Here is a 56559-nt window from a genome sequence, read left to right as displayed (position 1 = left end):
CGTGCCGGCGCCGCTCACCGCGGAGGAGACCGAGCGGGTCCAGGAGCTGGCGGTGCGCGCGTTCGACGTGGTGTCCTGCGAGGGCCTGGTGCGCGCGGACTTCTTCCTGCTGGACAGCGGCGAGTTCGTGATCAACGAGATCAACACGATGCCCGGCTTCACCCCGATCTCCATGTACCCGCGCATGTGGCAGGAGAGCGGCGTGAGCTACCCGGAGCTGGTGGACCGGCTCATCCAGGCCGCGCTGCGCCGCTCCACGGGGCTGCGCTAGACAGGGCCTGGACGCGGCCCGGCCCGCGTGCGTCACACCACACCCACCGGAATGGTCTTCTTGACGGGGCCCGCGAGGTCGATCAGCGCATCGACCTCGGGGGCGTACTTCCCCGGCACCGTGACCTCCACGAACGCCCTGCGCAGCACGGTGGTGAAGCGATAGCCGCCGTCCTGCTTCTGCGGCAGCCACTCGACGCCGTTCACCTCGGCCGCCTCCGACCGGGGGTTGTAGTGTGCGTCGCCGGGGTCGAGCACCTTCGGCCGGGCGACACCGCAGCGCAGCCGCACCGCGGGATCGCCCCATACGGCGGTGAAGTCCGAAGCGGGCCCGGCGGTGCGCCGCCGCAGCCCGTCCACGGCCCTCGGCAGGTCCCTGTGCAACGCCCGGCACTCCGCGGCCGCCCGCGCCGGAGGGCTGGGAACCGCGGAAGCGCCGGTGGCGTCGGAAACGTCGGCGCAGCCGCCCGCCGACAGCACGATCAGCGCCGCCGCGGCGGACAGCGGCGCCGACCGACGGGTGACAGTACGGTGTGCGGAACTCACCGGCCGAGCATACGGGGGAGCTGGATCTAGATATGTACCACCGGGCAGGTGAGCGTGCGCGTGATCCCCTCCACTTTCTGGACTTTCGCGACCACCATGCGGCCGAGTTCGTCGACCGTCTCGGCCTGGGCGCGCACGATCACGTCGTACGGACCCGTGACGTCCTCGGCTTGTATCACCCCCGGGAGCTTGGCGATGACGTCGGCGACGGTCGAGGCCTTGCCGACCTCGGTCTGGATCAGGATGTACGCCTGTACCACGGAACCTCCAGGGCGGCTACGAGGATCATGTGGGGAGAAGGGACGCCACGGTACCGCGTCGCCACGCGGCGAGGGGAGACCCGCGCGGCGTGCGCGGCGCGGCAGGCACAGGGCCACGAGCACGAAGGGGCAATGCGATGAAGGGCACCGTGGGCGAGTTGGGGGAGTTCGGGCTCATCAGGGAGCTCACTTCCCGGCTCACCACCACCTCGGCGGTGAGGCTGGGGCCCGGGGACGACGCTGCGGTCGTGGCCGCGCCGGACCGCAGGGTGGTGGCCAGTACGGACGTCCTGCTGGAGGGCAGGCACTTCCGCCGGGACTGGTCCACCGCCTATGACGTCGGCCGCAAGGCAGCCGCGCAGAACCTCGCGGACATCGCGGCCATGGGCGCGGTGCCGACCGCGCTGCTGCTGGGCCTGGTGGTGCCCGCGGATCTGCCGGTGACCTGGCCGGCCGAGATGATGGACGGGATCCGCGACGAATGCCAGGTGGCGGGCGCCGCGGTGGTCGGCGGCGACGTGGTGCGCGGAGACGCCATCACCATCGCCATCACCGCCCTGGGCGATCTGCGCAACCACGAGCCGGTCACCCGATCCGGTGCCCGGCCGGGCGACGTTGTCGCCGTCACCGGCTGGCTGGGCTGGTCGGCCGCCGGGCACGCGGTGCTCTCGCGCGGCTTCCGGTCGCCGCGCGCGTTCGTCGAGGCGCACCGCCGCCCGGAGCCGCCGTACCACGCGGGACCGGCCGCCGCCGGTCTCGGCGCGACGGCGATGACCGACGTCAGCGACGGGCTGGTGGCCGACCTCGGGCACATCGCCGAGGCCAGCCAGGTCCGTATCGATCTGCGCTCGGGGGACATCGACATCCCCTCGCAGATGTCGGACATCGGGCAGGCGGTGGGCGTCGACCCGATCCAGTGGGTGCTCAGCGGGGGAGAGGACCACGCGATCGTGGCCACCTTCCCGTCGGACGTGAAGCTGCCCGCCCGCTGGAAGGTGATCGGCGAGGTGCTCAACCCGTCGGCGCTGCCGCAGGTGACGGTCGACGGGGCGCCCTGGCTGCACGCGGGCTGGGACCATTTCGGGGACGAGCCGGGCGCCGAGTAGATTCGGCCGTATGGCCATGTCCAGCGATGCCCCCCGCGCTCCCCGTGTTCTCCGCGTTCCCCGTGACCGCCAGGCGCCCGTGCGCGTCCTCACCGTCGCCGGATCGGACTCCGGCGGCGGTGCGGGCATTCAGGCCGACCTGAAGACGATGCTGGCCCTGGGCGCGCACGGGATGAGCGTGCTCACCGCGGTGACGGCGCAGAACTCCCGGGGCGTCCAGGGCGCCTGGGAGCTGCCCGCGGAAGCCGTCCGCGCCCAGTTCCGCAGCGTGGTGGACGACATCGGCGTCCAGGCGGTCAAGACGGGCATGCTGGCGACCCCCGAGCTGGTCGAGACCGTCGCCGGGCTGCTCGCGGGGCTGCCCGCCCCGGTGGTCGTCGACCCGGTCGGGGTCTCCAAGCACGGCGATCCGCTGCTGGCCGCCGAGGCGCTGGACGCGGTCCGCACCAAGCTGCTGCCCACCGCCACCGTCGCCACCCCCAACCTGGACGAGGTCGCCCAGCTGACCGGCATCCGGGCCGGTTCGGAGGGCGACCTGCGGCGGGCGGCGCGCGCGGTGCTGGACTTCGGCCCGCGCTGGGCGCTGATCAAGGGTGGTCATCTGCAGGGCGACGCGGTGGATCTGCTCACCGACGGCACCGAGGAGCACTGGCTGCGGGCGCCCCGCTACGACAACCGCCACACCCACGGCACCGGCTGCACCCTCGCCTCGGCGATCGCCACCTACCTCGCGGGCGGCCTGGCCGTCCCGGAGGCCGTGGGGGCGGCCAAGGAGTACGTCACGGGCGCGATCGCCGCAGGCTTCCCCCTGGGCACGGGCATCGGCCCGGTCGACCACGGCTGGCTGTCCGGGCGGGCCCGGGCGTAGCAGAGCATGCGTAAAGGCCGGTCCACGTCATCGGTGGACCGGCCTCGGCAACCGGAATCCCGCTTGCGCGGGGGAAGGCGTGCGCCTAGCGCGAGACCTTGCCGGCCTTGATGCACGAGGTGCAGACGTTGAGCCGCTTCGGGGTCCGACCGACCACAGCGCGCACCGTCTGGATGTTGGGGTTCCAACGACGGCGGGTGCGGCGGTGCGAGTGCGAGATGTTGTTGCCGAAGCCCGGCCCCTTGCCGCAGACGTCGCAGTTGGCAGCCACGGGTTACTCCAAAGACGGGTCAGCCTCGCTTCCCGCGAGGAGACAGAAACTTAACGGGAACCCCGGACGTAGCCAGGATCGTGGAAGACCGGCGGCGCCAGGGGGAATAGCCCGACTCTCATCGGGCAACCGGAGCAGCATACAACGACCACTCCCGTACAACGAAACTATCATGGCTGCCCCAGCACCCGCGGAGGGCGGCGACTAGCCTGCGATGACGCGAAGCCCGACCCCGAGGAGAACGTACGTGCCGCACACGCTCGACGCCGATGCGGTACGGATCTGGTGCGGGCTCGCACTGGACGCGCTGGGCCGGGCCCGCGAGGACATCGACGCGATCAACGTCTATCCGGTCGCGGACGGTGACACCGGCACCAATCTGTATCTGACCGTCGAGTCCGCCGCCCAGGCCGTCGACGCCGCCTTCGACAGCCACTCCGCCGACAGCCACTCCGCCTCGCCCGGTGCCACCCGCCCCAGCCTCGCCGACGTGGTGCGCGCCATGGCCCATGGCGCCCTGATCGGCGCGCGCGGCAACTCCGGCACCATCCTGGCCCAGCTGCTGCGCGGCATGGCGGACGTGCTCGCAGAAGAGGACGACAAGAACGGCGACGGCGACGGCGCCGGCGACGAGGCGGGCGAGCTGCGGCGGGCCCTGCGGCGCGCCGTCGACCTGGCGTACCTCGCCGTCGCGCACCCCGTCGAGGGGACCGTGCTGACCGTCGCCGTGGCCGCGGCCGAGGGCGCGGAGCGGGCCACCGGGGACGTCGGCGCGGTGGCGCGCGCGGCGTACGAAGGGGCGCGCGCCGCGCTCCAGGCGACCCCCGAGCAGCTCGACGTCCTGGCCCGCGCCGGCGTCGTCGACGCGGGAGGCTACGGCCTGGTCACGGTGTTGGGCGGGCTCGCCGAGGCCCTGTCCGGCGAACCCCCTGCGGTGCCGCCCGCCGCCCCCGCCATCCCCGCGCCCGCTCCCGCGCCCACCCTCGCCGGGGAGACCGGGGCCGGGCCGGTGGGCTGTTCCGCCGACGGGCCCGCGTTCGAGGTGATCTACCTCCTGGAAGCCGGTGACGGCGCCGTCACCGCGCTGCGCGAGCGGCTGGACGCGCTCGGCGACTCACTCGTGATCGTCGGCGGCGACGGACTGTGGAACGTGCACGTTCATGTGGACGACGCGGGCGCCGCCGTGGAGGCGGGCATCCAGGCCGGACGCCCGTACCGCATCCGCATCACCCACTTCGGCGCCCCCGCCGAGCGCCGGACCGCCGCCCCGGAGCCGGGTCGCCCCGAGCGGCGGACGGAGGAGCCGTCCGGCGAGCGCGCGACCCGCGCCGTGGTCGCCGTCGTCCCCGGAGACGGGCTCGCCGCGCTGTGCACCGAGGCGGGCGCCACCGTGGTCGCCACCGAGCCGGGGAAGCCGCCCGGCGGCGGCGAGCTGGCCGAGGCGATCCGGCGGGCCCACGCCCGCGAGGTGGTGCTGCTGCCCAACGACGCCGAGCTGCGCCACCCCGCGGCGGCCGCCGCCGCACAGGCCCGCGCCGAGGGCGTACGGGTCGCCGTCATCCCCACCCGTTCCCCGGTCCAGGGCATCGCCGCGCTCGCCGTGCACGAGCCCGCCCGCAGCTTCGACGAGGACGTCGTCGCGATGACCTCCGCAGCGGGCGCCACCCGCTGCGCCGAACTGGCCGTCGCCGAGCACCGCTCCTGGACCATGGCCGGGGTCTGCCAGGCCGGGGACGTCCTGGGACTGATCGACGGCGACGTGGCGGTGATCGGCACCGAGCTGGCGCCGACCGCCGAGACGGTCCTGGACCGGATGCTGGCCGCGGGCGGGGAGATGGTCACGCTGGTGCTCGGCGCGGACGTCCCGGACGAGATGGCCGAGCGGCTGGAGCGGCACGTACGGGAGGGCCACTTCGCCGTCGACACGGTCGTCTACCGGGGCGGCCAGCCCTCCGCGCCGCTGATCATAGGCGTCGAATGACCCCGCTTGTCGGTGGCGTGGTGTGCAATGGACACCGTGCCCGTGCTGGATGAACCCCTGAAGAAGGTCCTCGGCGGCAACACCGCGAAGGTGATGGCCGAGCACCTCGGCCTGCGGACGGTCGGCGACCTGCTGCACCACTACCCGCGGCGGTATGCGGAGCGCGGCGAGCTGACGCGCCTGGCCGATCTGCCCCTGGACGAGCATGTGACCGTCGTCGCGCAGGTCGCGGACGCCCGGGTGCACAAGTTCAACAGTGGCCGCGGCCAGCGTCTCGAGGTCACCATCACCGACGGCAGCGGCCGCCTCCAGCTCGTCTTCTTCGGCAAGGGCGTCCACAAGCCGCGCTCGGAGCTGCTGCCCGGCACCCGCGCCATGTTCGCCGGGAAGGTCTCGGTCTTCAACCACAAGCAGCAGCTGGCCCACCCCGAGTTCAAGCTGCTGCGCCCGGACAGCGGCTCGGAGGCCGTGGAAGCGTTCGCCAACCAGCTGCTGCCGCTGTACCCGGCCTGCAAGCAGATGGAGTCCTGGCAGATCCAGCAGGCGATCGACACCGTCCTGGGCCCGGCGGGCCAGGAGGACAGCGTGCTGGCCGGCCTGATCGACCCGCTGCCCGAGAGCCTCCGCGAGGGCCGCGGTCTGGAGACCCTGCCCGGGGCGCTGCGCCGGATCCACCGCCCGCGCACCAAGGCCGACATCGCCGCCGCGCGCGACCGGCTCAAGTGGGACGAGGCGTTCGTCCTCCAGGTCGCCCTCGCCCGTCGCCGCCAGGCCGACGCGACGGCGCCCGCCGCGCCCCGCAGGCCGGTGGAGGGCGGTTTGCTGGACGCCTTCGACGCCCGGCTGCCGTTCACCCTCACCGACGGCCAGCAGCGGGTCAGCGCCGAGATCTTCGCCGATCTGGCCACCGACCACCCGATGCACCGGCTGCTCCAGGGCGAGGTCGGGTCCGGCAAGACGATGGTCGCGCTGCGCGCGATGCTCGGCGTCGTCGACGCCGGGGGGCAGGCGGCGATGCTCGCGCCGACCGAGGTGCTCGCCCAGCAGCACCACCGTTCGATCACGGAGATGATGGGCGAGCTGGCCAGTTGGGGACTGTGGCGCGAAGCGCAGGGCACGAAGGTGGTGCTGCTCACTGGCTCCATGGGCGCCGCGGCGCGCCGCCAGGCGCTGCTGGACCTGGTCACCGGCGAGGCCGGGATCGTGATCGGCACCCACGCCCTGATCGAGGACAAGGTCCAGTTCCACGACCTGGGCCTCGTCGTGGTCGACGAGCAGCACCGCTTCGGTGTCGAGCAGCGCGACGCCCTGCGCTCCAAGGGCAAGCAGCCCCCGCATCTGCTGGTGATGACGGCCACCCCTATTCCCCGGACCGTCGCCATGACCGTCTTCGGCGACCTGGAGACCTCCGTCCTGGACCAGCTGCCGTCCGGCCGCTCCCCGATCGCCTCCCATGTGGTGCCCGCCAAGGACAAGCCGCACTTCCTGGCCCGGGCCTGGGAGCGGGTGCGGGAGGAGGTGGCGGGCGGCCACCAGGCGTATGTGGTCTGCCCGCGCATCGGGGACGACGAGGACGAGGCCAAGGCGGCGAAGGAGAAGTCCGCCGAGGACGAGGCGGAGAAGCGCCCCCCGCTCGCGGTCCTCGACGTCGCCGACCAGCTCGCCACGGGCCCGCTGCGCGACCTGCGGGTGGAGGTGCTGCACGGCCGGATGGCGCCGGAGGCCAAGGACGAGGTGATGCGCCGCTTCGCCGCGGGCGAGGTGGACGTGCTGGTCGCCACGACCGTCATCGAGGTGGGCGTCAACGTCCCCAACGCCACCGCCATGGTGATCATGGACGCCGACCGGTTCGGCGTCTCGCAGCTGCACCAGCTGCGCGGCCGGGTCGGGCGGGGCTCGGCCCCGGGGCTGTGTCTGCTGGTGACCGAGATGCCCGAGGCGAGCCCCGCCCGGGGGCGGCTCGGCGCGGTCGCGGCCACGCTCGACGGCTTCGAGCTGTCCCGGATCGACCTGGAGCAGCGCCGGGAGGGCGATGTCCTCGGCCAGGCCCAGTCCGGCGTCCGCTCCTCGCTGCGGGTGCTCGCCGTCATCGACGACGAGGAAGTCATCGCCGCCGCCCGGGAGGAGGCCACCGCGATCGTCACGGCCGACCCCGAGCTGACGGGCTACCCGGAGCTGCGCACCGCGCTGGACGCCCTGCTGGACAAGGAGCGGGAGGAATTCCTCGACAAGGGATGAGCCCCCGGCGCCCGGCGGGGGTCCGGTGCGGCGCCGGACGCCATATCGTGGAGATGCAGCGGCCCGGCGCGACACGGCGTACGGCCCGCCGCTGCCCCGACCACCGCGAAGGACTGCCACACCCATGACCCGCGTGATCGCCGGAGCGGCCGGCGGACGCCGCCTGGCCGTGCCGCCGGGAAACGGCACCCGACCCACCTCGGACCGGGCGCGTGAGGGCCTGTTCTCCACCTGGGAGTCGCTGCTCGGCTCGCTGAGCGGGGCACGAGTCCTCGATCTGTACGGCGGCTCGGGCGCGGTCGGCCTGGAGGCGCTGTCCCGGGGCGCGGCCCATGTGCTGCTGGTCGAGTCGGATCAGCGGGCCGCCCGCACCATCCGGGAGAACGTGCGGGCCCTGGGGCTGCCCGGCGCCGAGCTGCGCACCGGGAAGGCCGAGGCGACCATCGGCGGACAGTCTCCGGCCACCGGCCCGTACGACGTCGTTTTCCTGGACCCGCCCTATGCGGTCAGCGACGACGATCTCCGCGAGATCCTGCTCACACTCCGTGGCAAAGGCTGGCTAGCGCCCGAAGCGCTGGCCACCGTGGAGCGCAGCACCAGAGGCGGGGAGTTCAGGTGGCCGGCCGGTTTCGATGGGCTGCGGTCCCGTCGCTACGGCGAGGGCACGCTTTGGTACGGTCGCGCCGCCTCGACGTGCGACAACGCGTCATGACCGGACCCGAGAGCGAGGAACTTCCGTTGCGCCGCGCAGTCTGTCCGGGGTCCTTCGACCCCGTCACCAATGGGCACCTGGACATCATCGCCCGAGCGTCCAAGCTGTACGACGTCGTCCACGTCGCCGTGATGATCAACAAGTCCAAGCAGGGCCTGTTCACGGTGGAGGAGCGGATGGACTTCCTCCGCCGGACCACCGCCGAGTACGGCAATGTGCAGGTGGAGTCCTTCCACGGCCTGCTCGTGGACTTCTGCAAGCAGCGCGACATCCCCGCCATCGTCAAGGGGCTGCGGGCCGTCAGTGACTTCGACTACGAGCTGCAGATGGCCCAGATGAACAACGGCCTGTCGGGAGTGGAAACCCTCTTCGTGCCCACCAACCCCACCTACAGTTTCCTCTCCTCCAGCCTGGTCAAGGAGGTCGCGGCCTGGGGCGGCGACATCTCCCACCTGGTGCCGCCGCTCGTCCTGGAGGCGCTGGGAGAACGGCTCCGGCGGACATGACCGCGGACTGAGGGCTGACGGCGCGTCAGCGGGTGTCGGGCAGGCGCCCGCTGGCCGTACAGTCGGTCCCGTCTCAACCCCTCCGACTCAGACTGCGAGCACCCAAGGTGGACGTGCAGAAGAAGCTCGACGAGATCGTGAGTGCCGTCGGCAGCGCCCGGGCCATGCCCATGTCGGCCTCGTGCGTGGTCAACCGCGCCGAGCTGCTCGCCATGCTCGAAGAGGTGCGCGCCGCGCTCCCCGGCTCCCTCGCCCACGCCGAGGAGCTGATCGGCGGGCGGGACCGGATGGTGGACGACGCCCGTCAGGAGGCGACGCAGATCATCGAGTCCGCGCACGCCGAGCGCGCCCGGCTGATCTCGGGGACCGAGGTGGCCCGCACGTCCCAGGAGGAGGCCGACCGGATCCTCGCGGAGGCTCGCCGGGAGGCCGAGGAGATCCGCGCCGAGGCCGATGACTACGTCGACAGCAAGCTCGCCAACTTCGAGGTCGTGCTGACCAAGACCATCGGTTCGGTGGACCGCGGCCGCGACAAGCTGCTCGGCCGTGCGCCCGGCGGCGACGGCATGGACGACGAGCCGGAGCGCAGCGCCGACCCGCACACCCTGCGGCAGCGCGCCGACGAGTACGTGGACACCAAGCTGGGGGCCGTCTCCGCGGTCCTCGGCAAGACCCTGGAGGCGGTCGGCCGGGGCCGGCAGAAGCTGCTCGGCTCCCGCCCGGCCGATGAGCTGGGCGCCCATATGGACGCCCAGGACGCGACCGCCCAGGCCCTGCGGACCAGCGACGACGACTACTACGCGGAGCTGGCCCAGGCCCAGGGCGGCTTCGCCCAGCCCGCGGCAGTGCAGCCCGCGGCCGTGCAGCCGCCTGTCGTCGAGCCGACCGTCGTGCAGCCTGCCGCCGTGCAGCCCGCCGCGATGGACCCCGCGGCGGCCGACGCCGGGTACTACGCCGCCGCGGGCTACCCGCAGCAGGACGCGTACGGCTATCAGCAGCAGGGTTACGTCCAGCAGCCGGACCCGTACGCCCAGCAGGCCGGGTATCCGCAACAGGACGGCTATCAGCCGCAGGACGCCTACGGCTGGCAGCAGCAGCCCCAGGGCTACGACCCCAACGGCTACGCCCAGCATCAGCACCCGCAGGCGCCGCAGCAGCCGCAGCAACCCCCGTACCCCCCGCAGCAGCCGGGCGCGGCGCTCGACGAGACCAGCCTGTTCGACACGAGCATGATCGACCTCGACCAGCTGCGTCAGTACGAGCAGGGGCGCTAGAGCCCTCCTGGACCGGATTGGGCCTGGAGCGGCCCGTCCAGTATCCTGGCTCTTCGGTCGCGCGTACGTCCGCGATCTCGGCTGCCCGCTTCAAGTCCGTATCGGGCGGCCCGCCGCAGCGTAGAAAGCAGGAAGCCCTGAACGCCCGCCTCGACCACCGTGCCCCCCTCGTGTTCGACACACGCGAGCTGGGGCGGCGTCCTGGTGCGCTGAAGAGGGTCTCCCGCTCCGTGGCGGCCCCCAAGGACCTCGGCATCGAGGTCATCGGGGTGCGGGAGGGCGCGACCGTCGAGCTGGAGCTCCGCCTGGAGTCGGTCATGGAAGGGGTGCTTGTCACAGGCACCGCCCGTGCACCGCTCACGGGGGAGTGCGTAAGGTGTCTGGAGCCGCTGGAGCGAGAGCTCGAAGCGGACTTCCAGGAGATGTACTCCTACCCCGACGCCGACGACCGGATCCGCGACGCGGACGCCGGCGACGACGCCGAGGAGGAGGACACGCTCTTCCTCGAGGCCGACCTGTTCGACCTCGAGCCCGTGCTGCGCGACGCGGTGGTGCTCTCACTGCCGCTGCAGCCGGTGTGCCGGGAGGACTGCCCCGGGCTGTGTGCCGATTGCGGCGCACGGCTCGCGGACGACCCGGACCACCACCACGAAGCCGTCGACATCCGTTGGGCGGCATTGCAGGGACTCGCCGAGTCCATTCAGGACGGCGAGAAGGACAACGCCCCCCGCCAGCGCGGGGATGACCCACAGGAGAAGTAGCCGTGGCTGTTCCGAAGCGGAAGATGTCGCGCAGCAACACGCGCCACCGCCGGTCGCAGTGGAAGGCTGCGGTCCCCACCCTGGTGGCGTGCGAGCGCTGCCACGAGCCGAAGCAGCAGCACATCGCGTGCCCGAGCTGCGGCACCTACAACCGTCGCCAGGTCCTCGAGGTCTGATCGGCGGGTGACAGGCTCTATGTCGGACGCCAGCACGCCGTCCCGCAAGCGCGCGGGTGAACCTCGCGGAGGTCATCAGCGCGGCGGCGATACGGCCCAGGCGGACAAGGCCTCGTCCCACACGATCCTGGAAGGGCGGCTCGGGTATCAGCTCGAGTCCGCCCTTCTGGTGCGTGCACTGACCCATCGCTCCTTCGCGTACGAGAACGGCGGGCTGCCCACCAACGAGCGGCTGGAATTCCTCGGGGATTCCGTACTCGGCCTGGTGGTCACCGACACGCTGTACCGCATCCACCCGGACCTGCCCGAAGGCCAGCTGGCCAAGCTGCGGGCCGCGGTGGTCAACTCGCGCGCGCTCGCCGAGGTGGGCCGGGGTCTGGATCTCGGCGCCTTCATCCGGCTCGGCCGGGGCGAAGAGGGCACCGGGGGCAGGGACAAGGCATCCATCCTCGCCGACACCCTGGAAGCGGTGATCGGTGCGGTCTATCTCGACCGTGGGCTCGACGCCGCCGCCGAACTGGTGCACCGGCTCTTCGACCCGCTGATCGAGAAGTCCTCGAACCTCGGCGCCGGCCTGGACTGGAAGACCAGCCTCCAGGAGCTGACCGCCACCGAGGGTCTTGGGGTTCCGGAGTACCTGGTCTCCGAGACCGGGCCCGACCACGAGAAGACCTTCACGGCTGCCGCCCGCGTCGGTGGTGTCGCGTACGGCACCGGCACCGGCCGCAGCAAGAAGGAAGCCGAGCAGCAGGCGGCCGAGGCCGCCTGGCGCGCGATCCGCGCGGCCGCCGACGAGGCCCAGACGAAGGCCAAGGCGGAGGCCGAGGCAGCGGCGGAGGCCGAGGCAGCGGCGGAAGCCGAGGCGGAGGCCGAGGCCGCCGCCGAAGGCACCGAGGCCGCGAGCGCCCCGGCCGCCCCGGCCGCGGACTCGGCCACCACCACCCGTTAGGCGCCGCTCCGGCCCCGGTCACCGACCGGGGCCGGAGCGCCGGTGATCCCTCTTCAGGAGACACGTTGCCCGAACTGCCCGAGGTCGAGGTGGTCCGGCGCGGTCTGGAGCGCTGGATCAGCGGCCGTACGGTCGCCGACGTCCAGGTGCTGCACCCCCGCGCGGTCCGCCGCCACCTGGGCGGCGGGGAGGACTTCGCGGCCCGCCTGAAGGGCCGCCGCACCGGGGCGGTCCGCCGCCGCGGCAAGTACCTGTGGCTGCCGTTCGAGGACACCGCCGAAGCGGTGCTGGCCCACCTCGGCATGAGCGGCCAGCTGCTCGTCCAGCCCGGCGACGCCCCGGACGAGAAGCATCTGCGCATCCGGGTCCGGTTCGCCGACGATGTGGGCACCGAGCTGCGCTTCGTCGACCAGCGCACCTTCGGCGGGCTCTCGCTGCACGGCTCCGTCCCCGGCGACCTGGAGGGGCTGCCGGACGCCATCGCGCACATCGCCCGCGACCCCCTGGACCCCGCCTTCGACGAGGCGGCCTTCCACCTCGCGCTGCGCCGCCGGCGTACCACCGTCAAGCGCGCCCTGCTCGACCAGTCGCTGATCAGCGGCGTCGGGAACATCTACGCCGACGAGGCGCTGTGGCGCGCCCGGCTGCACTACGACCGGCCGACCGCCACCCTCACCCGGCCGCGCTCCACCGAACTCCTCGGCCATGTGCGGGATGTCATGAGCGCGGCGCTCGCGGTGGGCGGCACCAGCTTCGACAGCCTCTACGTCAATGTGAACGGCGAGTCCGGGTACTTCGAGCGCTCCCTCGACGCGTACGGGCGGGAGGACGAGCCGTGCCGCCGCTGCGGGACCGCCATGCGCCGCCGCCCCTGGATGAACCGCTCCAGCTACTTCTGCCCGCGCTGTCAGCGCCCGCCGCGCCCGGCCGGTGTCCCGGCGCTCTCGCCGCGCCGCCCGTCGTAGGCCTCCCGGGCCGTCAGCACCTCCGGCATCCGCTCCTCGACCAGGCCGATCAGCGCCAGCAGCCGCTCGGCGACCGCACGACCCAGCGGGGTGAGCCGGTAGTCCACGCGCGGCGGATTGACCGGCTGGGCCTCGCGGTGCACCAGCCCGTCCCGCTCCAGCGCGTGCAGCGTCTGGGACAGCATCTTCTCGCTGACCCCGTCGACCCGCCGCCGCAGCTCGTTGAAGCGGCAGCCGCTCTCGTGCAGCGCGGTCAGCGTGAGGCTGCCCCACTTGCCGGTGACGTGCTCCAGCGTCGCGCGGGACGGACAGGCGCGCGCGAACACGTCGAAGGCCAGGTCCGCGGCGGCATCCTCCGCCGGGCGGGCCTCGGGGGTGCGTTCACATTCCATGCACACACCATACGCTCAGCGCCCTCTCTTGGGGTGCGCTGTCATCCGGTGAGTGCTCTAGTAGCCGAAGTCCTGGGTCCACCAGGGGCCGTCGTCGCCGAAGTGCGCACCGACGCCGAGTGTCTTGTACTGGCAGTTGAGGATGTTCGCGCGGTGGTCGGGGCTGTCCATCCACGAGTCCATCACGTCTTGCGCGGAGGTCTGGCCGCGGCCGATGTTCTCCCCGCCCAGGTCCAGGATGCCCGCGAGCTTGGCGCGCTCCCAGGGGTCCTTGCCGTCCGGGTCGAGGTGGTCGAAGAAGTCGCGTATCGCCATGTCGTCGGCGAAGTCCTGCGCCAGCTGGGCGAGTTTCGGGTCCTCGGTCACCGGCTGGCAGCCGACCTGGGCCCGCTCCTGGTTCACCAGCGCGATGACCGCCTTCTCGGCCGCCGCCGCCCGGTCGGGCTTCTCCGGCGGAAGGCTGGGCACCGGGTCGGTGGTGGGCGTACGGTACGGAGGAGTGGCCGAGCCCGAGTCGCCGCCGTCCGAGGAGCCGCCGGGCTTGCCGCTGCCGGACCCCGGGGAGCTGGGGCGCTCGTCCGGCGGTGTCGTGGACGGCGTTCCGGCGGGCTTCGAGGGCGTCTTGGAGGGGGGCGTGGACGGGGCCTGCGGGCTGTCGCCGCCGGGGCTCGTCGAGGTCCCCGTGCCGCCCGAGGGGAAGGCCGTCCCCGGGTCCTGGGCGTCCGGGCCGGTGTCGGGCGAGCCACCGGCCTGCACCTGTCCGGCGGGCTCGGTGCCGCCGAGACCCGCGGGGCCCGGAACCAGTCCGGAAGCCATGGCCACCGCGCTCACCGCGACCGCGGCGGACACGCCTAACAGCCCGGTCCTCACCGGTGCGAGAGGGCTACGGCGCGGTCCCCGGTGGCGGCCGGCGCCCACCTCGGGCGGCGTCGCGGAGCCGGGGACAGATCGTCGATGGCGGCCCATCTCCTGCCTTCCTTGTGTACGAGTGCGTCAAATGTGTGGCTTCTGTGGGCAACTCATGTGTCACTCGTGTGAGTGAGTCTCGTTGAGCCGGGACTGTACGCCATGCGTCAGGAGGTGGATGTGCCGAGGCGCCAATTAGCCGGTTAGCGTGCACACATGAACGACAACGTGCGCCTCACCGCGTGGGTCCGCGGCCGTGTCCAGGGCGTCGGCTTCCGGTGGTTCACCCGGGCCAACGCGCTGCGCATCGGAGGGATCGCCGGTTTCGCCTCCAACTTGTCCGACGGTCGCGTACAGGTCGTCGCGGAGGGCTCGCGTGCGCAGTGCGAAGAGCTGCTCGACTGGTTGCGGGAGGGCGACACGCCCGGGCGGGTCGACGGTGTCACCGAGATCTGGGACACACCGCGCGGCGGCTACGACAGCTTCGAGATCCGCTGAGCGAGCCCCTGCGGGACCCCCGTTCGGCCCTCTCGCGGCACCCCGCTGACCTCGCCCTCCGTGCGCGCTGTGAGCAGAAATCGGCTGATGGTTGCGAATGACGCCGCTCCGTGGAAGGCTGCGGAGCGTAGGAAGATCCCCAACCGCTACGGGTCCTCTGGAGAGCGGGCGGCGCAGCCGCTGCCCCTGTGTGCTCTCGGCCTTCGCGGTGCCGGTGGCATGTGATCGTGTTGACCCTCAAACCAATTGGTGAGACTCTGGAAGTCCCCGCGCACCTTAACTTGTCCGCCACCTCAGCACGGCAATATCGGCGAACATCGCGGGTGCGAATACCTCACGACCCACACCGCTTCGGTCGGTCACTCATTGTGGAGGACCATCCATCATGGCAAAGGCGCTTCTCGGCTACGTCGGCGGCTCCGACCCCCGAGTCCTCTCCGAGATGCGACGGCTTCAGCAGCGTGTTCAGGATCTTGAATCCGAGCTTGTGCGGATTCAGGCCGAAAACGACGCGCTGTCCGCCGCCGCTCGTCACGGCGACTCGCTGCTCGAAAGCATCGACGTATCCCAGGCGGAGCCTGCGCTCGCCTGACCCAGCCCTTCGGGCCGGTCGGGCTGCACCGTCAGCCGCTTGAGAATCTTCAAGGGACGCCTCGGCGTCCCTTCGTCGTTCCCCCGCGTATCTCCAGTTTTTCCTTACCGACTGATGTGCCCCACCCCCTCCCCGGTGAAACCGATCATTGAGGAAAGCGGGAAAAAGCCGGGACGGGTCCGTGGCGCCACGCGCTCGGGGCGCTGCCGGGGGAGGCCCGGAAGGTAGAGTCCAACGGCGTGCACCTGAAGAGCCTGACCCTGCGAGGCTTCAAGTCCTTCGCCTCGGCCACGACGCTCCGGTTCGAGCCGGGTATCACCTGCGTCGTCGGCCCCAACGGTTCGGGCAAGTCCAATGTCGTGGACGCGCTCTCCTGGGTCATGGGCGAACAGGGTGCCAAGTCGCTGCGCGGCGGCAAGATGGAGGACGTCATCTTCGCCGGGACCACCGGCCGTCCCCCGCTCGGCCGCGCCGAGGTCTCCCTCACCATCGACAACGCCGATGGCGCGCTGCCCATCGACTACGCCGAAGTCACCATCACGCGGATCATGTTCCGCAACGGCGGCAGCGAGTACCAGCTCAACGGCGACACCTGCCGGCTGCTGGACATCCAGGAACTGCTGTCCGACTCCGGCATCGGCCGCGAGATGCACGTCATCGTCGGCCAGGGCCAGCTCGACGGCGTCCTGCACGCCGATCCGACCGGCCGCCGGGCCTTCATCGAGGAGGCCGCGGGCGTCCTCAAGCACCGCAGGCGCAAGGAGAAGGCGCTGCGGAAGCTGGACGCGATGCAGGCCAACCTGGCCCGGGTCCAGGACCTCACCGACGAGCTGCGGCGACAGCTCAAACCCCTCGGCCGGCAGGCCGCGGTCGCCCGCCGGGCCGCCGTCATCCAGGCCGATCTGCGCGACGCCCGGCTGCGGCTGCTCGCCGACGACCTGGTCACCCTGCGCGAGGCGCTGCGCGCCGAGGTCGCCGACGAGGCCGAGCTGAAGAAGCGCAAGGAGGCCGCGGAGGCCGAGCTGCGCACCGCGCAGCGGCGCGAGGCCGAGCTGGAGGAGCAGGTGCGCCGGCTCGCACCGCGACTGCGCGACGCCCAGCAGACCTGGTACGAGCTGTCCCAGCTCGCCGAGCGGGTGCGCGGCACGGTCAGCCTGGCCGACGCCCGGGTCAAGAGCGCCACCACCGCCCCCGCCGAGGAGCGGCGCGGCCGCGACCCCGAGGACATGGAGCGCGAGGCGGCCCGCATCCGGGAACAGGAAGCCGAGCTGGAGGCCGCCCTGGAGGCGGCCGGCCGCGCCCTGGACGACACCGTCGCGCACCGCGCGGAACTCGAACGGAGCCTGGCGCAGGAGGAGCGCCGCCTGAAGGATGTCGCCCGCGCCATCGCCGACCGCCGCGAGGGGCTCGCCCGGCTCCAAGGGCAGGTCAACGCCGCCCGCGGCCGTGCCGCTTCGGCCCGCGCCGAGATCGAACGGCTGGCCGCCGCCCGCGACGAGGCCCAGGCCCGGGCCACCGCAGCGCAGGAGGAGTACGAACAGCTCAAGGCCGAGGTCGACGGACTGGACGCGGACGACGCGGAATTGGCGGAACGCCATGAGGCCGCCAAGCGGGAGCTGTCCGAGGCGGAGACGGCGCTGAGCGCGGCCCGCGAGGCCGCCACCGCCGCCGAACGCGACCGCGCCGCGACCGCCGCCCGGCACGACGCCCTGGCGCTCGGCCTGCGCCGCAAGGACGGCACCGGCGCGCTGATGGCCGCGGCCGACCGCCTCACCGGCGTCCTCGGCCCGGCCGCCGAACTGCTGACCGTCACCCCCGGCTTCGAGGTCCCGGTCGCCGCCGCCCTGGGCGCCGCCGCCGACGCGATCGCCGTCGCCGACCCCACGGCCGCCGCCGAGGCGATCCGCCTCCTCCGTACCGAAGACGCCGGCCGCGCGACCCTCCTCCCGGGCGGCCCCGCGGTCCCGGCCACCCGGACGCCCACCGCCGACGCGCCCTCCGGCGCCACCGGTGAGCCGTCCGGCCAGGCCCCCGGCGTCCCCACGGCTGAGGAGGGCAGGGCGTACGCGGCGGGGCCGGACAGCCCGCAGTCGGGCGCCGCTGACGCGGTGGTGCCGGGCACCCGGGCACCGGTCGCCGACGCGGCCTCCGGTCCGGCGGACGGCGGTGTCGTGCCGGGAACGCGGGCGCCCGCCGCCGAGGCCGGGCATGCGGCCAGTCCGCCGAGTGGCCCGGGCATGGGTCCGGGCGCCGCTCATGCTGCGGTCCCCGACACGCGGGTGCCTGACGCCGAAGCGGCCTCCGGCGCTGCCGGTGAGGCCACCGGCCACTCTGCGGCAGCAGGAGGACCGGCGTCCGAGCAGGGGCCGGGCGCGGCCACCGGCGAAGCGGCCGCCGTCGATACATCGGGGGGCTCGGGTGCGGGGCCGGGCGCCGTCCCCGCGGCACCGGACGGCCCGGCGGGCCCGCCCTCGGGTGCCGCTGTCGCGGGGCCGGGCGCGGACGGCGACGCGGCGGCGGGCCCGCGGTCCGGGACCGCCGCGGTGCCCGGCACGCGGGTGTCCGCCGACTCGCAGTCCGGTGATGCCGTCTCCGCCGCCGGGGGGCCGGATCGCCGGGGGGTTTCCGCCCGGGTGCCGCAGCCCGCCGGGGGCGGGCGCCGTGGGGGGCCGCCGCGGGTGGGGGAGTTGGTGGAGGGGCCTGCTGGGCTGGTGGGGGCCGTGCGGCGGCTGCTCGACGGCATCGTGGCGGTCGGGACGCTGGAGGAGGCCGAGGAACTCGTCCGGGCGCACCCCGAGTTGACCGCGGTGACCGCCGACGGCGATCTGCTCGGGGCGCACTTCGCGCAGGGCGGGTCGGCCGGGGCGCCCAGTCTGCTGGAGGTGCAGGCGTCGGTCGACGAGGCGGCGGCGGAGCTGGAGGAGCTGGCCGTACGGTGCGAGGAGCTGGCGGAGGCGCAGCGGGCGGCGAAGGAGCGGCGTACCGAGTGCGTGGCGCTGGTGGACGGGCTGGCGGCCCGGCGCAGCGCGGCCGACCGGGAGAAGTCGCAGGTCGCGCAGTCCCTCGGGCGGCTGTCCGGGCAGGCGCGGGGCGCGGCGGGGGAGGCGGAGCGGTCGGCCGCGGCCGCCGCCCGGGCCGAGGAGGTGCTGGAGAAGGCGACCGAGGAGGCCGAGGAGCTGGCCGAGCGGCTGGCGGTGGCCGAGGAGCAGCCGGGGGAGGAGGAGCCGGACACCTCCGTACGGGACCGGCTCGCCGCGGACGGCGCCAACGCACGGCAGACCGAGATGGAGGCGCGGCTCCAGGCCCGTACGCATGAGGAGCGCGTGAAGGGGCTCGCGGGGCGAGCCGACGCGCTCGACCGGGGCGCGCGCGCCGAGCGCGAGGCGCGGGCGCGCGCCGAACAGCGCCGCGCCCGGATGCGCCACGAGGCGCAGGTGGCGTCGGCGGTGGCGGCGGGGACCCGGCAGTTGCTCGCGCATGTGGAGGTGTCGCTCGTACGGGCGGCCGAGGAGCGGGACGCGGCCGAACAGGCCAAGGCCGAGCGCGAACGCGAGCTGGAGACCGCGCGCAACCGGGGCCGTGACCTCAAGGGCGAGCTGGACAAGCTGACCGATTCGGTGCACCGGGGCGAGGTGCTGGGCGCCGAGAAGCGGATGCGGATCGAGCAGCTGGAGTCGAAGGCGCTGGAGGAGCTGGGCGTGGAGCCGGCCGGGCTGATCGCCGAGTACGGCCCCGACCAGCTCGTACCGCCGTCCCCGCCCGCGGAGGGCGAGGAGCTGCCGGAAGACCCTGAGCATCCGCGCAACCAGCCGGTGCGGTACGTCCGCGCGCAGCAGGAGAAGCGGCTGAGGGCCGCCGAGCGGGCGTACCAGCAGCTCGGCAAGGTCAATCCGCTGGCGCTGGAGGAGTTCGCGGCGCTGGAGGAGCGGCATCAGTTCCTGAGCGAGCAGCTGGAGGACCTGAAGAAGACGCGGGCGGATCTCCTCCAGGTGGTCAAGGAGGTCGACGAGCGGGTCGAGCAGGTGTTCACGGAGGCGTACCGGGACACCGCGCGCGAGTTCGAGGGGGTCTTCTCGCGGCTCTTCCCGGGCGGGGAGGGGCGGCTGGTGCTCACCGACCCGGACAACATGCTGACCACGGGTGTGGACGTGGAGGCGCGGCCGCCGGGCAAGAAGGTCAAGCGGCTGTCCCTGCTGTCCGGTGGGGAGCGCTCGCTGACGGCCGTGGCGCTGCTGGTGTCGATCTTCAAGGCGCGGCCGAGTCCGTTCTATGTGATGGACGAGGTCGAGGCGGCGCTGGACGACACCAATCTGCAGCGGCTGATCCGGATCATGGAGGAGCTGCAGGAGTCGTCCCAGCTGATCGTGATCACTCACCAGAAGCGGACGATGGAGGTCGCGGACGCCCTGTACGGCGTCTCGATGCAGGGCGACGGTGTGTCGAAGGTCATCAGTCAACGCCTGCGGTGACCGCTTCAATACTTGAAGTCAAGGGTGCAAAGGGTGCGTTGTAGGGCGCCGTAACTTCTTGGTCACCATCTATTGACTTCGAAACTTGAAGGAATAGTCTCTGCAACGTCGCTTTTACCTTTAAGTGGTGGCCGACCTCACATGGCTCCGCCTCCACCGGAAGGGTCTTCCCCCCACGTCCGGCAGCGTTGCCGGGCGGGCCACAGGAGTTCACGTTGACCACCACCGCGCAGGTACTGGGGTCCGAGGGCCGTAAAGCCCAGCCGGACCATCTCGGCCATGTCATCTTCATCACCGCCGCCGCCGCGATGGGCGGCTTTCTCTTCGGCTACGACAGCTCGGTGATCAACGGAGCGGTCGAAGCCATCCGCGGCCGGTACGACATCGGGTCCGCGGCCCTCGCCCAGGTCGTCGCCATCGCGCTGATCGGTTCGGCGATCGGCGCGGCCACCGCGGGCCGGATAGCCGACCGGATCGGCCGGATCCGCGTCATGCAGATCGCCGCCGTGCTGTTCACCGTCAGCGCGGTCGGCTCGGCCGTGCCCTTCGCCCTGTGGGACCTGGCCATGTGGCGGGTGCTCGGCGGCATCGGCATCGGCATGGCGTCCGTGATCGGCCCGGCCTACATCGCCGAGGTCGCGCCGCCCGCGTACCGCGGCCGGCTCGCCTCCTTCCAGCAGGCCGCGATCGTCATCGGCATCGCCGTCTCCCAGCTCGTCAACTACGCCATCCTCAACCTCGCCGACGGCGACCAGCGCGGCAAGATCGCCGGCCTGGAGGCCTGGCAGTGGATGCTCGGGGTGATGGTCGTCCCGGCCGTCGTGTACGGGGTGCTGTCCTTCGTCATCCCCGAGTCCCCCCGCTACCTGATCTCGGTCGGCCGGATCGACCGCGCCAAGGAGGTCCTGAAGGAGGTCGAGGGCAAGACCGTCGACCTGGACGTCCGGGCCGGCGAGATCGAGCAGGCGATGCGCAGCGAGCACAAGTCCACCTTCAAGGACCTGCTCGGCGGCCGGTTCGGGCTGCTGCCGGTCGTCTGGATCGGTGTCGGGCTGTCGGTGTTCCAGCAGCTCGTCGGCATCAACGTGGCCTTCTACTACTCCTCGACGCTGTGGCAGTCCGTCGGCGTCGACCCGAGCAGCTCGTTCTTCTACTCCTTCACCACGTCGATCATCAACATCCTCGGCACCGTGATCGCGATGGTCTTCGTCGACAAGATCGGCCGTAAGCCGCTCGCCCTCATCGGCTCGGTCGGCATGACGATCTCGCTCGCGCTGGTGGCCTGGGCGTTCTCCGCGGACCTGGTGGACGGCAAGCTCCCGCACGGCCAGGGCGTCGTGGCACTGGTCGCGGCCCACGCCTTCGTGCTCTTCTTCGCCCTCTCCTGGGGCGTGGTCGTCTGGGTGCTGCTCGGCGAGATGTTCCCGAACAAGATCCGCGCCGCGGGCCTGGGCGTCGCCGCCTCCGCCCAGTGGATCGCCAACTGGGCCATCACCGCCAGTTTCCCGAGCCTGTCGGACTGGAACCTGTCCGGGACCTACATCCTGTACACGGCCTTCGCCCTGCTCTCGATCCCGTTCATCCTCAAGTGGGTGCCGGAGACCAAGGGCAAGGCGTTGGAGGAGATGGGCTGACCCCCCCCCGCCGCCCACTCCTCATCCCAAGAGAACTGCCCCGCCTCACTCCTTGAGGCGGGGCAGCACTCGTTCCGCGAACAGCCGCAGGCACCGCCAGCCCTCCTCGACCGGCATCCCGCCGCACAGCGGATGCAGCACCAGGCTCGCCTGCTCGCCGCTCTGCCGCGCGTACGCCACGCACTCCTCGGGCGTGACGATCCGGTAGACGCCCTCGCGGCGCAGCGCCCCGGCGTCCGCGGCGTGCGAGCAGACCGCCGAGCGCACCGTGCCCGACTGCCAGGACGCATAGGTGCGCGCCTCGTGCAGCAGATGCTCCCCGTACAGCGCCCAGGCCCGGTCCGGGTCCTCGGAGACGTGGAGCAGCGGGGTGACCTCGGGTGGCATCAGGCACCAGCCCTCCGTGCCGTACTCCAGCCGCCGCGCGTGGTAGTACCCCTCCAGCTCCGGCAGATGAGCGCTCGGGAAGAAGGGCAGGCCCAGCCGGGCCGCGCGGCGGGCCGCGGCCTTCGAGCTGCCGCCGACCAGCAGCAGCGGATGCGGCCGGCTGTACGGACGCGGGGTGACCCGCACCGTACGGCCCCGGTACGCGAACGGCTCGCCCGTCCACGCCGCGAGCAGCGTCTCCAGCGCCTCGTCCTGGAGCGCGCCGCGCCCGTGCCAGTCCTTGCCGAGCGCCGCGTACTCCTCGGGCCGGTAGCCGATCCCGGCCACCGTGACCAGCCGGCCGCCGCTCACCAGGTCGAGCACCGCGATGTCCTCGGCCAGCCGCAGCGGGTCGTACAGCGGCGCGATCAGCGCGGAGACGGTCACCGTGATGCGGTCGGTGGCGCCGAGCACCGTGCCCGCGAAGGCCAGCGGCGAGGGCAGCCAGCCGTTCTCCGCGCCGTGGTGCTCCTCGGTCTGGACGGTGGAGACGCCCCGTTCGTCGGCGTAGGCGGCCATGTCGACGGCGGCGCGGTACCGCTCGGCCAGCGCCCGGGGAGTGGCGGCGGGATCGACGAGGTTCAGGCGTACGACCGTGACGGCCATGGCGGGGATCCCCCTTCGTCGCGGGGCGGGCGTGCGCGGGCCACCGGACCGTAGCTGACGAACCGTCAAATAGCTACGGCGCGGCACCGGGCGGAGCCGGGGCGGATGACTCATGCGCCTGGGACGCGGGGCGCGCGATCGTCATCCTGGGCCCGGCGAGCCGGGCCCGGGAAAGCACCACCACCCTGAGGAGGGGCGCATGATCAGCACGGGGGAAACGCTCATCACCACATCCGACATCGACGACCTGGTCGGCCGGGTCCGGCTCGGCGCGGGCGACACCCGGGAACTGGAGGCCGCGAAGGACGCCCTCTTCGCCGGCGGTCTCACCCCCGCCGAGGCACAGCGCATCCGCCAGCGGCTGATGGTCACCGCGCTGCGCTACGGCGGCGACCTCCTCGCCAAGGTGCTCGGTCGGCTCACCCCGCGCGAGACCGCCATGGTGCGCCGCTATGCCCACCGGCTCGCCAACTACCTGGACACGCTGGACATCTGGGCCGCGCAGCCCGTCATGCTCGCCCTGATGCGGTTCGGAATCCCCTACGACGAGGCCGAGTCGATCGCCGTCGCCGTCCTCTTCCAGGTGTGGTGACGCGTGTGGTGAACCGGAAAGGGTGAACGCGCCACCGGAACGCGGGTGCGGGCGGGTCACCGGTTCGGGTGGGGCATGGCGTCCGCGCTGTTCAGTGCCGTGATGCGGGGTAAAGCTCGGGCGAGTACCAGGAGGTTGAAGATGCGACTTTCCCGAATCCGCGCGACCACGGCGCTCGGCCTGCTCGCCGGCACCGTCATGTGGACCGCCAGCGCCTCCCCCGCCACCGCGTCCGGAGGCGCGGGGTGGCGGGAGGAAGGACACTTCGACACCCAGGGCGCCTGCCGGAAGGCAGGGGAGGCCGGGGTGGAGGAGAACAAGTGGGACGAGTACAAATGCCGCCCCGGCCGCAGCGCCAACTACGTGACGCTGTGGGTCCGGGGCGGCGCCGCGCGGCTCGCCGGGCCGGCCGTCGGCTGACATGCGGCACGCCCTTCCGAAAGACCGTGCCGTGCAGGCAGCGGGCGGGGTGTCGGCGCTGTTCGTCGTCGTGCTGGCCGGCTGGCTCGCCGGTCTGCTGCGGGTCGACGACCAGTGGCTCGCCCTGTCGTCCACCCGCCTGCGCGGCACCGCGGTCCTGACCTCGGTGGCCGTGGGCGTCCCGGTGCTCGGCGTCGGCGTCCTGCTGCTCGCCGAGCGGTCCGCCCGGCGCTACGGCGGAGTGCTGCTGGTCGCGGGCGCCCTGTGGCTGCTGCCCTCGGCCGTCGCCGACCTCCTGGGGCCTGCCGGCCTCGGACCGGTCGGCGCCGCCGTGTCCCTGCTGCTCGCGGTGGCCGCCATGGTCTGCCGCCCGCTGACCGTCCTGCTGCTGCCGCTGTGGCTCTTCCCCCGCGGCGGCAAGCGCCGCTGGCACTGGTGGGTCATGAGCGCGGGGGCTTCCGCCTACTGGCTCGGATACGCCGCGCTGTGGCTGATCAGCGAGCCGCGGGTCGGCGCCGTCACCAACCCCGCCTTCCACACCGCCGGGGGCCAATGGGCCTTCGACCACCTCGACACCTACGGCGAGGCCGAGCCCTGGGTGCTGCGCACCGTGGCGGTCGCCGTCACGACCGCCCTGTGCTGCCGCGCAGCCGTCTCCGCCGGCGCCGAGCGGCGCGACTGGGCCCTGCTGGCCGCCGCCTACCCGGCGTGCGTCTCCCTCCTGCTGTCCGAGTGGGGCGAGGGCGTGCCCACCATCGCGGCCCGCACCCTCGGCAGCGCGGTCTGGGCGGCCGCCATCTGCCTGGGCGTCGCCCGCACCGGCATCTGGCGGCTCGACCGCTCCACCAGCCACCGGCTCGCCCGCGCCTTCGTCCTCACCTCGCTCGCGGCCGTCGTCGTCTGCGGTGCCGTCGCCGTGCAGGCCGGGCTCCCCTCCGTACGCAACGGGACGACCGTCACCGCCGTCGGCGGTGCCCTGCTGCTCGGCTGGTCCCTGCGGCCGTCAGCCCGCTGGCTCACCCTCCGCGTCGAGCGCGCCTTCTACGGGCCCCGGGCCCGGCCGCACGAAGCCGTCAGCGCCCTGGCCGTGCGCCTCCAGCAGGCCCCGCACCCGGGCGAGGTGCCCCAGCAGATCTGCCGCAGCGCCGTCGAGGACCTCGGCGTCTCCGGCGCGGCCGTCAGCGTCGACACCCGGGCCGGACCCCGCAGGCTGGCCGACGCCGGGGCGCCGCTCACCGGCCGCGTCCAGACCTACCCGCTGCGCCACCACGGCCGCACCGTCGGCCGCCTCGAAGTCTCCCGCGACGGCTCCGGGACCCCCGCCGAGCGCGACAGCGGGCTGCTGTCCCTCCTCGCCGACCAGGCCGCCCCCGCGCTCGCCGCGCTGCGGCTGGCCGAGGAGGCGCAGGCCGCCCGCGAACGGCTGGTGCTCGCCCGCGAACAGGAGCGGCGCCGACTGCGCCGGGAGATCCACGACGGCCTCGGGCCCCAACTCGCCGCCGTGCGGCTGCGCCTGGACATCGCCCAGACCTCCTGCCCGCCCGGCCACCCGGCCCGCGTCCAGCTCGCCGAGGCCGCCGAAACGCTCGCCGAGGCCCTGGTCGAGGTGCGCCGCATCACCGCCGGGCTCGCCCCGGCCGCCCTCGCCGAGCGCGGTCTCGCCGGTGCCGTGCGGGACCTGGCCCGGCGGCTCGGCGTGGACGGGCTGCGGGTGAGCGTGGCCAGCCGGCCCGCCGTCCTGCCCCCGCTGTCGCCGGGCGTCGAGACCGCGGCGTACCGGATCGCCGCCGAATCGCTGACCAACGCCGTACGACACGCCCGGGCACGCCAGGTCCGGGTCGAACTGGCCACGGCCCCCGACACCCCCGGCACCCTCGAAATCAAGATCACCGACGATGGCAGCGGACTGCCGGAGACCGCGGTGCGCGGCGTCGGACTGGCCTCGGTCCGGGAGCGGGCCGAGGAGATCGGCGGCTCCTGCTCGGTCACCGGCTCCGCGACCGGCACCGTGGTGCACGCGGTGCTGCCGCTCACCGGACCGGGGGAGCACGAGGACCCGGAAGAACACCTGGAGCACACCGGATGCAGGTCCTGTACGACGCTCATCACGCAGGCCAAGCCCAGGGAGCGGACGCCGGCCCCGTGACCGGGCCGGCGGTCGCCGCGCAGTGGCGCGTGCTGCTCGTCGACGACCACCCCCTGTTCCGCGAGGGCCTGGCCGCCGCCGTCAACCTGGACGACGCCTTCACCGTCGTCGGCCAGGCGGCCTGCGCGGACGAGGCGGTGGCCGAGGCCGGGCGCGCCGCACCCGATCTGGTGGTCATGGACCTCGGGCTGCCCGGCCGGTCCGGTCTGGAGGCCACCCGGCGGATCCTGTGCGCCCGCCCCGAGGCGCGGGTGATGGTCATGACGATGTCCGAGGACGACGACAGCCTGCTGGCCGCCGTGCGCGCCGGGGCCCGCGGCTATCTCCTCAAGGGCGCGGGCCGGGACGAGATCCTGCGCGCCCTGCACACCGTGGTGCGCGGCGGTGCCGTCTTCAGCCCGCGCATGGCGGAGCGGCTCGGGGTGCTCCTGGGCGCCTCCGGCTCGGCGTCGGCCAAGGAGGCGTTCCCGACCCTCACCGCACGCGAACGCGAGGTGCTCGACCTGCTCGCGGGCGGGCTCGGCTATCGCCAGATCGCCCAGCGTCTTGTGGTCACGGACAAGACCGTGCGCAACCACGTCGGGTCGATCTTCGCCAAGCTCCAGGTGCACGACCGGGCCCAGGCGATCGTCCGGGCCCGCGAAGCCGGGCTCGGAGGCGAATGACTCCCTCCGCCGTGTGTCTGATACTGGGTGGGTTATGGAATTCGTCATCCTTGCTGTAGTCATCGCTGTGGTCGCGCTCGCCGCGATCAGCGGGCTTGTGATCAGCAGCCGCAAGAAGAAGCGGCTGCCCCCGGCACCGCCGAGCAGCCCGTCCGTCACCGCGCCGCCCGCCGAACCGCACGTCGGCGAGGAGGCCGAAACCCCGCGCGAGGAGCCGCGCAGAACCATCGAAGAGGTGGACCTGCCCGGCGCCGAGGCGCCGGCCGCGCCCGCGGAGGCCGCCCCCGAGGCGCCGGAGGCCCCGCCGGTCGAGGTCCCCGAGCCCACCGCGGGCCGGCTGGTCCGGCTGCGCGCCCGGCTGTCCCGGTCCCAGACGACCCTGGGCAAGGGGCTGCTGACGCTGCTGTCCCGTGAGCACCTCGACGACGAGACGTGGGAGGAGATCGAGGACACGCTCCTGACCGCCGACGTCGGCGTCGCCCCGACCCAGGAGCTGGTCGAGCGGCTGCGCGAGCGGGTCAAGGTGCTCGGCACCCGCAGCCCCGAGGAGCTGCGGGGGCTGCTGCGCGAGGAGCTGCTGCTCCTCGTCGGCACCGAGGCCGACCGCACCGTGCACACCGAGAGCGGGGTGGGGGCGAACGGCGAGGAGAAGCCGGGCGTCGTCATGGTCGTCGGGGTCAACGGCACCGGCAAGACCACCACCACCGGCAAGCTCGCCCGGGTCCTGGTGGCCGACGGCAAGTCGGTCGTGCTGGGCGCGGCGGACACCTTCCGGGCCGCCGCTGCCGATCAGCTGCAGACCTGGGGCGAGCGGGTCGGCGCCCGTACGGTCCGCGGCCCCGAGGGCGGCGACCCGGCGTCGGTCGGCTTCGACGCGGTGAAGGAGGGCATCGCCGAGTCCGCGGACGTCGTCCTCATCGACACCGCCGGGCGGCTGCACACCAAGACCGGCCTGATGGACGAGCTGGGCAAGGTCAAGCGGGTCGTGGAGAAGCACGGCTCGGTGGACGAGGTGCTGCTCGTGCTCGACGCCACCACCGGCCAGAACGGCCTGGTGCAGGCGCGGGTCTTCCGCGAGGTGGTGGACATCACCGGCATCGTGCTCACCAAGCTCGACGGCACCGCCAAGGGCGGCATCGTGGTCGCGGTCCAGCGCGAACTGGGCGTACCGGTCAAGCTGATCGGGCTGGGCGAGGGCGCGGACGACCTGGCGCCGTTCGAGCCGGAGGCGTTCGTCGACGCGCTGATCGGCGACTGATCCGGTCCCCGCACAGTCCCCTCATCGCCGGACGGGCTTGAATCGATGGCCGATTCAAGCCCGTCCGGCGTTTCGCGATCCCGTGGGGGAGACAGCGGGGGAACCGTTTTGGCGAACTGCCGCGGGGACGGGTCAGGCCCCGGCCCGGTGGCTCGCGTAGGCCAGGGTGCCCAGCACCAGCCGGGCGTGCGGCGGCCGGCCCGCCGTGTCGAGGGTCGGCGGGCGCAGCCAGCGGACCGGCCCCAGGCCACCGAGGTCGGAGGGCGGCGCGGTGATGTGGTCGCCCTTCCCCAGGCAGCGCAGATCGAGGTCGGCATCGTCCCAGCCCATGCGGTAGAGCAGCCCGGGGAGTTCGTCCGCGGCCCCCGGCGCGACGAAGAACTGGGCGCGCCCGTGCGGGGTGACGGCCACCGGGCCCAGTGGCAGGCCCATCCGCTCCAGCCGCACCAGGGCGTGCCGCCCCGCGTACTCGGCCACCTCCAGGACGTCGAACGACCGGCCCACGGGCAGCAGCACGGCCGCGCCCGGGACCTCCTCCCACGCCGCCGCCGCGGCGTCGAGCGTGGCGCCTGCGGGCACGCCGGAGGCGAAGCCGAGCGGATGGGCGCCGGGGGCGGGACAGTCGGCAACGCCGCAGGAGCATTCGTTTCTGCTGCCGCCCGCGCCGCGCGTGGCCCGGGCGCCCGGCACCACGTCCCAGCCCCACAGCCCGGTGTACTCCGCCACCGTGGTGGACTCGGACGTGCGGCCGCGGCGCCGTGAGCCGGACCGCATGTCCCGGATGCCGCCGATCGTGAAGCCCATGCCCCCTCCAACGGGTCGCGCTCTCGATGGTTACGAGCCGGAGCGCACCCATGACGCTCCGTCGCCGATGTGGTGCGGCAGATGGCGTGTCGCGGTGTAACGGGTGGCGCGGAACGGCGCATGCGCCCCGCTGTGCACCTGTTCGCCTTCGTCCGGTCGCTCCGTGTCAAGTGAATCGTGTGAATACGCGAAGGGGTTCATTCGAAGGGGTGGCGAATGGTGGCGTTTTCCCGGTCCGCCTCGCGAGAGGCGTGATCGTAGGATTACTTTCGGTGCACGATCCCCGGTTGCACGCACTCGCCCGGTCGCGGTCCGGTACTTGCCACTGGCAAGGGCCGGTTCCCGCGACGGACGGTTGATGCGCCGTATCGCGGGGACAACTGACCGTGACAGAAGGCATTCTGGTGGCGGTCCGGAAAGATTCGTGGGATGGGGGCGTTCCGGTGGGCGACAGCGGCGGCGGTGCTGACAAGCGACCCAACGCGCAGCTTGGATCGTGGTTCGTGCGCAGCGGCTGGTCGAAGGGGGAGCTGGCCCGCCAAGTCAACCGCAGGGCGCGCCAGTTAGGTGCGCACCACATCAGCACGGACACCTCGCGGGTGCGCCGCTGGCTGGACGGGGAGCAGCCGCGCGAGCCGATTCCGCAGATCCTCTCCGAGCTGTTCTCCGAGCGCTTCGGCTGTGTGGTCGGCATCGAGGACCTGGGGCTGCGTCCCGCCCACCGGTCACCGTCCGTGTCCGGAGTGGATCTTCCCTGGGCCGGTCCCGAAACCGTCGCGCTGATCGGCGAGTTCTCCCGCAGCGACCTCATGCTCGCCCGGCGGGGCTTCCTCGGCACCTCCCTCGCCCTCTCCGCGGGGCCCGCCCTCATCGAGCCGATGCAGCGCTGGCTGGTGCCCTCGCCGAGCGGGGCGCCCGGCGGCGCGCGGGTGGCGGACAGCAGCCGCTCACGGCGCATCTCCCGGCTCTCCGAGCCGGAGCTCGAGCTGCTGGAGTCCACCATCACGATGTTCCGCGCCTGGGACGCCCAGTGCGGCGGCGGGCTGCGCCGCAAGGCGGTCGTCGGCCAGCTGCACGAGGTCACCGACCTGCTCCAGGAGCCGCACACCGAGCGGGTGTCCAAGCGGCTGTTCAAGGTCGCCGGTGAGCTGGCCGAGCTGGCCGGGTGGATGAGCTACGACATCGGGCTCCAGTCGACCGCCCAGAAGTACTTCGTCCTCGCGCTGCACGCCGCCAAGGAGTCCGGCGACCGGCCGCTCGGCTCGTACATCCTCTCCAGCATGAGCCGCCAGATGATCCACGTGGGGCGGCCCGACGATGCGCTGGAGCTGATCCACCTCGCGCAGTACGGCAGCCGGGAGAGCGCCACCCCGCGCACCCAGGCCATGCTGTATGCGATGGAGGGCCGGGCGTACGCCAACATGGGCCAGCCCAGCAAGTGCCACCGCGCCGTCAAGATGGCCGAGGACACCTTCGGCGAGTGCGCCGCGGGCGACGGCGACCCGAACTGGATCGGCTTCTTCTCCGAGGCCGAGCTGAACGCGGAGAACGCCCACTCCTACCGTGACCTCGCCTACGTCGCGGGCCGCAGCCCCACCTACGCCCAGCTCGCCGACCCGGTGATGCGCAACGCCGTGCGCCTCTTCGGCGAGGAGATCGCCGGCGGCGAGGGCGGACACCAGCGTTCGTATGCGCTCAACCTGATCGGCATGGCCACCGTCCACCTCCTCCAGAAGCAGCCCGAGCAGTGCGCGGAGATCGCCGGGCAGGCGCTGCCGCTGGCCCAGCGGATCCGCTCGGAGCGGGTGAACAACCGCCTCCGCAAGACCGTGGACACGGCGGTGCGCCACTTCGGGGACGTGCCCGAGGTCGCGGAGCTGAGCGACAAACTCGTCGCGATGCTGCCCGATTCCCCCGACGGGACGGGCTCCCCCCGGGCCGTCTGAGGCCGCCCGGCCAGGGGTACGACAAGGTAACGGAGCGGAAGTCTCCGCACCCTCAATTCATCGGGGCGTAACACACGGGCGCCCTTCGTCACTGCCGCGAAACATCGAGCGGCATCGACTGAAACGGCGCTGCGCCAACCTCGTGGCGAATACCGGCCCTTTTGTTTATTGCCCGCACGGGCCGATTCGACAGCGAGGAGACGCCGATGCCAGTGGGCATCACGACGCTTGCCGCGGACAAGATCACGCCCGATGACGCACTCAGCGCGGCCAACACCGGATTCATGCTGCTGTGCGCCGCGCTGGTCCTGATCATGACGCCCGGCCTTGCCTTTTTCTACGGCGGCATGGTCCGCGTCAAAAGCGTGCTGAACATGCTGATGATGAGCTTCATCAGCATCGGCATCGTCAGCATCCTGTGGACGCTCTACGGTTTCAGCGTCGCCTTCGACAAGGGCAATGACCTGTTCGGCGGCTTCGACTGGCTGGGCATGCACAACATCGGGCTGACCGAGCTGTGGCCCGGCTACACCATCCCGGTCTATGTCTTCGCCCTGTTCCAGATGATGTTCGCGATCATCACCCCGGCGCTGATCAGCGGTGCCCTCGCGGACCGCGTCAAGTTCACCGCCTGGGCGCTGTTCATCGCCCTGTGGGCGACGGTCGTCTACTTCCCGGTCGCGCACTGGGTGTGGGCCGCCGACGGCTGGGCCTTCAAGCTCGGCGTGATCGACTTCGCCGGTGGTACCGCCGTCCACATCAACGCCGGCGCCGCCGCGCTCGGCGTCATCCTCGTCATCGGCAAGCGGGTCGGCTTCAAGAAGGACCCGATGCGGCCGCACAGCCTGCCGCTGGTCATGCTCGGCTCCGGTCTGCTGTGGTTCGGCTGGTTCGGCTTCAACGGCGGCTCCTGGCTCGGAGCCGACGGCGTCACCGCGGCCGCCTTCACCAACACCCAGGTCGCCACCGCCGCCGCGATGCTCGGCTGGCTCGCGTACGAGAAGATCCGCCACGGCTCCTTCACCACCCTGGGCGCCGCCTCCGGCGCCGTCTCCGGACTCGTCGCGATCACCCCCGCCTGCGGCGCGGTCAGCCCGCTCGGCGCGATCGCGGTCGGCGTCATCGCCGGTGTCGTCTGCGCCATGGCGGTCGGCCTGAAGTACAGGTTCGGCTACGACGACTCGCTCGACGTCGTCGGCGTCCACATGGTCGGCGGCCTCATCGGCTCGCTGCTCATCGGCCTCTTCGCCACCGGCCGGGTGCAGAGCGACGCCAAGGGCCTGTTCTACGGCGGCGGCCTCGACCAGCTCGGCAAGCAGGCCGCGGGCGCCTTCGCGGTCCTCGCCTACTCCCTGATCGTCTCCGCGATCCTGGCCAAGGTCGTCGACCTGGTGATGGGCTTCCGGGTGGACGAGGACGACGAGGTCGCCGGGATCGACCAGGTCGAGCACGCCGAGACGGCGTACGACTTCGCGGGGGCGGGCGGCGGCACCTCCCTCGGCAGCCTCCAGTCGGCGCACCCGGCCGACGAGGCGAAGAAGAAGGACGCGAAGAAGGACCCGAAGAAGGTGGACGCGTGAAGCTCATCACGGCAGTTGTGAAGCCGCACCGGCTCGACGAGATCAAGGAAGCCCTCCAGGCGTTCGGCGTGCAGGGCCTGACCGTCACCGAGGCCAGCGGCTACGGGCGCCAGCGCGGCCACACCGAGGTCTACCGGGGCGCGGAGTACACCGTCGACCTGGTGCCCAAGGTCCGCATCGAGGTACTGGCCGAGGACGAGGAGGCCGATGACCTCATCGACGTCGTGGTCAAGGCCGCCCGCACCGGAAAGATCGGGGATGGCAAGGTGTGGAGCGTCCCCGTCGAGACCGCGGTCCGGGTCCGCACCGGCGAACGGGGCCCGGACGCCCTGTGAACCGGGCCGTCGCCACGGCCCCGACCGACCGCACGCCCAGCTGACAGGGAGCAGCCGAGTTGATGGAACGCGTCGAGCCAAGGACAGAGACCACCGACTCGGGCCCCGGCGGCTACGCGGCGGCCCGGCTGCGACTCCTCCAGGAGGAGGCGCGGTCCGGGCCGCCGCGCCGTGGCGCGCTCGCCGGACTCACCGACCAGTGGCTGGCCGCACTGCTCGCCGGCGGCGCCGAGACGTCCGGGATCACCGGCGGCGCGGCGCTGGTGGCGGTCGGCGGATACGGACGCGGTGAACTGTCCCCGCGCAGCGACCTCGACGTCGTCCTGCTGCACGACGGCTCCGCCGACTCCTCGGCCCTCGCCGCGCTCGCCGACCACGTCTGGTACCCCGTCTGGGACATGGGGCTGGCCCTCGACCACTCCGTACGCACTCCCGACGAGGCCCGCAAGACCGCCGCCGAGGACCTGAAGGTCCAGCTCGGCCTGCTGGACGCCCGCCACCTCGCGGGCGACGCCGACCTCACCGCCGGGCTGCGCACCGCCGTCCTCGCCGACTGGCGCGCCCAGGCCCCGAAACGCCTGCCCGAACTGCGCGAACTGTGCCAGGAGCGCGCCGAGCGCCACGGCGAGCTGCAGTACCTGCTCGAACCTGACCTGAAGGAGGCCCGCGGCGGGCTGCGCGACGCCACCGCGCTGCGCGCCATCGCCGCCTCCTGGCTCGCCGACGCGCCCCGTGAGGGCCTGGACGAGGCCCGGCGGCGGCTGCTGGACACGCGCGACGCGCTCCACCTGGCCACCGGCCGGGCCACCGACCGGCTCTCCCTCCAGGAACAGGACCAGATCGCGGCCGCGGTCGGCCTGCTGGACGCCGACGCCCTGCTGCGCCAGGTCTACGAGTCGGCCCGGACCATCGCGTACGCGAGCGATGTCACCTGGCGCGAGGTCGACCGGGTGCTGCGCGCCCGCTCGGCGAACCGGCCGCGGCTGCGCGGACTGCTCGGCGGCCGTGGCCGCGGGGGCTCCGGCTCCGCGCAGACCCCGGCGGAGCGCAGCCCGCTCGCCGAGGGCGTCGTCGAACAGGACGGCGAGGTGGTGCTCGCCCGTGCCGCGCGCCCCGAGCGCGACCCCGTGCTCCCGCTGCGGGCCGCCGCGGCCGCCGCCCAGGCCGGCCTCCCGCTCTCGCTGCACGCCGTACGGCGGCTGGCCGCCGCCGCGCGCCCGCTGCCGGTGCCCTGGCCGCCCGAGGCCCGGGAGGAACTGGTCACCCTGCTGGGCGCGGGGGAGTCCACCATCGCGGTCTGGGAGGCGCTGGAGGCCGAGGGCCTGATCACCCGGCTGCTGCCGGACTGGGAGCGGGTGCGCTGCCGCCCGCAGCGCAACCCCGTGCACCGCTGGACCGTCGACCGCCACCTCGTCGAGACCGCGGTCCGCGCCAGCGCGCTCAGCCGCCGCGTCGGCCGCCCCGACCTGCTGCTGGTCGCCGCGCTGCTGCACGACATCGGCAAGGGCTGGCCCGGCGACCACTCGGTCGTGGGGGAGACGATCGTCCGGGACGTGGCCACCCGCATCGGCTTCGACCGCGCCGATGTGTCCGTCCTCGCCACCCTCGTACGCCACCATCTGCTGCTCGTCGAGACCGCCACCCGCCGTGACCTGGACGACCCGGCCACCGTGCGCTCGGTCGCCGACGCGGTCCGCGGCCCCGACACCCTGGAACTGCTGCACGCCCTCACCGAGGCCGACGCGCTGGCCACCGGCCCCGCGGCCTGGAGCACCTGGCGCGGCGCGCTCGTCGCCGACCTGGTCAAGCGGGTCGCCGCCGTCCTCGCGGGCTCGCCCGCCACGGACACGTCCACCCCGCAGCACACCACGGCCGAACAGGAACGGCTCGCCATCGAGGCCCGTCGCACCGGCAGCCCCGTACTGGCCCTGCACGCCCGCTCCGAGACCCCGCCCCCGGGCGCCCCCGACGAGGCGACGGAACCGGAACCGATCGGCGTCGAGCTGCTGATCGCCGTCCCCGAGCAGTCCGGAGTGCTGTCCGCGGCCGCCGGGGTCCTGGCCCTGCACCGGCTCACGGTCCGGGCGGCCGACCTGCGCGCCATGGAGCTGCCGACGGAACTGGACGGCGCGGGCGGCGCGGGCGGCTCGGGCGGCGATGTCCTGCTGCTGAGCTGGCGGGTGGCGGCCGAGTACGGCTCGCTGCCACAGGCCGCCCGGCTACGGAACGATCTGCTCCGCGCGCTGGACGGCTCGCTCGACATCGTCGCCCGGCTCGCCGAGCGCGAGGCCGCCTACCGCAAGTACCCGCGCCGCCGCGGCGTCCACGCCCCGCCACCTCGGGTGACGGTCGCGCCCGGCAGCTCCCAGCTCGCCACCGTGATCGAGGTCCGTGCCCAGGACGTCCCCGGCCTCCTCCACCGCATCGGCCGCGCCCTGGAGGCCGCCGGTGTCACGGTCCGCAGCGCCCACGTCAGCACACTGGGCGCGAACGCGGTCGATGCGTTCTATGTCACGGACGCCACCGGCACGCCACTGACCCCGACCCGCGCGGCGGAGGTGGCCCAGGAGGTCGAGCAATCCCTCCGCTGACGCCCCGGCGTCAACCGCCCGCCCGGCCGTCCCCCGAGCCACGCCCTCCGGCGCCGGACGACAGCCCTTCCGGCGGTCGGGGTGCGGGGCCCGGCGACGGACGGGCTCGTACCCCCACTCCCTCCGGCGTTGCAGGGGCCGGGGCGGAGGTACGCCCTCCGAGCCCCACCACCCAGCCCCTCCGGCGATTGAGGAGCGGGGTCCGGGGCGGAGCCCCGGCGGGGGTTCGGGGGCGGAGCCCCCGAAACGGGAGCGGCCGCGCATGCCCGGGGGCAGACCGTTACCGCGGCGTGCGGATACCCTTGGAGGCCGACCGCCGACCCGACATCCGACCGAAGGATTCGCGACCACCGTGTTCGATACCCTCTCCGATCGCCTCGCAGCGACTTTCAAGAACCTCCGGGGCAAGGGCCGCCTCAGCGAGGCGGACATCGACGCAACGGCACGCGAGATCCGGATCGCCTTGCTCGAGGCGGACGTCGCGCTGCCCGTCGTACGGGCGTTCATCAAGCAGGTCAAGGAGCGCAGCCTCGGCGCCGAGGTCTCCCAGGCGCTGAACCCCGCCCAGCAGGTCATCAAGATCGTCAACGAGGAGCTGATCGGCATCCTCGGAGGCGACGCCCGTCGCCTCCGCTTCGCCAAGCAGCCCCCGACGGTCATCATGCTCGCGGGTCTGCAGGGTGCTGGTAAGACGACCCTCGCCGGAAAGCTCGGCCGCTGGCTCAAGGGGCAGGGCCACGCGCCGCTGCTCGTCGCGTGTGACCTCCAGCGCCCCAACGCGGTCAACCAGCTCTCGGTGGTCGCCGAGCGCGCGGGCGTCGCGGTGTTCGCGCCGGAGCCGGGCAACGGCGTCGGCGACCCGGTGAAGGTCGCCAAGGACTCGGTCGAGTTCGCCAAGACCAAGCAGCACGACGTCGTGATCGTCGACACCGCCGGCCGCCTCGGCATCGACGAGGAGCTGATGCGTCAGGCGGCGGACATCCGCGACGCGGTCAGCCCGGACGAGGTCCTGTTCGTCGTCGACGCGATGATCGGCCAGGACGCGGTGAACACCGCCGAGGCGTTCCGCGACGGCGTCGGCTTCGACGGCGTGGTGCTCTCCAAGCTCGACGGCGACGCGCGCGGCGGTGCCGCGCTCTCCATCGCGCATGTCACCGGCCGTCAGATCATGTTCGCCTCCAACGGCGAGAAGCTGGACGACTTCGACGCGTTCCACCCGGACCGCATGGCGTCCCGCATCCTCGGCATGGGCGACATGCTCAGCCTCATCGAGAAGGCCGAGCAGACCTTCAGCCAGCAAGAGGCCGAGAAGATGGCGGCCAAGCTGGCGAAGGGCCCCAAGGAGTTCACGCTCGACGACTTCCTGGCGCAGATGGAGCAGGTCCGCAAGATGGGCTCCATCTCCAAGCTGCTCGGCATGCTGCCGGGCATGGGCCAGATGAAGGACCAGATCAACAATCTGGACGAGAGGGACGTGGACCGCACGGCCGCGATCATCAAGTCGATGACGCCGGGCGAGCGCCAGGACCCGAACATCATCAACGGCTCCCGCCGCGCCCGTATCGCCCGTGGTTCCGGCGTCGAGGTGAGCGCGGTCAAGAACCTGGTGGAGCGGTTCTTCGACGCGCGCAAGATGATGTCGAAGATGGCCCAGGGCGGCGGCATGCCGGGGATGCCCGGGATGCCGGGCATGCCGGGCGGTGGCGGCAGCGCGAAGCGCAAGGGCAAGCAGCAGAAGAAGGTCAAGGGCAAGCAGCGCTCGGGCAACCCGATGAAGCGGAAGGCCGACGAGCAGGCCGCCGCGGCCCGCCGTGAGCAGGCGGGCCAGCAGGGCGGCGCGTTCGGCATGCCCGGCGGCGGCCAAGGCGGCCAGGACTTCGAACTTCCCGACGAGTTCAAGAAGTTCATGGGCTGAACCGCCCGCAGACCACCGGGTGCGCGGGTCCCCGCCATGGACGGCCGGGGGCCCGCGCACCCGTATGTTCAGGCCCGTATGTTCAGGCGCGGGCGATCAGATACCGCAGTACGTTCGGCATCCACACCGTCCCGTCCGCCCGCTGATACGGATGCAGCGCCTCCGCTATCTCCTTGCGCACCTGCGTCGGATCGGTCGCCCGCTCCGCCGCGTCGAACAGCCCCGTCGACAGCAGTCCGCGCACCGCGCTGTCCAGGTCGGCGTACCCGAACGGGCAGGCCACCCGCCCCGAACCGTCCGGCCGCAGCCCGGCCCGTTCGGCCAGCGTCTCCAGGTCGTCCCGGCCGCACGGCCGCCAGCGCCCCGGGGCGCACATCGGGTCGGCGAGCCGGGCGCCCACCCGTAGCACCGACGAGGTGGCGCACCGCTCCGGCGGGCCCCACCCGGCCAGCACCACCGCGCCGCCGCGCTCGGTGAGCGCCGCGGCCGCCGTCAGCGAGGACGCCGCCGCGTCGAGTCCGCCGGGGCCGCCCACCACCGGGGCGGGCAGTGGCTCGAAGGCGGTCACCACCGTGAAGCCGCCGGTGACACCGCCCCTGACGCCGGAGCCCGCCGACTCCGGACCGCCGAGCTCCAGCCGCACCGGGTCGGCCAGCCGCTCCCGCGCCAGCGCGAGGCGCGGCTCGTCCGTGTCGACCCCGCAGGCGTCGGCGCCGCGCCCGGCCGCCATGAGAAGGGCGAGACCCGAGCCGCAGCCCAGGCCCAGCAGCCGCGTTCCGGCGCCGACGTCCAGCCGTTCGTACACGGCCTCGTACAGCGGCACCAGCATCCGCTCCTGGATCTCCGCCCAGTCGCGGGCACGGGCGTGGGGGTCCGCCGGGCGCGGCGGGGAGGGGTGCGGGCGGCGCCGCTGTACGAGCGTAGATGTCATCGAAAGGGCCCCAATCAGCGAAGAGCAGTGCCGTCGTCAGATCCGCCGTTAGTGCGCCAGAGAGTGCCCAGTGGATGGTGCAGGGCTGTGCAGGGCTGTTCCACAGGGCACCCGCTCTGTCGCGTCCCACCCCCGTATGCCAGAGAACTCCGCATCCGTCCCCGCGTCCAGAGCTTTCACGGCCGTTGCTTGCGTGCCCCCTCCGTGCGCCCCCGCACCCCCTCCCATCCGCCCCGCTCCCGGGCCCGCCCCGGGGGCGCCGCGACCGCCCCCGGCAAATATTCCCGCGGTCGGCCGGGCCGCCGCCGTACGATCGGCCGCATGGCCAAAGCCCCCGTTCTCACCCCTCGTGCGGTGGATTTTCCGCGCTGGTACCAAGATGTGATCAACAAGGCCGAGCTGGCCGAGAACGGTCCGGTGCGCGGCACCATGGTCATCCGACCGTACGGATACGGGCTGTGGGAGCGGATGCAGCGCGACCTGGACGCCCGGATCAAGGCGGTGGGCGTCCAGAACGCCTACTTCCCCCTCTTCATCCCGCAGTCGTATCTGACGCGGGAGGCCGAGCACGTCGAGGGCTTCGCACCCGAACTCGCCGTCGTCACCCACGGCGGCGGCAAGGAGCTGGAGGAGCCGGTGGTGGTCCGGCCCACCTCCGAGACGATCGTCAACGAGTACTTCTCGAAGTGGGTGCAGAGCTACCGCGATCTGCCGCTGCTGATCAACCAGTGGGCCAATGTGGTGCGTTGGGAGCTGCGGCCCCGGCTGTTCCTGCGGACGACCGAATTCCTCTGGCAGGAGGGCCACACCGCCCACGCCACGTACGAGGACGCCCGGGCTTTCGCCGCCCGCATCCACCGCGACGTCTACGCCGACTTCATGGAGAACGTGCTCGCCATGGACGTCGTCCTGGGGCGCAAGACCGCCCGGGAGCGCTTCGCCGGTGCCGTCAACACCCTCACCCTCGAAGGGATGATGGGCGATGGCAAGGCGCTGCAACTGGGCACCAGCCATGAGCTGGGCCAGAACTTCGCCCGCGCCTTCAACACCCGCTATCTGTCCAGGGACGGCGCACAGGAGCTGGTCTGGCAGACCTCCTGGGGCAGCACGACCCGCATGGTCGGCGCACTGGTGATGATGCACGGCGACGACGACGGGCTGCGGCTGCCGCCCCGGCTGGCGCCGGTCCAGGCCGTCGTCCTCGCGGTCAAGGGTGATGAGGCGGTGCTCGCCGCGGTCCGCGAGACGGGCGACCGGCTGGCGGCGGCGGGCGTACGGGTCCAGGTCGACGACCGCGCCGACATCCCCTTCGGCCGCCGGGCCGTCGACTGGGAGCTGCGGGGCGTACCGGTGCGCGTCGAGATCGGCCCGCGCGACCTGGAGGCCGGCGCCGCCACGCTCGCCCGGCGGATTCCGGGCGGCAAGGAACCGGTGCGCATCGACCTGCTGGCCGAGGCGGTACCGAAGGCGCTGGAGGAGGACCAGGCGCTGCTGCTGCGCCAGGCGCGGGAGCGCCGCACGGCGCGCACGGTGGAGGTGCGGACCGTGGAGGAGGCCGCGGAGGCGGCGGCCGCGGGCGGCTGGGCGCGCGTCCGGTGGGCCGACCTGGGTCCGGAGGGCGAGGCCGCGCTCGCCGAGCGGGCGGTGTCCGTGCGGTGCCTGGTCACCGAGGAAGGGGCGGTGCCGGATGCCGATGACGCTCCAGGTAACGTCGCCTATGTGGCCCGTGCCTACTGACGTACGAGGCGGTACGTACCGCCTTGGGGTGCCGTGGGCGGCTCATCCACGCATGTGCGCACCCGCCCTCGTCGCGACGCATCAGCGCTGAACTGACTGGTACGTGCAAATTATTTGAGATGCCCCGGAATCGGAACACCGGGCGGCTCCTGCTCGTTAGCACGACGTGAGCACGACACCACCTGTACTCGCCGCAGAGCTGGCGCAGGCGTGGGCCGATATTCAACGGCACCACCCCGAGCTGCCGGATCTCGCCGCGCCCGAATCGCTGATCGGAGAGTCGTCGTCCGCATGTGGCGCCGAGCTCTCCTTCGAACGGCTGCTGCACGAGGCAGTCCACGGCATCGCCGCCGCCCGCGGTGTCCGGGACACCTCGCGCGCCGGCCGCTACCACAACCGCCGGTTCCTGGCGATCGCCGAGGAGCTGGGGCTCGACCACTCCGAGGAGCCGCATCCCAGCAGCGGTTTCTCGCTGGTCACCCTCAGTCCCGACGCGAGAAAGCGCTATCGGACCACGATCGACCGGCTGCACCGCGCCCTCAAGGCGCACACCGTCGCGACCGCGGCCGAGACCTCCCGCGCCTTCCGCGGCCCCGCGGCGCGGCACGGCTCGTCCGGGGGCGGCGTCCGGGTCAAGGCGGTGTGCGACTGCGGGCGCAACGTCCGCGTCGTCCCGTCGGTGCTGGCCCAGGCGCCGATCATGTGCGGTGGCTGCGGGAAGCCGTTCCGGATCCCGGACGCGGTGGCCGCGGTCGGCTGACCGGCCACGGTGTGGCAGAATGGTCCGCTGTACTCGACAGCCGACCAGGACCCCTCTCTCCTCCGGCTGACGCGTCCATCGGGCACTCGGGTACCGCAACCCCACGCGGCACTTCGCAGTGCTCAACCACGTCAAGACCAGGAGACACCACTCCCGTGGCAGTCAAGATCAAGCTGAAGCGTCTGGGCAAGATCCGTTCGCCTCACTACCGCATCGTCGTCGCCGACTCCCGTACCCGCCGTGACGGCCGGGCCATCGAGGAGATCGGCCTGTACCACCCGGTGCAGAACCCTTCGCGCATCGAGGTCGACTCTGAGCGTGTGCAGCACTGGCTGAAGGTCGGCGCCCAGCCGACCGAGCCGGTGCTCGCCATCCTGAAGGTCACCGGCGACTGGCAGCAGTTCAAGGGCCTGCCCGCCCCGGCTCCGATGAAGGTCGCCGAGCCGAAGGCCGACAAGCGCGCCCTGTTCGAGGCCGCCGCCAAGGACGCTGGTGACGAGCCGAAGGGTGAGGCCATCACCCCGAAGGCGAAGAAGTCCGAGAAGAAGTCGGACGAGGCGGCCGAGACCGCTGAGTCCACCGCCTCGACCGAGGCCTGAGGATGCTCGAGGAAGCCCTCGAGCACCTGGTGAAGGGCATCGTCGACAACCCCGACGACGTGCAGGTCGCCTCGCGCAACCTGCGTCGCGGGCGCGTGCTCGAGGTCCGGGTGCACCCCGATGACCTGGGCAAGGTGATCGGCCGCAACGGCCGCACCGCCCGCGCGCTGCGCACCGTCGTGGGCGCCATCGGCGGCCGTGGGATCCGCGTCGACCTCGTCGACGTGGATCAGGTCAGCTGAGAGGCGATCAAGAGCAGCACCGGCACGGGCCGGGGAGGGCTTCGGGCCGTCCCCGGCCCGTGTGCGTGACGTGTGCGGGAAAGGGACATGCATCGTGCAGTTGGTTGTCGCGCGGATCGGCCGTGCCCATGGCATCAAGGGCGAGGTCACCGTCGAGGTGCGCACGGACGAGCCCGAGCTGAGGCTCGGCCCGGGCGCCGTGCTGGCCACCGAGCCCGCCTCGGCCGGACCGCTGACCATCGAGACCGGCCGGGTGCACAGCGGCCGGCTGCTGCTGCGCTTCGAGGGGGTGCGGGACCGTACGGGCGCGGAGGCCCTGCGCAATGTCCTGCTCATCGCGGAGGTCGACCCCGACGAGGTCCCCGAGGACCCCGAGGAGTTCTACGACCACCAGCTGATCGACCTCGATGTGGTCACCGTGGACGGCACGGAGGTCGGCCGGATCTCCGAGATCTCCCATCTGCCGTACCAGGACCTGCTGATCGTGAAGCGGCCCGACGGCGGCGAGGTGATGATCCCGTTCGTCTCCGCGGTGGTGCCGGAGATCGACCTGGAGGAGCAGCGCGCGGTCATCGACCCGCCGCCGGGGTTGCTGGACGAGGCCGAGGCGGAGATCGCCACCGGCCGTGAGGACGCGTCGTCATGAGGCTCGACGTCGTCACGATCTTCCCGGAGTACCTGGAGCCGCTGAACGTCTCGCTGGTCGGCAAGGCGCGCGCCCGCGGCGTGCTGGACGTCCGCGTGCACGACCTGCGCTCCTGGACACACGACCGGCACAACACGGTGGACGACACCCCGTACGGCGGCGGCCCGGGCATGGTCATGAAGCCCGAGCCCTGGGGCGAGGCGCTGGACGAGATCATCGCGTCGGGCGAGGGTGCGGGACTGTCCGGGCCGACGCTGGTGGTGCCCACCCCGAGCGGCCGCCCGTTCACCCAGACCCTCGCGGTGGAACTCTCCGAGCGCCCCTGGCTGGTCTTCGCGCCGGCGCGCTACGAGGGCATCGACCGGCGGGTGATCGAGGAGTACGGGGAGCGGCTGGAGATCCACGAGGTCTCCATCGGCGACTACGTCCTGGCGGGCGGGGAGGCCGCGGTCCTGGTGATCACGGAGGCCGTCGCCCGGCTGCTGCCCGGTGTGCTGGGCAACGCCGAGTCGCACCAGGACGACTCCTTCGCCCCGGGCGCGATGGCCGATCTACTGGAGGGGCCCGTCTACACCAAGCCCCCCGAGTGGCGCGGCCGGGACATCCCGGAGGTGCTGGTCAGCGGCCATCACGGCAAGATCGCCCGGTGGCGCAGGGACGAGGCGTTCCGCCGTACCAGCGCCCACCGCCCCGATCTGATCGAGCGCTGCGACCCGGCCACGCTCGACAAGCACGACCGCGCGCTCCTGGCCGAGCTGGGCTGGGAGGAGCTGCCCGGCGCGGGCGAAACCGGGGGACGGGCCCGATTTGGGCGGCCGGACCGGGCCGTGGAACAATAGGCCGCTGCCGTACGTCCGGGCGTGCGCCCCTGCCACAGGGGGACCGACGCTCGCCCGATGAGGGCGGCACTCCGAATCAACATTCCGATATGCCGCTGATGACCTGTGGCATCAGCGAGGAAAGCAGACGATCATGTCTCACCTGCTCGACAACGTCGACTCCGCGTCGCTGCGCAGCGACGTCCCGAATTTCCGCCCCGGCGACACGGTCAACGTCCACGTCCGCGTCATCGAGGGCAACCGCTCGCGTGTCCAGCAGTTCAAGGGCGTCGTGATCCGCCGCCAGGGCTCCGGCGTGCGGGAGACCTTCACCGTCCGCAAGGTGAGCTTCAGCGTCGGCGTCGAGCGCACCTTCCCGGTGCACACCCCGATCGTCGAGAAGATCGAGGTCGTCACCCGCGGTGACGTGCGCCGTGCGAAGCTGTACTACCTCCGTGACCTCCGCGGCAAGGCCGCGAAGATCAAGGAGAAGCGCACCAGCTGAGTTTTGCTCGACTGCTGAGCTACCGTCGGATGTCTCAACGGGGCCGGATAGGCTCTGGTCCGATGGACATCGAAGGACGGCTCGCGGAGCGCGATCGCTCCTCCTGCTCCGGCCCGGAGCACGAGGAGCGATCGCGCTCTTCGCATGCCCCGGAGGACCCCGCCGAGGAGCCCCCCGCGCAGCAGCCTCCCGCCGGGCGCCCGCGGATGTGGCAGGGCGGCGACCGGCCGTGGCGGCGCGCGGCGCTCCTCGCGGCCGCCTCCATGGCGCTGGTCCTGCTGGTGAGCGGGTTCGTGGTGCAGCCGTTCCAGATTCCCAGCGGCTCCATGGAGAACACCCTGCGCCCCGGGGACCGGGTGCTGGTGAACAAGCTCGCATACCGTTTCGGGGACGATCCGCGCCGCGGTGACGTTGTCGTCTTCGACGGCACCGGCTCCTTCCTCCAGGAGGAGCCGTCCGGGGACCCGGTGACCGGTGCGCTGCGCAAGGCGGCCGCGGCGGTCGGTCTCGCCGAGCCCGCCGAGACCGACTACATCAAGCGCGTGGTGGGCGTCGGCGGTGACCGGGTCACCTGCTGCGACGAGCGGGGGAGGATCGAGGTGAACGGCCGGCCCGTGAACGAGGACTACCTGTACCCCGGGGACAGTCCCTCGCGGGTGCGGTTCGACACCGTCGTCCCCGAAGGCCGGCTGTGGGTGATGGGCGACCACCGCAGCGCCTCCCGGGACTCCCGCGACCACCTCGGCGAGCCGGGCGGCGGCACCGTCCCCGTGGACCAGGTGATCGGGCGGGCCGACTGGATCGGCTGGCCGTTCGGCCGGTGGTCCGGCATCCGGGGCCCGGAGGTCTTCGCGCACGTGCCCGGACCGGACGGGGCAGCGGACGCGGCCCCGGGCGGTGCGCATGGGTAGCCGCGGACGCCCCCGCTCCGGCACGCGCCGGCCGAGCCTGGGCCTCGGTCTCGGTACCGCCCCCGCCGAGCCGTCGCGCGAGCCGGGGCAGCGCCGGCTCGCCACGCGCGCGGAGCGGCGCCGGGTGCAGCAGCGGATCAAGCGCAGAAGGCGCCGTTCCGCCATGCGGGAGATACCGATCCTGATCGGTGTGGCGCTGGTGATAGCGCTGGTCCTCAAGACGTTCCTGGTGCAGGCGTTCGTGATCCCGTCCGGCTCGATGGAGCAGACGATCAAGATCGGCGACCGGGTGCTGGTCGACAAGTTCACCCCGTGGTTCGGCTCCAAGCCGACGCGCGGGGACGTCGTGGTGTTCAAGGACCCCGGCGGCTGGCTGGAGGACGAGCGGAAGCCACCCGAGGAGGACCCGCCGGTCATCAAGCAGGGCAAGGAGTTCCTGACCTTCATCGGTCTGCTGCCCTCGTCGGACGAGCAGGACCTGATCAAGCGGGTGGTCGCGGTCGGCGGCGACACGGTGGCATGCTGTGACACGAACGGCAGGGTCACGGTCAACGGGACGCCGTTGAAGGAGTCGTACCTGTACCCGGGGAACGCGCCTTCGCAGCGCAAGTTCAAGGTGACCGTCCCCGCGGGGCGGATGTTCATGATGGGCGACCACCGGGCCAACTCGGCGGACTCCCGGGTGCACCTCGACGAGGCGTACCAGGGCACCGTCGCGGACGCGAGCGTGGTGGGCCGCGCCGTGGTGATCGCATGGCCGTTCGGTCACATGCGACAGCTTGAGGAGCCCGGAACGTATGCGTCCGTGCGGGACGCGCCGAGTGGGGCGACACAGGTGAGCGGTGCGCCGCATAGGGTGTCCCCCATGGATCGGCAAGGAATGATCCAGCTCCCGACCCCTGCGGAACTCCCGCTCGTTATGGGAGTGGTGGGCCTGCGCCGTTCGTGCAGCAGGCGGCAGCGGCGTGAGGAGTGAATGTGGGGGACTTGGCGGTCGGCGCACGATCCGGTCACGAAGAGCCCGAGAGGCGGCCCGGAACGACGGGAGAGGGGACCGTGCCCCCGGCACCGGAAGCGCCCGGGGCGTCCCCGGCAGGAGGCGCCTCCACGGCGGGACCGGCTGATACGCCGTCCTCCGGCCCTTCCGGCCCGTCGGGACCCGGTGCCGGGCCGGGCGCGGAGCGGGAGACCGGCTCCGAGGAGGAGGGCAAGGGGTCCGGGGCCGGGCGGCGGCCGGCGAAGGGGCGGAAGGCGCGCTCCTTCTGGAAGGAGCTGCCGATCCTGATCTTCATCGCGCTGGTGCTGGCGCTGCTGATCAAGACCTTCCTGGTGCAGGCCTTCTCGATCCCGTCCGACTCGATGCAGAACACGTTGCAGCGGGGCGATCGGGTGCTGGTGGACAAGCTCACTCCCTGGTTCGGCTCGAAGCCGGAGCGCGGCGAGGTGGTCGTCTTCCACGACCCGGGCGGCTGGCTCGGGGAAACCCAGGCGCAGGACTCGGGCCCGATCGCCGAGGGCATCCAGGAGGCGCTCAGCAAGGTCGGCCTCATGCCGTCCGCCGATGAGAAGGACCTGATCAAGCGGGTGATCGCGGTCGGCGGCGACACGGTCTCGTGCAAGCGCGGCGGCAAGGTGAGGGTCAACGGCAAGGCGCTGGACGAGCCGTACATCTTCCCCGGGAACACGCCCTGTGACGAGAAGCCGTTCGGCCCGGTCAAGGTGCCCAAGGACCGGATCTGGGTCATGGGCGACCACCGCCAGGACTCGCTGGACTCCCGCTACCACCAGAACCTGCACAACGGCACCGTCTCGGTGGACGACGTCGTCGGGCGCGCGATCGTGGTCGCCTGGCCGCTCAACCGCTGGTCCGCCCTGTCGGTCCCGGACACGTTCGACCAGCCGGGGCTGAGCGCGGCGGCCTCCATGGCCCCCTCGGCGCTCGGGCTCGCGGGCGCGGTGCCGATCGTGCTGTGGCGTCGTCGCAGGCAGGCGGCGAAGGTGCGGGGGACGGCTGACTGACGCCCCGTACCGCGGGTAAGGTGCGATCTCGTGCCACAAGGCATGCGGAACATGACCTTCTCTGTCTGCGGGACACGGTGGGAGCACTCGAATGAGCGATGCCCGAGGGGCGGGGGGCAGCAGGCTGGGCGCCATGCTGTCCGGGCTGGCGGTGGCCGTCGGCTGTGTGCTGTTCCTGGGCGGCTTCGCCTGGGGCGCGGTGCTCTACAAGCCGTACAGCGTCCCGACGGACTCGATGTCGCCGACCATCGGCAAGGGCGACCGGGTGATCGCGGAGCGCATCGACGGCGGTGAGGTGCGCCGCGGCGACGTGGTCGTCTTCCAGGATGAGATCTGGGGCGACCTGCCGATGGTGAAGCGGGTCATCGGGGTCGGCGGTGACAAGGTCGAGTGCTGCGACAAGCAGAACCGTCTCACCGTGGACGGCAAGGTGCTCGAAGAACCGTATCTCCAGGCCAAGGAGCCGGCCTCGATGACCCGGTTCTCCACCACCGTGCCCAAGGGGAGCCTGTTCCTCATGGGCGACCACCGCAGCGACTCCCTCGACTCCCGGACGCACCTCACCGACAGCAGCCATGGAGCGGTCCCCACCGGCGCCGTGACGGCCCGGGTGGACGCCACCGCCTGGCCGCTGGGGTCCTTCGGCATGATGGGGCGCCCGGAGGTGTTCAAGGAGCTGCCGGGCGGGGTCTCGCAGCCCGGTCCACTCCGGCTCGTATCGGTCTCGGTCGTGACCGGCGCCGTGCTCATCCTGGGAGGTGCGGCCTACGGGCCGGTCGCGCGCCGGATGGGAGGCGGCTCCGCCGGGCGGAACGAGACGCGGGAGAAGGTGACGGCCAGTGGCTGACGTGGCCGGGGAGACGGGTGCGGAGGCGACACCGCTGCGGAAGGTCGCCCGGGTGGTGCTGCTCGACCCGCAGGACCGGATCCTTCTGCTGCACGGCTTCGAACCGGACGACCCCTCGCTGACGTGGTGGTTCACCCCGGGCGGCGGGCTGGAGGGCGACGAGAGCCGCGAGCAGGCCGCCCTGCGCGAGCTGACGGAGGAGACCGGGATCACCGATGTCCGGCTCGGCCCGCTGCTGTGGCGGCGCACCTGCTCCTTCCCGTTCTACGGCCGGCGCTGGGACCAGGACGAGTGGTACTACCTGGCCCGTACGGAGCAGACCGCGACGCGCCCGGAGGGGCTGACGGAGCTGGAGCGGCGCAGCGTGACCGGGCTGCGCTGGTGGCCGGTGGAGGAGCTGGCGGGGGCGGCCGAGCCGGTCTACCCGACCCGGCTCGTGGAACTGTTGCGTACGCTGCTCGACGAGGGGCCGCCCAGTACACCGGTGATCCTGGAGACTGAGCGCGTCTGACGCACAATGGGGGGACGCACGGCTGAAGGGGAACATGCCATGAGCGCCGAGGACCTCGAGAAGTACGAGACCGAGATGGAGCTGAAGCTCTACCGGGAGTACCGCGATGTCGTCGGTCTGTTCAAATATGTGATCGAGACCGAGCGTCGCTTCTATCTCACCAACGACTACGAGATGCAGGTGCACTCTGTCCAGGGTGAGGTCTTCTTCGAGGTGTCGATGGCGGACGCCTGGGTCTGGGACATGTACCGACCGGCGCGGTTCGTCAAGCAGGTCCGTGTACTCACGTTCAAGGACGTGAATATCGAGGAGCTGAACAAGAGCGACCTCGACCTTCCGGGCGGCTGATCTTCCGGGCGGCTGATTTTCCGGGGGCCGGCTCACTCTTCCGGGTGGCCGAGTTGTCCACCGGCGCCGGGTCGTCCACAGAAATCCACCAAGATCCCTGAAATCGGGGCGGGAGCGTCACAGTCGGTGCCGGAGGTGGTGCCGAATGAACGCCCGGGGAGCATTGGGCCGCTACGGCGAGGATCTGGCGGCGCGCCGGCTGGCCGAGGCCGGTATGACCGTCCTGGAGCGCAATTGGCGGTGCCGGGACGGCGAGATCGACATCGTCGCGCTGGACGCCGGGGCGCTGGTCGTGTGCGAGGTCAAGACGCGGCGCGCGGAGGGTTACGAACCTCCGGCGGCGGCGGTCAGGCCCCGCAAGACCGACCGGCTGCGCCGGCTCGCCGAGCGCTGGCTGGAGCGGCACGGCGGGCCGCCGCCGGGAGGCGTGCGCATCGACCTGGTGGGTGTGGTGCTGCCCCGGCGCGGCGCGCCCGTGGTCGAGCATCTGCGGGGGGTGGCCTGAATGGGGTTCGCCCGCACCTGCTCGGTCGCGCTGGTCGGGGTCGAGGGCGTGGTGGTCGAGGTCCAGGCCGATCTGGAGCCCGGCGTGGCCGCCTTCACCCTGGTCGGCCTGCCCGACAAATCGCTGGTGGAAAGCCGGGACCGGGTCCGCGCCGCCGTGGTCAACTCCGGAGATGCCTGGCCGCAGAAGAAGCTCACGGTCGGGCTCAGTCCGGCGTCCGTCCCCAAGGGCGGCAGCGGCTTCGACCTGGCCGTGGCCTGTGCGGTGCTCGGCGCCGCCGAGCGCATCGACCCGCGGGAGATCGCCGACCTGATGATGATCGGGGAGCTGGGTCTCGACGGCCGGGTCCGGCCCGTGCGCGGGGTGCTGCCCGCCGTGCTCGCGGCCGCCGAGGCCGGATACCGGCAGGTCGTCGTCCCGGAGCAGACAGCGGCCGAGGCGTCCCTGGTCCCGGGCGTCTCGGTGCTCGGGGTGCGGAGCCTGCGCCAGCTGGTCGCGGTCCTCACCGACGAACCGGTGCCCGGGGAGGACGAGCCGCTGGAGGCCGGGCGGCCCGATCCGATGCTGGCGGGGCTCACCATGCCCGGCGCGGGCATGGGCACCGGGGTGGCCGCGCTCGCCGGTGCCGGGGCGGGGCGGCCCGATCTGGCCGAGGTCGCCGGACAGCGGGCCGCGCGCACCGCGCTGGAGGTCGCCGCCGCCGGGGGGCACCATCTGTTCCTCATCGGGCCGCCGGGCGCGGGCAAGACCATGCTCGCCGAGCGGCTGCCCGGGCTGCTGCCGCCGCTCACCCAGCAGGAGGCACTGGAGGTCACCGCCGTGCACTCGGTGGCCGGGGTGCTGCCACCGGGCCAGCCCCTGGTGGAGACGCCCCCGTATTGCGCACCGCACCACTCGGCGACCATGGCCGCCCTGGTCGGCGGCGGCAACGGGCTGCCACGGCCGGGCGCGGTCTCGCTCGCCCACCGGGGGCTGCTCTTCCTGGACGAGGCGCCGGAGTTCAGCGGCCGGGCCCTGGACGCCCTGCGGCAGCCCCTGGAATCGGGCCATGTGGTGGTCGCCCGCTCCGCGGGCATGATGCGCATGCCCGCGCGTTTCCTCCTCATGCTGGCCGCCAACCCCTGCCCGTGCGGGCGCCACGGGCTGATGGGGGACGGCTGTGAATGCTCGCCCTCGACGGTCCGCCGCTACCAGTCGCGGCTCTCCGGCCCGCTGCTGGACCGGGTCGACTTGCGCGTCCACGTCGAGGCGGTGAGCCGGGCCGAGCTGACCGGGGCGGTCGGCACGGCGGAGAGCACCGCCTCGGTCGCGGCCCGTGTGCGCGAGGCGAGGGAGCGGGCCGCCGCGCGCCTCGCGGACACCCCCTGGCGGCTGAACAGCGAGGTGCCGGGCCATGAGCTGCGCACCCGCTGGCAGGCCTGCCCCGGGGCGCTCCGCGAGGCCGAGCGCGACATGGAGCGCGGGCTGCTCACCGCCCGCGGCCTGGACCGGGTGCTGCGGGTCGCCTGGACCGTCGCCGACCTCGCCGGGCACGACCGGCCGCTGGAGCCGGACATCGCCCAGGCCCTCCAGCTGCGCACCGGAGTGACCCGCGGGGTGCCGGTCGGCGCGGGGGAGTGCTGATGGCCGCCCGGCCGGCGGGAGGCTCGGCCACGGCTCCCGGGATGCCATCCGCCGGGGGCCCCGGGCCGGGCGTGGGCGACGAGGAGCGGCTCGCCCGGGCGGCGCTCACCCGGCTCGTGGAGCCCGGCGACGAGGCGGTGGGGCGCTGGCTGCGCCGGCTGGGGCCGGTCGGGCTGCGGCGGGCGCTCACCGGGGAGGCCCCGCCGCCGCGCGGGGCGACCCCGCAGCGGCTGGCCGGATGCGCGCTGCGGGCCGGCGGGCTCGACCCCGCGGCCGACCTCGCTCTGATCGCCGCCCAGGGCGGGCGGTTCGTCTGCCCCGGGGACATGGAGTGGCCCGGTCAGCTCGACGACCTCGGGGACGCTCGCCCGGTCGGGTTATGGGTGCGGGGTCCCGCGTCGCTGCGCATGTGGGCGCTGCGCTCGGTCGCGGTGGTGGGGGCGCGCGCCTGCAGCGACTACGGCGCGCACGTCGCGGCGACGATGGGCGCCGGGCTCGCCGAGCGGGGCTGGGTGGTGGTCTCCGGCGCGGCCCAGGGAGTGGACGGCGCGGTGCACCGCGGGGCGCTCGCCGCGGGCGGCGCCACCGTCGCCGTGCTCGCCTCCGGGGTGGACACCCCCTATCCGCGGGGGCACGCCGAGTTGATCGAGCGCATCGCGGAACAGGGTCTGGTGCTGGCCGAGTTGCCGCCCGGGGCGCATCCCACCCGCAGCCGCTTCGTGCTGCGCAACCGGGTCATCGCCGCGCTCACCCGCGGCACGGTCGTCATCGAGGCCGAGTACCGCAGCGGATCGCTGGTCACCGCGCGCCGGGCACAACAGCTCGGCCGGTCCACCATGGGAGTGCCCGGCCCGGTCACCAGCGGGCTGTCCGCAGGCGTCCACGAACTGCTGCGCGGCGAGGCCTTCCTGGTCACCGACGCCGACGAAGTCGTCGAGCTGATCGGCGGCATCGGAGACCTCGCCCCCGTCCGGGAAGGGCCCCTCGTCGAGCGGGACCTGCTCGATCCCGTGACGGCACGGGTGCTGGAAGCGTTGTCGGCACAGGGCGGCAACGACGGACGTGAGGTGGCCAGGGATTCCGGGACGAGCTGTGAAGAGGCCGTGAGCCGCCTCTATGAACTGCTCGCCCTGGGTTTCGTCGAACGCCATGGCGACCGCTGGCAGTTGGCGCCGCCCGCACGCCGGAATGACGGCACACGGCGAGGCGATCCCCCAAATCGGGGCAATCGGGTGAAAGGGTTGAGGCGATGACCGTATCCGTACACCGCCGAGCCGCCGCCCTTCGCATACCGCGACGTCGTGGTCACGCTACGCTCACAAGGTTTCCGGTGGAGGCGTACGTCCCCACCCATGTCATGGCAGAACGGCTCAAGGCGACGAATGCCCCAGCACATCTCCGGGTCTGACCGCGCGGCGCCGCCCGCTGCCCGCGGCGCGGTGCGCCCCGCGGCACCGTCCTCGCTGGACGAGCTGTGGCGGTCGTACAAAACCACGGGCGACGGGCGGCTGCGGGAGCAGCTGATCCTGCACTACTCGCCACTGGTGAAATACGTGGCCGGGCGGGTCAGCGTCGGGCTGCCCTCCAACGTCGAGCAGGCCGACTTCGTCTCGTCCGGTGTCTTCGGACTCATCGACGCCATCGAGAAGTTCGACCCCGGGCGTGCCATCAAGTTCGAGACCTACGCCATCACCCGCATCCGCGGTGCGATGATCGACGAACTCAGGGCGCTGGACTGGATCCCGCGCTCGGTCCGACAGAAGGCCAGGGCGGTCGAGCGGGCGTACGCCACGCTGGAGGCGGCGCTGCGGCGCACCCCGACCGAGGCCGAGGTCGCCGCCGAGATGGACATCAGCGTCGACGAACTGCACGGGGTTTTCAGCCAGTTGTCGCTCGCCAATGTGGTCGCCCTGGAGGAGTTGCTGCACGTCGGCGGCGAGGGCGGCGATCGGCTCAGCCTCATGGACACCCTGGAGGACACCGCCGCGGACAACCCGGTCGAGGTGGCTGAGGACCGGGAGCTGCGCCGGCTGCTCGCCCGGGCCATCAACACCCTTCCGGAGCGGGAGAAGACCGTGGTCACGCTCTACTACTACGAGGGGCTCACCCTGGCCGAGATCGGCCAGGTCCTCGGGGTCACCGAGAGCCGGGTCAGCCAGATCCACACCAAGTCCGTGCTCCAGCTGCGCGCGAAACTCGCCGACGTCGGACGCTGAATCGTCCCCCCGGGTGCGCCACGGCCGTGACGTCACCGTGGCGTCTCCGTACAGTGGTGACGTGCCCAGGATTCGAGCGGCCTCAGTGGCCGAGCACCGGACGATGCAGCGCGGCGCCCTGCTGGAGGCCGCCCGCTCCTTGCTGTCCGAGGGCGGTACGGAGGCGTTGACCTTCCCCGCACTCGCTGAGCGCACGGGCCTCGCCCGCTCGTCCGTCTATGAGTACTTCCGTTCCCGCGCGGCCGTGGTCGAGGAGTTGTGCGCCGTCGACTTCCCGGTCTGGGCCGCCGAGGTCGAGGCCGCCATGGAGGCGGCCGGTACGCCCGAGGCGAAGGTCGAGGCGTATGTGCGCCGACAGCTCGCTCTCGTCGGCGACCGCCGCCACCGCGCCGTGGTGGCGATCTCGGCCGGTGAGCTGGACGCGGGTGCGCGCGAGAAGATCCGCGCCGCCCATGGCGGGCTCATCTGCATGGTGGTCGAGGCCCTCGGTGCGCTCGGTCATCAGCAGCCCCGGCTGGCCGCGGTGCTGCTCCAGGGCGTCGTGGACGCCGCGGTCCGCCGCATCGAACTGGGAGCCGCGGAGGATCCCGAGCACATCACGGAGGCGGCGGTCGCCATGGCCCTGGGCGGCGTCCGGGGCTGACCCCCGGGCCCTGCTGCGCGCGCCGCGCACCCGGCGCGGCCGCCAGGACCGGGCGCGCAGGCGGCGACCGGCCCAGGCGGCCGCGACCGCCAGGGCCGCGGCCGGTGCCAGGTCCGACGGGCCGGTGGGGGAAGCCGCGGCCGCCAGGCGGGGGCGTGCCGTCGCGGACGCCGCAGCCTCCTCGGCGGGCGGGACGCCGAAGACCGGCAGCAGCCGGGACGGCCCGCCCCGCAGCATCGACCGCGGCAGCAGCGACAGCGGATCCAGATAGCGGTCCCCGCGCCGCAGCCCCCAGTGCAGACAGCCGCCCGGGCAGTGGAACGGGCCCGCCTCCACCACCCCGACCACCGCTCCCGCCGCCACCCGCGCGCCCCTGGACACCGTGGCCCGCACCGGTTCGTAGGACGTCCGCAGCGGAGGAGTGCCGGTCCCGGACAGCTCGATGGTGAGCACCCCGCGCCCCGCGACCGGCCCCGCGAAGCTCACCCGCCCCGCGGCCGCCGCCCGCACCCGCTGCCCCGCCCGCGCCGCCAGATCGACCCCGCGGTGGCCCGCCGCCCACGGCGTGGGCGGCGGCCGCCACGCCCTCAGTACCGAGGGCCGCACCGCACCCTCCGGCCCGGCCACCGGCCATGACCGGCCATCGGAACCCGGCTCACCGGCACTCGTCCCATCGGAACCCGGCGCCGCCACCGCGGCCGGGACCAGGGCAGTGAGCAGCAGAACGCACAGGGCAAGAGCCCGCACCACACCAAGCCGTCGCATGTCACCCACGGTGACGCCAATCGCCGCATCCGGTGGATCATGGATGCGAACTGGGGACTACCCACGGGTTGTGGATATCGCCGTCACCCGGCACCGCACGGGTCCCGTACACTTCTTATGGCGATCCGGGTCACCGGATCGACTTCGCACGCCCCGCCGCCCGCGCCCCGAGCACGTATCGGCAGCACGGCGGCCGCGCCCCTCGGTCCTCGGACGAGCCCCCTACCAGGGCCCTCTTTCGTGGCAGGCGCGCCGGGGCGTCAGGAGCGGCGGCCGCCCGGCCGCTGTGGAACCGAGTACCTCAAGGAGTACGGCCATGGCCGTCGTCACGATGCGGGAGCTGCTGGAGAGCGGCGTCCACTTCGGGCACCAGACCCGCCGCTGGAACCCGAAGATGAAGCGCTTCATCTTCACCGAGCGCAACGGCATCTACATCATCGACCTGCTCCAGTCGCTGTCGTACATCGACCGCGCCTACGAGTTCGTCAAGGAGACCGTCGCCCACGGCGGCTCCATCATGTTCGTCGGCACGAAGAAGCAGGCGCAGGAGGCGATCGCCGAGCAGGCGACCCGCGTCGGTATGCCGTATGTCAACCAGCGCTGGCTGGGCGGCATGCTGACCAACTTCTCGACTGTCTACAAGCGCCTGCAGCGCCTGAAGGAGCTCGAGCAGATCGACTTCGAGGATGTGGCCGCCTCCGGCCTCACCAAGAAGGAGCTCCTGGTCCTCTCCCGCGAGAAGGCCAAGCTGGAGAAGACCCTCGGCGGTATCCGCGAGATGCAGAAGGTGCCGAGCGCCGTCTGGATCGTGGACACCAAGAAGGAGCACATCGCCGTCGGTGAGGCGCGCAAGCTCCGCATCCCGGTGGTCGCGATCCTCGACACCAACTGCGACCCCGACGAGGTCGACTACAAGATCCCGGGCAACGACGACGCGATCCGCTCCGTCACGCTGCTCACCCGTGTGATCGCCGACGCCGTCGCCGAGGGCCTCATCGCCCGCTCCGGCGTCGCCACCGGCGACGAGAAGGCCGACAAGGGTGCGGGCGAGCCGCTGGCCGAGTGGGAGCGCGACCTGCTCGAGGGTGAGAAGAAGGCCGACGAGCCCGAGGCCAAGCCGGCCGAGGCCGCCGCCGAGAAGCCGGCCGAGGAAGCGAAGCCGGCCGAGGACGCGAAGCCCGCCGAGGACGCGAAGCCCGCCGAGGCCCCGGCCGCGGACGCCGAGCAGGCCTGACCACTCAGACGGTGTACAACGGCGGGGGACGGTGCGACGGCACCGCCCCCGTCGTTCACCCGTAGAGCTTTCGACTTTCGAGAAGAGATTCACAGATCATGGCGAACTTCACCGCCGCTGACGTCAAGCAGCTCCGCGAGCTCACCGGCGCCGGCATGATGGACTGCAAGAAGGCGCTGGACGAGGCCGACGGCAGCGTCGACAAGGCCGTCGAGGTCCTTCGCGTCAAGGGCCAGAAGGGCGTGGCCAAGCGCGAGAGCCGCAGCGCCGAGAACGGTGCCGTTGTCTCCCTCATCGCCGACGACAACACCTCCGGCGTGCTGGTCGAGCTGAAGTGCGAGACCGACTTCGTGGCCAAGGGCGACAAGTTCGTCGTCGTCGCCGACGCCATCGCCGCCCACGTCGCCAAGACCGTGCCGGCCGACCTGGAGTCCCTGCTCGCCTCCGAGATCGAGCCCGGCAAGACCGTCCAGGCGTTCGTGGACGAGGCCAACGCGACCCTCGGCGAGAAGATCGTCCTCGACCGTTTCGCGCAGTTCTCCGGCGGCTACGTCGCCGCGTACCTGCACCGCACCAACGCGGACCTGCCGCCGCAGGTCGGTGTGCTGGTCGAGCTGGACAAGGAAGACGCCGAGGTCGCCAAGGACATCGCGCAGCACGTCGCCGCCTTCGCGCCGAAGTTCCTGAGCCGTGACGACATCCCGGCCGAGACGGTCGAGAACGAGCGTCGCGTCGCCGAGGCCACCGCCCGCGAGGAGGGCAAGCCCGAGGCCGCCCTGCCGAAGATCGTCGAAGGTCGCGTCACCGGCTTCTTCAAGGAGAACGTCCTTGTGGACCAGGCGTTCGCCAAGGACAACAAGAAGACCGTCCAGAAGGTCCTGGACGAGGCCGGCGTCTCCCTGACCCGTTTCGCCCGTTTCCGCGTCGGCGTCTGAGCCGAGCAGCGAAACACCGGCGACACCGATAGGGTCGTAGGCAGCCAACCGTCAACCGGTCGGCCGCAGATGTGACGAGGAGGCCATTGCCGCAGAGGTCGTACCAGGACCCGGCAGTGGCCTTCTTCGTATGTGCACGAGGAGATCTCCAATGAATCACGGCGCGGACGCCAAACAGGCCGCCGACAAGAGCGCGGACGGTCCAGCCCGACACGGCCGTTTCCTGCTGAAGCTGTCCGGCGAGGCGTTCGCCGGCGGTGGGGGACTCGGGGTCGACCCCGATGTCGTGCACGCCATCGCTCGAGAGGTCGCCGCCGTGGTGCGGGACGGCGCCGAGATCGCCATCGTGATCGGCGGTGGCAACTTCTTCCGCGGGGCCGAGCTGCAGCAGCGCGGCATGGACCGGGCGCGCTCGGACTACATGGGCATGCTCGGCACCGTCATGAACTGCCTCGCCCTCCAGGACTTCCTGGAGAAGGAGGGCATCGACTCCCGCGTCCAGACCGCCATCACCATGGGGCAGGTCGCGGAGCCGTACATCCCGCTGCGCGCGGTGCGCCACCTGGAGAAGGGACGCGTGGTGATCTTCGGCGCGGGCATGGGCATGCCGTACTTCTCCACGGACACCACCGCCGCCCAGCGTGCCCTGGAGATCGACGCCGAGGCGCTCCTCATGGGCAAGAACGGGGTGGACGGGGTCTATGACTCCGACCCCAAGCGAAACCCGGACGCGGTCAAGTTCGATGCGCTGGAGTACGGCGAGGTGATCACCCGGGACCTCAAGGTCGCCGACGCCACCGCGATCACCCTCTGCCGGGACAACAAGCTGCCGATCCTGGTTTTCGAGCTCACCGCCGAAGGAAATATCGCGCGCGCGGTGAAGGGTGAGAAGATCGGCACGCTCGTGAGTGACCAGGACTCACGGGCCTGACGGCTCGTTCGGGGGATGGACAACGGCCTGCCGGTCGGACACCGTGCAGGAGAAGACGCACGCAGGGGCGAGGCTCTGCTTACGGATAACACCAGGAGCAAGTGGTGATCGAAGATATCCTCCTCGAGGCCGAGGAGAAGATGGAGAAGGCCGTTGTGGTCGCCAAGGAGGACTT

55 protein-coding genes and 2 pseudogenes (2 of these 57 running past the window's edge) are annotated in these 56559 nt (G+C 72.4%); 48 read left to right on the top strand and 9 right to left on the bottom strand.

Annotation, left to right across the window (positions count from 1 at the left end; translation table 11 throughout):
- Window positions 1–271, top strand: the 3' portion of a protein-coding gene (locus ACH4SI_RS31540) for a D-alanine--D-alanine ligase family protein (protein ID WP_398301701.1). It extends 902 nt beyond the left edge of the window; the window shows 271 of its 1173 coding nt (coding positions 903–1173); the start codon falls outside the window, past its left edge; its stop codon occupies window positions 269–271.
- 32 nt (window positions 272–303) lie between these two features.
- Here the strand turns inward: ACH4SI_RS31540 and ACH4SI_RS31535 are convergent, their stop codons facing one another.
- Entirely contained in the window at window positions 304–816 is a 513-nt protein-coding gene (locus ACH4SI_RS31535) for a DUF3515 domain-containing protein (RefSeq protein WP_398301699.1), read from the bottom strand.
- A gap of 26 nt (window positions 817–842) precedes the next feature.
- On the bottom strand, window positions 843–1076 hold the full coding sequence (locus ACH4SI_RS31530) for an Lrp/AsnC family transcriptional regulator (RefSeq protein WP_398301697.1): 234 nt from the start codon (window positions 1074–1076) through the stop codon (window positions 843–845).
- Window positions 1077–1213: 137 nt separating this feature from the next.
- Between ACH4SI_RS31530 and ACH4SI_RS31525 the strand changes: the two genes are divergently transcribed.
- Both ACH4SI_RS31525 and thiD read left to right on the top strand, forming a co-directional pair.
- Window positions 1214–2182: a thiamine-phosphate kinase gene (locus ACH4SI_RS31525; RefSeq protein ID WP_398301695.1), complete on the top strand. Its 969-nt coding sequence runs from the start codon at window positions 1214–1216 to the stop codon at window positions 2180–2182.
- A 16-nt stretch (window positions 2183–2198) separates the two neighbouring features.
- Entirely contained in the window at window positions 2199–3050 is an 852-nt protein-coding gene (thiD, locus tag ACH4SI_RS31520; RefSeq protein ID WP_398301882.1) for a bifunctional hydroxymethylpyrimidine kinase/phosphomethylpyrimidine kinase, read from the top strand.
- Window positions 3051–3135: 85 nt separating this feature from the next.
- Here the strand turns inward: thiD and rpmB are convergent, their stop codons facing one another.
- Entirely contained in the window at window positions 3136–3321 is a 186-nt protein-coding gene (gene rpmB / locus ACH4SI_RS31515) for a 50S ribosomal protein L28 (protein ID WP_009714771.1), read from the bottom strand.
- A 214-nt stretch (window positions 3322–3535) separates the two neighbouring features.
- Between rpmB and ACH4SI_RS31510 the strand changes: the two genes are divergently transcribed.
- The 9 genes from ACH4SI_RS31510 (at window position 3536) to mutM (ending at window position 12883) form a co-directional block, all read left to right on the top strand.
- Complete coding sequence (locus ACH4SI_RS31510; RefSeq protein ID WP_398301693.1) at window positions 3536–5302, top strand: DAK2 domain-containing protein; 1767 nt, start codon at window positions 3536–3538, stop codon at window positions 5300–5302.
- Window positions 5303–5329: 27 nt separating this feature from the next.
- A complete protein-coding gene (gene recG / locus ACH4SI_RS31505; RefSeq protein ID WP_398301691.1) occupies window positions 5330–7540 on the top strand; it encodes an ATP-dependent DNA helicase RecG in 2211 nt (736 codons plus the stop codon).
- 124 nt (window positions 7541–7664) lie between these two features.
- Window positions 7665–8252, top strand: coding sequence for a 16S rRNA (guanine(966)-N(2))-methyltransferase RsmD (gene rsmD, locus ACH4SI_RS31500; protein WP_398301689.1), 588 nt, complete (start codon window positions 7665–7667; stop codon window positions 8250–8252).
- A 26-nt stretch (window positions 8253–8278) separates the two neighbouring features.
- Window positions 8279–8758 carry a pantetheine-phosphate adenylyltransferase gene (coaD, locus tag ACH4SI_RS31495; RefSeq protein ID WP_398301687.1) on the top strand — a complete coding sequence of 160 codons (480 nt, stop codon included), beginning with the start codon at window positions 8279–8281 and terminating at the stop codon, window positions 8756–8758.
- A 107-nt stretch (window positions 8759–8865) separates the two neighbouring features.
- On the top strand, window positions 8866–10032 hold the full coding sequence (locus tag ACH4SI_RS31490; RefSeq protein WP_398301685.1) for a cell division initiation protein: 1167 nt from the start codon (window positions 8866–8868) through the stop codon (window positions 10030–10032).
- A gap of 170 nt (window positions 10033–10202) precedes the next feature.
- On the top strand, window positions 10203–10793 hold the full coding sequence (locus ACH4SI_RS31485; protein ID WP_398301683.1) for a YceD family protein: 591 nt from the start codon (window positions 10203–10205) through the stop codon (window positions 10791–10793).
- A 2-nt stretch (window positions 10794–10795) separates the two neighbouring features.
- Entirely contained in the window at window positions 10796–10969 is a 174-nt protein-coding gene (rpmF, locus tag ACH4SI_RS31480; protein ID WP_009714764.1) for a 50S ribosomal protein L32, read from the top strand.
- 19 nt (window positions 10970–10988) lie between these two features.
- Window positions 10989–11918: a ribonuclease III gene (gene rnc, locus ACH4SI_RS31475; RefSeq protein ID WP_398301681.1), complete on the top strand. Its 930-nt coding sequence runs from the start codon at window positions 10989–10991 to the stop codon at window positions 11916–11918.
- Between the two features lie 65 nt (window positions 11919–11983).
- Window positions 11984–12883, top strand: a complete 900-nt coding sequence (gene mutM / locus ACH4SI_RS31470) for a bifunctional DNA-formamidopyrimidine glycosylase/DNA-(apurinic or apyrimidinic site) lyase (RefSeq protein ID WP_398301679.1) — start codon at window positions 11984–11986, stop codon at window positions 12881–12883.
- On the opposite strand, the gene ACH4SI_RS31465 is transcribed toward mutM, so the two are convergent.
- A complete protein-coding gene (locus tag ACH4SI_RS31465; protein WP_398301677.1) occupies window positions 12826–13275 on the bottom strand; it encodes a winged helix-turn-helix transcriptional regulator in 450 nt (149 codons plus the stop codon). The two genes, mutM and ACH4SI_RS31465, sit on opposite strands and share 58 nt — an antisense overlap.
- 57 nt (window positions 13276–13332) lie before the next feature.
- Complete coding sequence (locus tag ACH4SI_RS31460; RefSeq protein ID WP_398301675.1) at window positions 13333–14241, bottom strand: CAP domain-containing protein; 909 nt, start codon at window positions 14239–14241, stop codon at window positions 13333–13335.
- Window positions 14242–14397: 156 nt separating this feature from the next.
- On the opposite strand from ACH4SI_RS31460, the gene ACH4SI_RS31455 reads away from it, so the two are divergent.
- From ACH4SI_RS31455 to ACH4SI_RS31440, 4 genes are all read left to right on the top strand, one after another.
- The gene (locus tag ACH4SI_RS31455) at window positions 14398–14679 is read left to right on the top strand and encodes an acylphosphatase (RefSeq protein ID WP_398301673.1); all 282 of its coding nucleotides are present in this window, start codon (window positions 14398–14400) and stop codon (window positions 14677–14679) included.
- A gap of 385 nt (window positions 14680–15064) precedes the next feature.
- Window positions 15065–15271: a hypothetical protein gene (locus tag ACH4SI_RS31450; protein WP_069866466.1), complete on the top strand. Its 207-nt coding sequence runs from the start codon at window positions 15065–15067 to the stop codon at window positions 15269–15271.
- A gap of 239 nt (window positions 15272–15510) precedes the next feature.
- Entirely contained in the window at window positions 15511–19740 is a 4230-nt protein-coding gene (locus ACH4SI_RS31445; protein WP_398301670.1) for an AAA family ATPase, read from the top strand.
- A gap of 215 nt (window positions 19741–19955) precedes the next feature.
- Window positions 19956–21374, top strand: coding sequence for a sugar porter family MFS transporter (locus ACH4SI_RS31440; RefSeq protein ID WP_398301668.1), 1419 nt, complete (start codon window positions 19956–19958; stop codon window positions 21372–21374).
- A 45-nt stretch (window positions 21375–21419) separates the two neighbouring features.
- Here ACH4SI_RS31440 and ACH4SI_RS31435 read toward each other — a convergent pair whose 3' ends face one another.
- Entirely contained in the window at window positions 21420–22406 is a 987-nt protein-coding gene (locus ACH4SI_RS31435) for an LLM class flavin-dependent oxidoreductase (protein ID WP_398301666.1), read from the bottom strand.
- 199 nt (window positions 22407–22605) lie between these two features.
- On the opposite strand from ACH4SI_RS31435, the gene ACH4SI_RS31430 reads away from it, so the two are divergent.
- The 5 genes from ACH4SI_RS31430 to ftsY all read left to right on the top strand — a co-directional run bounded on the left by ACH4SI_RS31430 (window position 22606) and on the right by ftsY (window position 27487).
- Complete coding sequence (locus ACH4SI_RS31430) at window positions 22606–22998, top strand: hypothetical protein (RefSeq protein ID WP_398301664.1); 393 nt, start codon at window positions 22606–22608, stop codon at window positions 22996–22998.
- A 141-nt stretch (window positions 22999–23139) separates the two neighbouring features.
- Entirely contained in the window at window positions 23140–23418 is a 279-nt protein-coding gene (locus ACH4SI_RS31425) for a hypothetical protein (protein WP_398301662.1), read from the top strand.
- A gap of 31 nt (window positions 23419–23449) precedes the next feature.
- Entirely contained in the window at window positions 23450–25564 is a 2115-nt protein-coding gene (locus ACH4SI_RS31420) for a sensor histidine kinase (RefSeq protein WP_398301660.1), read from the top strand.
- Window positions 25561–26229 carry a response regulator gene (locus ACH4SI_RS31415; RefSeq protein ID WP_398301658.1) on the top strand — a complete coding sequence of 223 codons (669 nt, stop codon included), beginning with the start codon at window positions 25561–25563 and terminating at the stop codon, window positions 26227–26229. Before ACH4SI_RS31420 ends, ACH4SI_RS31415 begins: the two co-directional genes overlap by 4 nt.
- 34 nt (window positions 26230–26263) lie before the next feature.
- Complete coding sequence (gene ftsY / locus ACH4SI_RS31410) at window positions 26264–27487, top strand: signal recognition particle-docking protein FtsY (protein WP_398301656.1); 1224 nt, start codon at window positions 26264–26266, stop codon at window positions 27485–27487.
- Window positions 27488–27619: 132 nt separating this feature from the next.
- On the opposite strand, the gene ACH4SI_RS31405 is transcribed toward ftsY, so the two are convergent.
- The gene (locus ACH4SI_RS31405; RefSeq protein ID WP_398301653.1) at window positions 27620–28291 is read right to left on the bottom strand and encodes a bifunctional DNA primase/polymerase; all 672 of its coding nucleotides are present in this window, start codon (window positions 28289–28291) and stop codon (window positions 27620–27622) included.
- A gap of 443 nt (window positions 28292–28734) precedes the next feature.
- On the opposite strand from ACH4SI_RS31405, the gene ACH4SI_RS31400 reads away from it, so the two are divergent.
- The 5 genes from ACH4SI_RS31400 to ffh all read left to right on the top strand — a co-directional run bounded on the left by ACH4SI_RS31400 (window position 28735) and on the right by ffh (window position 36658).
- A complete protein-coding gene (locus ACH4SI_RS31400) occupies window positions 28735–30237 on the top strand; it encodes a hypothetical protein (protein WP_398301651.1) in 1503 nt (500 codons plus the stop codon).
- 206 nt (window positions 30238–30443) lie between these two features.
- Window positions 30444–31817, top strand: a complete 1374-nt coding sequence (locus tag ACH4SI_RS31395; protein WP_398301649.1) for an ammonium transporter — start codon at window positions 30444–30446, stop codon at window positions 31815–31817.
- Window positions 31814–32152, top strand: a complete 339-nt coding sequence (locus ACH4SI_RS31390) for a P-II family nitrogen regulator (RefSeq protein WP_398301647.1) — start codon at window positions 31814–31816, stop codon at window positions 32150–32152. The genes ACH4SI_RS31395 and ACH4SI_RS31390 overlap by 4 nt, the downstream gene beginning before the upstream one ends.
- A 62-nt stretch (window positions 32153–32214) precedes the next feature.
- Complete coding sequence (locus ACH4SI_RS31385; RefSeq protein WP_398301644.1) at window positions 32215–34743, top strand: [protein-PII] uridylyltransferase; 2529 nt, start codon at window positions 32215–32217, stop codon at window positions 34741–34743.
- A 352-nt stretch (window positions 34744–35095) separates the two neighbouring features.
- Window positions 35096–36658, top strand: a complete 1563-nt coding sequence (gene ffh, locus ACH4SI_RS31380) for a signal recognition particle protein (RefSeq protein WP_398301642.1) — start codon at window positions 35096–35098, stop codon at window positions 36656–36658.
- An 82-nt stretch (window positions 36659–36740) separates the two neighbouring features.
- Here the strand turns inward: ffh and ACH4SI_RS31375 are convergent, their stop codons facing one another.
- Complete coding sequence (locus ACH4SI_RS31375; RefSeq protein WP_398301640.1) at window positions 36741–37589, bottom strand: SAM-dependent methyltransferase; 849 nt, start codon at window positions 37587–37589, stop codon at window positions 36741–36743.
- A 321-nt stretch (window positions 37590–37910) separates the two neighbouring features.
- On the opposite strand from ACH4SI_RS31375, the gene proS reads away from it, so the two are divergent.
- From proS to ACH4SI_RS31285, 18 genes and pseudogenes are all read left to right on the top strand, one after another.
- A complete protein-coding gene (proS, locus tag ACH4SI_RS31370; RefSeq protein WP_398301639.1) occupies window positions 37911–39326 on the top strand; it encodes a proline--tRNA ligase in 1416 nt (471 codons plus the stop codon).
- 166 nt (window positions 39327–39492) lie between these two features.
- Window positions 39493–40086 (top strand): hypothetical protein, encoded by a 594-nt coding sequence (locus ACH4SI_RS31365; protein ID WP_398301637.1) that lies wholly within the window; start codon window positions 39493–39495, stop codon window positions 40084–40086.
- Between the two features lie 155 nt (window positions 40087–40241).
- Window positions 40242–40685 carry a 30S ribosomal protein S16 gene (gene rpsP, locus ACH4SI_RS31360; protein ID WP_398301635.1) on the top strand — a complete coding sequence of 148 codons (444 nt, stop codon included), beginning with the start codon at window positions 40242–40244 and terminating at the stop codon, window positions 40683–40685.
- A gap of 2 nt (window positions 40686–40687) precedes the next feature.
- Window positions 40688–40927, top strand: a complete 240-nt coding sequence (locus ACH4SI_RS31355; protein WP_003958958.1) for an RNA-binding protein — start codon at window positions 40688–40690, stop codon at window positions 40925–40927.
- A gap of 94 nt (window positions 40928–41021) precedes the next feature.
- The gene (gene rimM / locus ACH4SI_RS31350; RefSeq protein ID WP_398301633.1) at window positions 41022–41573 is read left to right on the top strand and encodes a ribosome maturation factor RimM; all 552 of its coding nucleotides are present in this window, start codon (window positions 41022–41024) and stop codon (window positions 41571–41573) included.
- A complete protein-coding gene (gene trmD / locus ACH4SI_RS31345) occupies window positions 41570–42412 on the top strand; it encodes a tRNA (guanosine(37)-N1)-methyltransferase TrmD (protein WP_398301631.1) in 843 nt (280 codons plus the stop codon). The genes rimM and trmD overlap by 4 nt, the downstream gene beginning before the upstream one ends.
- Before the next feature lie 133 nt (window positions 42413–42545).
- On the top strand, window positions 42546–42896 hold the full coding sequence (rplS, locus tag ACH4SI_RS31340; RefSeq protein ID WP_398301629.1) for a 50S ribosomal protein L19: 351 nt from the start codon (window positions 42546–42548) through the stop codon (window positions 42894–42896).
- A gap of 62 nt (window positions 42897–42958) precedes the next feature.
- The gene (gene lepB / locus ACH4SI_RS31335; protein WP_398301627.1) at window positions 42959–43807 is read left to right on the top strand and encodes a signal peptidase I; all 849 of its coding nucleotides are present in this window, start codon (window positions 42959–42961) and stop codon (window positions 43805–43807) included.
- Window positions 43800–44892 (top strand): annotated as a pseudogene (gene lepB, locus ACH4SI_RS31330) (signal peptidase I); the annotation flags it as partial. The gene lepB (ACH4SI_RS31335) and the pseudogene lepB (ACH4SI_RS31330), both read left to right, overlap by 8 nt.
- Complete coding sequence (gene lepB / locus ACH4SI_RS31325) at window positions 44786–45826, top strand: signal peptidase I (protein WP_398301625.1); 1041 nt, start codon at window positions 44786–44788, stop codon at window positions 45824–45826. The pseudogene lepB (ACH4SI_RS31330) and the gene lepB (ACH4SI_RS31325), both read left to right, overlap by 107 nt.
- A gap of 91 nt (window positions 45827–45917) precedes the next feature.
- A complete protein-coding gene (gene lepB / locus ACH4SI_RS31320; RefSeq protein WP_398301623.1) occupies window positions 45918–46673 on the top strand; it encodes a signal peptidase I in 756 nt (251 codons plus the stop codon).
- A 1-nt stretch (window position 46674) separates the two neighbouring features.
- Window positions 46675–47184 carry an NUDIX hydrolase gene (locus tag ACH4SI_RS31315; RefSeq protein WP_398301880.1) on the top strand — a complete coding sequence of 170 codons (510 nt, stop codon included), beginning with the start codon at window positions 46675–46677 and terminating at the stop codon, window positions 47182–47184.
- Between the two features lie 39 nt (window positions 47185–47223).
- Entirely contained in the window at window positions 47224–47532 is a 309-nt protein-coding gene (locus ACH4SI_RS31310) for a DUF2469 domain-containing protein (protein ID WP_009714730.1), read from the top strand.
- Window positions 47533–47677: 145 nt separating this feature from the next.
- On the top strand, window positions 47678–48037 hold the full coding sequence (locus ACH4SI_RS31305; RefSeq protein WP_398301620.1) for a YraN family protein: 360 nt from the start codon (window positions 47678–47680) through the stop codon (window positions 48035–48037).
- Complete coding sequence (locus ACH4SI_RS31300; RefSeq protein ID WP_398301618.1) at window positions 48038–49660, top strand: YifB family Mg chelatase-like AAA ATPase; 1623 nt, start codon at window positions 48038–48040, stop codon at window positions 49658–49660.
- A gap of 41 nt (window positions 49661–49701) precedes the next feature.
- Window positions 49702–50913 (top strand): DNA-processing protein DprA, encoded by a 1212-nt coding sequence (gene dprA, locus ACH4SI_RS31295; RefSeq protein WP_398301616.1) that lies wholly within the window; start codon window positions 49702–49704, stop codon window positions 50911–50913.
- Window positions 50914–51042: 129 nt separating this feature from the next.
- The gene (whiG, locus tag ACH4SI_RS31290; protein ID WP_398301614.1) at window positions 51043–51876 is read left to right on the top strand and encodes an RNA polymerase sigma factor WhiG; all 834 of its coding nucleotides are present in this window, start codon (window positions 51043–51045) and stop codon (window positions 51874–51876) included.
- A gap of 103 nt (window positions 51877–51979) precedes the next feature.
- Window positions 51980–52519 (top strand): TetR/AcrR family transcriptional regulator, encoded by a 540-nt coding sequence (locus tag ACH4SI_RS31285; RefSeq protein ID WP_398301878.1) that lies wholly within the window; start codon window positions 51980–51982, stop codon window positions 52517–52519.
- A gap of 318 nt (window positions 52520–52837) precedes the next feature.
- Here ACH4SI_RS31285 and ACH4SI_RS31280 read toward each other — a convergent pair.
- Window positions 52838–53284: pseudogene (locus ACH4SI_RS31280) on the bottom strand (peptidoglycan DD-metalloendopeptidase family protein); the annotation flags it as partial.
- A gap of 316 nt (window positions 53285–53600) precedes the next feature.
- Here ACH4SI_RS31280 and rpsB point away from each other — a divergent pair.
- The 4 genes from rpsB to frr all read left to right on the top strand — a co-directional run.
- Entirely contained in the window at window positions 53601–54518 is a 918-nt protein-coding gene (rpsB, locus tag ACH4SI_RS31275; protein ID WP_398301612.1) for a 30S ribosomal protein S2, read from the top strand.
- A gap of 98 nt (window positions 54519–54616) precedes the next feature.
- Window positions 54617–55453 (top strand): translation elongation factor Ts, encoded by an 837-nt coding sequence (gene tsf, locus ACH4SI_RS31270; protein WP_398301610.1) that lies wholly within the window; start codon window positions 54617–54619, stop codon window positions 55451–55453.
- 151 nt (window positions 55454–55604) lie between these two features.
- Entirely contained in the window at window positions 55605–56384 is a 780-nt protein-coding gene (gene pyrH / locus ACH4SI_RS31265) for a UMP kinase (protein WP_398301608.1), read from the top strand.
- 104 nt (window positions 56385–56488) lie between these two features.
- Window positions 56489–56559: the 5' portion of a ribosome recycling factor gene (gene frr, locus ACH4SI_RS31260; protein WP_398301606.1), read on the top strand. It continues 487 nt past the right edge of the window; only the first 71 of its 558 coding nucleotides appear in the window; the start codon lies at window positions 56489–56491; the stop codon falls past the right edge of the window.

Source organism: Streptomyces sp. NPDC021212, assembly GCF_044332925.1.
In the GTDB taxonomy this organism is placed as follows: Bacteria; Actinomycetota; Actinomycetes; order Streptomycetales; family Streptomycetaceae; genus Streptomyces.
This window is presented reverse-complemented; position numbering and strand designations above follow the sequence as displayed.

Bases quoted from the DNA above. Each gene is read 5' to 3' on its own strand.
- tsf (WP_398301610.1), top strand. From the start codon at position 54,617: ATGGCGAACTTCACCGCCGCTGACGTCAAGCAGCTCCGCGAGCTCACC.
- ACH4SI_RS31395 (WP_398301649.1), top strand. From the start codon at position 30,444: ATGCCAGTGGGCATCACGACGCTTGCCGCGGACAAGATCACGCCCGAT.
- ACH4SI_RS31285 (WP_398301878.1), top strand. From the start codon at position 51,980: ATGCAGCGCGGCGCCCTGCTGGAGGCCGCCCGCTCCTTGCTGTCCGAG.
- ACH4SI_RS31385 (WP_398301644.1), top strand. From the start codon at position 32,215: ATGGAACGCGTCGAGCCAAGGACAGAGACCACCGACTCGGGCCCCGGC.
- ACH4SI_RS31405 (WP_398301653.1), bottom strand. From the start codon at position 28,291: ATGGGCTTCACGATCGGCGGCATCCGGGACATGCGGTCCGGCTCACGG.
- ACH4SI_RS31300 (WP_398301618.1), top strand. From the start codon at position 48,038: ATGGGGTTCGCCCGCACCTGCTCGGTCGCGCTGGTCGGGGTCGAGGGC.
- ACH4SI_RS31460 (WP_398301675.1), bottom strand. From the start codon at position 14,241: ATGGGCCGCCATCGACGATCTGTCCCCGGCTCCGCGACGCCGCCCGAG.
- ACH4SI_RS31455 (WP_398301673.1), top strand. From the start codon at position 14,398: ATGAACGACAACGTGCGCCTCACCGCGTGGGTCCGCGGCCGTGTCCAG.
- recG (WP_398301691.1), top strand. From the start codon at position 5,330: ATGGACACCGTGCCCGTGCTGGATGAACCCCTGAAGAAGGTCCTCGGC.
- ACH4SI_RS31465 (WP_398301677.1), bottom strand. From the start codon at position 13,275: ATGGAATGTGAACGCACCCCCGAGGCCCGCCCGGCGGAGGATGCCGCC.
- rnc (WP_398301681.1), top strand. From the start codon at position 10,989: ATGTCGGACGCCAGCACGCCGTCCCGCAAGCGCGCGGGTGAACCTCGC.
- pyrH (WP_398301608.1), top strand. From the start codon at position 55,605: ATGAATCACGGCGCGGACGCCAAACAGGCCGCCGACAAGAGCGCGGAC.
- lepB (WP_398301627.1), top strand. From the start codon at position 42,959: ATGGACATCGAAGGACGGCTCGCGGAGCGCGATCGCTCCTCCTGCTCC.
- rpsB (WP_398301612.1), top strand. From the start codon at position 53,601: ATGGCCGTCGTCACGATGCGGGAGCTGCTGGAGAGCGGCGTCCACTTC.
- trmD (WP_398301631.1), top strand. From the start codon at position 41,570: ATGAGGCTCGACGTCGTCACGATCTTCCCGGAGTACCTGGAGCCGCTG.
- rsmD (WP_398301689.1), top strand. From the start codon at position 7,665: ATGACCCGCGTGATCGCCGGAGCGGCCGGCGGACGCCGCCTGGCCGTG.
- ACH4SI_RS31355 (WP_003958958.1), top strand. From the start codon at position 40,688: ATGCTCGAGGAAGCCCTCGAGCACCTGGTGAAGGGCATCGTCGACAAC.
- ACH4SI_RS31305 (WP_398301620.1), top strand. From the start codon at position 47,678: ATGAACGCCCGGGGAGCATTGGGCCGCTACGGCGAGGATCTGGCGGCG.
- ftsY (WP_398301656.1), top strand. From the start codon at position 26,264: ATGGAATTCGTCATCCTTGCTGTAGTCATCGCTGTGGTCGCGCTCGCC.
- ACH4SI_RS31425 (WP_398301662.1), top strand. From the start codon at position 23,140: ATGCGACTTTCCCGAATCCGCGCGACCACGGCGCTCGGCCTGCTCGCC.
- ACH4SI_RS31525 (WP_398301695.1), top strand. From the start codon at position 1,214: ATGAAGGGCACCGTGGGCGAGTTGGGGGAGTTCGGGCTCATCAGGGAG.
- ACH4SI_RS31435 (WP_398301666.1), bottom strand. From the start codon at position 22,406: ATGGCCGTCACGGTCGTACGCCTGAACCTCGTCGATCCCGCCGCCACT.
- ACH4SI_RS31450 (WP_069866466.1), top strand. From the start codon at position 15,065: ATGGCAAAGGCGCTTCTCGGCTACGTCGGCGGCTCCGACCCCCGAGTC.
- thiD (WP_398301882.1), top strand. From the start codon at position 2,199: ATGTCCAGCGATGCCCCCCGCGCTCCCCGTGTTCTCCGCGTTCCCCGT.
- ACH4SI_RS31375 (WP_398301640.1), bottom strand. From the start codon at position 37,589: ATGACATCTACGCTCGTACAGCGGCGCCGCCCGCACCCCTCCCCGCCG.
- ACH4SI_RS31430 (WP_398301664.1), top strand. From the start codon at position 22,606: ATGATCAGCACGGGGGAAACGCTCATCACCACATCCGACATCGACGAC.
- rplS (WP_398301629.1), top strand. From the start codon at position 42,546: ATGTCTCACCTGCTCGACAACGTCGACTCCGCGTCGCTGCGCAGCGAC.
- lepB (WP_398301623.1), top strand. From the start codon at position 45,918: ATGAGCGATGCCCGAGGGGCGGGGGGCAGCAGGCTGGGCGCCATGCTG.
- ACH4SI_RS31310 (WP_009714730.1), top strand. From the start codon at position 47,224: ATGAGCGCCGAGGACCTCGAGAAGTACGAGACCGAGATGGAGCTGAAG.
- proS (WP_398301639.1), top strand. From the start codon at position 37,911: ATGGCCAAAGCCCCCGTTCTCACCCCTCGTGCGGTGGATTTTCCGCGC.
- ACH4SI_RS31510 (WP_398301693.1), top strand. From the start codon at position 3,536: ATGACGCGAAGCCCGACCCCGAGGAGAACGTACGTGCCGCACACGCTC.
- whiG (WP_398301614.1), top strand. From the start codon at position 51,043: ATGCCCCAGCACATCTCCGGGTCTGACCGCGCGGCGCCGCCCGCTGCC.
- dprA (WP_398301616.1), top strand. From the start codon at position 49,702: ATGCCATCCGCCGGGGGCCCCGGGCCGGGCGTGGGCGACGAGGAGCGG.